Origin of the sequence: Nocardia sp. NPDC127579, from assembly GCF_042672005.1 — a bacterium.
GTDB lineage: Bacteria > Actinomycetota > Actinomycetes > Mycobacteriales > Mycobacteriaceae > Nocardia.
Window position 1 is genome coordinate 1609015 of the sequence record NZ_JBHXVZ010000001.1, and the last position, 55695, is coordinate 1664709.

56 protein-coding genes (2 of these 56 cut by a window edge) are annotated in these 55695 nt (G+C 68.8%); 28 read left to right on the plus strand and 28 right to left on the minus strand.

Features of this window, described 5'->3' with window-relative positions:
• Positions 1-1416, plus strand: the 3' portion of a protein-coding gene (locus tag ACFVMC_RS06960) for a PhoX family protein (RefSeq protein ID WP_379207567.1). 636 nt of this gene lie to the left of the window's left edge; 1416 of the gene's 2052 nt are visible here — the last part of the coding sequence; the start codon falls outside the window, past its left edge; its stop codon occupies positions 1414-1416.
• Between the two features lie 3 nt (positions 1417-1419).
• Here ACFVMC_RS06960 and ACFVMC_RS06965 read toward each other — a convergent pair whose 3' ends face one another.
• Genes ACFVMC_RS06965 through ACFVMC_RS06975 form a run of 3 tightly spaced genes read right to left on the minus strand, consistent with a single transcriptional unit; the run spans position 1420 to position 4372 of the window.
• Positions 1420-2100: a glycoside hydrolase family 25 protein gene (locus ACFVMC_RS06965; RefSeq protein ID WP_379207874.1), complete on the minus strand. Its 681-nt coding sequence runs from the start codon at positions 2098-2100 to the stop codon at positions 1420-1422.
• Positions 2101-2148: 48 nt separating this feature from the next.
• Positions 2149-2988: a G1 family glutamic endopeptidase gene (locus ACFVMC_RS06970; protein WP_379207568.1), complete on the minus strand. Its 840-nt coding sequence runs from the start codon at positions 2986-2988 to the stop codon at positions 2149-2151.
• 46 nt (positions 2989-3034) lie between these two features.
• Positions 3035-4372, minus strand: a complete 1338-nt coding sequence (locus tag ACFVMC_RS06975) for an amylo-alpha-1,6-glucosidase (protein WP_379207570.1) — start codon at positions 4370-4372, stop codon at positions 3035-3037.
• Positions 4373-4539: 167 nt separating this feature from the next.
• Between ACFVMC_RS06975 and ACFVMC_RS06980 the strand changes: the two genes are divergently transcribed.
• The 3 genes from ACFVMC_RS06980 (at position 4540) to ACFVMC_RS06990 (ending at position 6018) form a co-directional block, all read left to right on the plus strand.
• The gene (locus ACFVMC_RS06980) at positions 4540-5226 is read left to right on the plus strand and encodes an SDR family oxidoreductase (protein WP_379207572.1); all 687 of its coding nucleotides are present in this window, start codon (positions 4540-4542) and stop codon (positions 5224-5226) included.
• 151 nt (positions 5227-5377) lie between these two features.
• On the plus strand, positions 5378-5620 hold the full coding sequence (locus ACFVMC_RS06985; RefSeq protein ID WP_379207574.1) for a hypothetical protein: 243 nt from the start codon (positions 5378-5380) through the stop codon (positions 5618-5620).
• Between the two features lie 38 nt (positions 5621-5658).
• Positions 5659-6018, plus strand: a complete 360-nt coding sequence (locus tag ACFVMC_RS06990; RefSeq protein WP_379207575.1) for a DNA-binding protein — start codon at positions 5659-5661, stop codon at positions 6016-6018.
• 44 nt (positions 6019-6062) lie between these two features.
• On the opposite strand, the gene ACFVMC_RS06995 is transcribed toward ACFVMC_RS06990, so the two are convergent.
• Positions 6063-6611, minus strand: a complete 549-nt coding sequence (locus ACFVMC_RS06995; RefSeq protein ID WP_379207577.1) for a Uma2 family endonuclease — start codon at positions 6609-6611, stop codon at positions 6063-6065.
• Positions 6612-6639: 28 nt separating this feature from the next.
• A complete protein-coding gene (leuS, locus tag ACFVMC_RS07000) occupies positions 6640-9483 on the minus strand; it encodes a leucine--tRNA ligase (RefSeq protein ID WP_379207579.1) in 2844 nt (947 codons plus the stop codon).
• A gap of 104 nt (positions 9484-9587) precedes the next feature.
• Between leuS and ACFVMC_RS07005 the strand changes: the two genes are divergently transcribed.
• The 6 genes from ACFVMC_RS07005 (at position 9588) to ACFVMC_RS07030 (ending at position 13232) form a co-directional block, all read left to right on the plus strand.
• Positions 9588-9992 (plus strand): SdpI family protein, encoded by a 405-nt coding sequence (locus tag ACFVMC_RS07005; protein ID WP_379207581.1) that lies wholly within the window; start codon positions 9588-9590, stop codon positions 9990-9992.
• 112 nt (positions 9993-10104) lie between these two features.
• Entirely contained in the window at positions 10105-10422 is a 318-nt protein-coding gene (locus ACFVMC_RS07010; protein ID WP_379207583.1) for a hypothetical protein, read from the plus strand.
• A gap of 21 nt (positions 10423-10443) precedes the next feature.
• Positions 10444-10746: a hypothetical protein gene (locus ACFVMC_RS07015; protein WP_379207585.1), complete on the plus strand. Its 303-nt coding sequence runs from the start codon at positions 10444-10446 to the stop codon at positions 10744-10746.
• 44 nt (positions 10747-10790) lie between these two features.
• The gene (locus ACFVMC_RS07020) at positions 10791-11312 is read left to right on the plus strand and encodes an EXLDI protein (protein WP_379207587.1); all 522 of its coding nucleotides are present in this window, start codon (positions 10791-10793) and stop codon (positions 11310-11312) included.
• Positions 11313-11416: 104 nt separating this feature from the next.
• Positions 11417-12397: an ATP-binding cassette domain-containing protein gene (locus ACFVMC_RS07025; RefSeq protein ID WP_379207588.1), complete on the plus strand. Its 981-nt coding sequence runs from the start codon at positions 11417-11419 to the stop codon at positions 12395-12397.
• A gap of 88 nt (positions 12398-12485) precedes the next feature.
• Complete coding sequence (locus ACFVMC_RS07030) at positions 12486-13232, plus strand: ABC transporter permease (protein WP_379207876.1); 747 nt, start codon at positions 12486-12488, stop codon at positions 13230-13232.
• 49 nt (positions 13233-13281) lie between these two features.
• Here the strand turns inward: ACFVMC_RS07030 and ACFVMC_RS07035 are convergent, their stop codons facing one another.
• Positions 13282-13926 (minus strand): YqgE/AlgH family protein, encoded by a 645-nt coding sequence (locus ACFVMC_RS07035; RefSeq protein ID WP_379207590.1) that lies wholly within the window; start codon positions 13924-13926, stop codon positions 13282-13284.
• 80 nt (positions 13927-14006) lie between these two features.
• Here ACFVMC_RS07035 and ACFVMC_RS07040 point away from each other — a divergent pair, with 80 nt between their 5' ends.
• Positions 14007-14774 carry a lysophospholipid acyltransferase family protein gene (locus tag ACFVMC_RS07040; protein WP_379207591.1) on the plus strand — a complete coding sequence of 256 codons (768 nt, stop codon included), beginning with the start codon at positions 14007-14009 and terminating at the stop codon, positions 14772-14774.
• A 40-nt stretch (positions 14775-14814) separates the two neighbouring features.
• On the opposite strand, the gene ACFVMC_RS07045 is transcribed toward ACFVMC_RS07040, so the two are convergent.
• The gene (locus ACFVMC_RS07045) at positions 14815-15144 is read right to left on the minus strand and encodes a GNAT family N-acetyltransferase (RefSeq protein ID WP_379207593.1); all 330 of its coding nucleotides are present in this window, start codon (positions 15142-15144) and stop codon (positions 14815-14817) included.
• Between the two features lie 103 nt (positions 15145-15247).
• Here ACFVMC_RS07045 and ACFVMC_RS07050 point away from each other — a divergent pair, with 103 nt between their 5' ends.
• Together ACFVMC_RS07050 and ACFVMC_RS07055 are read left to right on the plus strand one after the other, a co-directional pair.
• Positions 15248-16843 carry an alpha/beta fold hydrolase gene (locus tag ACFVMC_RS07050; protein ID WP_379207594.1) on the plus strand — a complete coding sequence of 532 codons (1596 nt, stop codon included), beginning with the start codon at positions 15248-15250 and terminating at the stop codon, positions 16841-16843.
• An 82-nt stretch (positions 16844-16925) separates the two neighbouring features.
• Positions 16926-18053, plus strand: coding sequence for a glycerate kinase (locus ACFVMC_RS07055; RefSeq protein ID WP_379207596.1), 1128 nt, complete (start codon positions 16926-16928; stop codon positions 18051-18053).
• Here ACFVMC_RS07055 and ACFVMC_RS07060 read toward each other — a convergent pair.
• Genes ACFVMC_RS07060 through ACFVMC_RS07070 form a run of 3 tightly spaced genes read right to left on the minus strand, consistent with a single transcriptional unit; the run spans position 18050 to position 19056 of the window.
• Positions 18050-18427, minus strand: coding sequence for a VOC family protein (locus ACFVMC_RS07060; protein WP_379207597.1), 378 nt, complete (start codon positions 18425-18427; stop codon positions 18050-18052). The two genes, ACFVMC_RS07055 and ACFVMC_RS07060, sit on opposite strands and share 4 nt — an antisense overlap.
• A 16-nt stretch (positions 18428-18443) precedes the next feature.
• Positions 18444-18800, minus strand: a complete 357-nt coding sequence (locus ACFVMC_RS07065) for a winged helix-turn-helix transcriptional regulator (RefSeq protein WP_379207599.1) — start codon at positions 18798-18800, stop codon at positions 18444-18446.
• A gap of 43 nt (positions 18801-18843) precedes the next feature.
• Entirely contained in the window at positions 18844-19056 is a 213-nt protein-coding gene (locus ACFVMC_RS07070; protein WP_379207878.1) for a helix-turn-helix transcriptional regulator, read from the minus strand.
• A gap of 201 nt (positions 19057-19257) precedes the next feature.
• Between ACFVMC_RS07070 and ACFVMC_RS07075 the strand changes: the two genes are divergently transcribed.
• Complete coding sequence (locus ACFVMC_RS07075) at positions 19258-19704, plus strand: nitroreductase family deazaflavin-dependent oxidoreductase (protein ID WP_379207601.1); 447 nt, start codon at positions 19258-19260, stop codon at positions 19702-19704.
• Here ACFVMC_RS07075 and aroQ read toward each other — a convergent pair whose 3' ends face one another.
• Together aroQ and ACFVMC_RS07085 are read right to left on the minus strand one after the other, a co-directional pair.
• A complete protein-coding gene (gene aroQ, locus ACFVMC_RS07080; protein WP_379207603.1) occupies positions 19705-20145 on the minus strand; it encodes a type II 3-dehydroquinate dehydratase in 441 nt (146 codons plus the stop codon).
• Between the two features lie 14 nt (positions 20146-20159).
• Positions 20160-20771 (minus strand): hypothetical protein, encoded by a 612-nt coding sequence (locus tag ACFVMC_RS07085; RefSeq protein ID WP_379207605.1) that lies wholly within the window; start codon positions 20769-20771, stop codon positions 20160-20162.
• A gap of 413 nt (positions 20772-21184) precedes the next feature.
• On the opposite strand from ACFVMC_RS07085, the gene ACFVMC_RS07090 reads away from it, so the two are divergent.
• Entirely contained in the window at positions 21185-22804 is a 1620-nt protein-coding gene (locus ACFVMC_RS07090) for an NTF2-like N-terminal transpeptidase domain-containing protein (protein ID WP_379207607.1), read from the plus strand.
• Between the two features lie 4 nt (positions 22805-22808).
• On the opposite strand, the gene ACFVMC_RS07095 is transcribed toward ACFVMC_RS07090, so the two are convergent.
• Genes ACFVMC_RS07095 through ACFVMC_RS07105 form a run of 3 tightly spaced genes read right to left on the minus strand, consistent with a single transcriptional unit; the run spans position 22809 to position 25826 of the window.
• A complete protein-coding gene (locus tag ACFVMC_RS07095; protein ID WP_379207609.1) occupies positions 22809-23177 on the minus strand; it encodes a DUF3054 domain-containing protein in 369 nt (122 codons plus the stop codon).
• A 29-nt stretch (positions 23178-23206) separates the two neighbouring features.
• Positions 23207-24301, minus strand: a complete 1095-nt coding sequence (locus ACFVMC_RS07100; RefSeq protein ID WP_379207610.1) for a YbhN family protein — start codon at positions 24299-24301, stop codon at positions 23207-23209.
• 4 nt (positions 24302-24305) lie between these two features.
• Positions 24306-25826 carry an adenylate/guanylate cyclase domain-containing protein gene (locus ACFVMC_RS07105; RefSeq protein ID WP_379207879.1) on the minus strand — a complete coding sequence of 507 codons (1521 nt, stop codon included), beginning with the start codon at positions 25824-25826 and terminating at the stop codon, positions 24306-24308.
• 182 nt (positions 25827-26008) lie between these two features.
• On the opposite strand from ACFVMC_RS07105, the gene ACFVMC_RS07110 reads away from it, so the two are divergent.
• Genes ACFVMC_RS07110 through ACFVMC_RS07125 form a run of 4 tightly spaced genes read left to right on the plus strand, consistent with a single transcriptional unit; the run spans position 26009 to position 29803 of the window.
• Positions 26009-27265 (plus strand): AI-2E family transporter, encoded by a 1257-nt coding sequence (locus ACFVMC_RS07110; RefSeq protein ID WP_379207612.1) that lies wholly within the window; start codon positions 26009-26011, stop codon positions 27263-27265.
• Positions 27243-28430, plus strand: coding sequence for a MacS family sensor histidine kinase (gene macS, locus ACFVMC_RS07115; RefSeq protein WP_379207614.1), 1188 nt, complete (start codon positions 27243-27245; stop codon positions 28428-28430). The genes ACFVMC_RS07110 and macS overlap by 23 nt, the downstream gene beginning before the upstream one ends.
• Complete coding sequence (locus ACFVMC_RS07120; protein ID WP_379207616.1) at positions 28427-29086, plus strand: response regulator; 660 nt, start codon at positions 28427-28429, stop codon at positions 29084-29086. The genes macS and ACFVMC_RS07120 overlap by 4 nt, the downstream gene beginning before the upstream one ends.
• 51 nt (positions 29087-29137) lie before the next feature.
• On the plus strand, positions 29138-29803 hold the full coding sequence (locus ACFVMC_RS07125) for a DUF1707 domain-containing protein (RefSeq protein WP_379207618.1): 666 nt from the start codon (positions 29138-29140) through the stop codon (positions 29801-29803).
• Here the strand turns inward: ACFVMC_RS07125 and ACFVMC_RS07130 are convergent.
• Positions 29800-30990: a helix-turn-helix domain-containing protein gene (locus tag ACFVMC_RS07130; protein ID WP_379207619.1), complete on the minus strand. Its 1191-nt coding sequence runs from the start codon at positions 30988-30990 to the stop codon at positions 29800-29802. The two genes, ACFVMC_RS07125 and ACFVMC_RS07130, sit on opposite strands and share 4 nt — an antisense overlap.
• Before the next feature lie 286 nt (positions 30991-31276).
• Between ACFVMC_RS07130 and ACFVMC_RS07135 the strand changes: the two genes are divergently transcribed.
• Positions 31277-31735, plus strand: coding sequence for a hypothetical protein (locus tag ACFVMC_RS07135; RefSeq protein ID WP_379207621.1), 459 nt, complete (start codon positions 31277-31279; stop codon positions 31733-31735).
• Between the two features lie 47 nt (positions 31736-31782).
• Here ACFVMC_RS07135 and ACFVMC_RS07140 read toward each other — a convergent pair whose 3' ends face one another.
• The 5 genes from ACFVMC_RS07140 to ACFVMC_RS07160 all read right to left on the minus strand — a co-directional run bounded on the left by ACFVMC_RS07140 (position 31783) and on the right by ACFVMC_RS07160 (position 40198).
• Positions 31783-33387 (minus strand): DUF2339 domain-containing protein, encoded by a 1605-nt coding sequence (locus ACFVMC_RS07140; protein ID WP_379207623.1) that lies wholly within the window; start codon positions 33385-33387, stop codon positions 31783-31785.
• Between the two features lie 776 nt (positions 33388-34163).
• Complete coding sequence (locus ACFVMC_RS07145) at positions 34164-37133, minus strand: MMPL family transporter (RefSeq protein ID WP_379207625.1); 2970 nt, start codon at positions 37131-37133, stop codon at positions 34164-34166.
• Positions 37133-37855 carry an NYN domain-containing protein gene (locus ACFVMC_RS07150; RefSeq protein WP_379207627.1) on the minus strand — a complete coding sequence of 241 codons (723 nt, stop codon included), beginning with the start codon at positions 37853-37855 and terminating at the stop codon, positions 37133-37135. The genes ACFVMC_RS07145 and ACFVMC_RS07150 overlap by 1 nt, the downstream gene beginning before the upstream one ends.
• The gene (trmB, locus tag ACFVMC_RS07155) at positions 37855-38661 is read right to left on the minus strand and encodes a tRNA (guanosine(46)-N7)-methyltransferase TrmB (RefSeq protein ID WP_379207628.1); all 807 of its coding nucleotides are present in this window, start codon (positions 38659-38661) and stop codon (positions 37855-37857) included. Before trmB ends, ACFVMC_RS07150 begins: the two co-directional genes overlap by 1 nt.
• 76 nt (positions 38662-38737) lie before the next feature.
• A complete protein-coding gene (locus ACFVMC_RS07160; protein WP_379207630.1) occupies positions 38738-40198 on the minus strand; it encodes a lipase family protein in 1461 nt (486 codons plus the stop codon).
• Positions 40199-40408: 210 nt separating this feature from the next.
• Here ACFVMC_RS07160 and ACFVMC_RS07165 point away from each other — a divergent pair, with 210 nt between their 5' ends.
• The 5 genes from ACFVMC_RS07165 (at position 40409) to ACFVMC_RS07185 (ending at position 46304) form a co-directional block, all read left to right on the plus strand.
• Positions 40409-41191, plus strand: coding sequence for an SDR family oxidoreductase (locus ACFVMC_RS07165; RefSeq protein ID WP_379207631.1), 783 nt, complete (start codon positions 40409-40411; stop codon positions 41189-41191).
• Between the two features lie 75 nt (positions 41192-41266).
• Positions 41267-42403: a hypothetical protein gene (locus ACFVMC_RS07170; RefSeq protein ID WP_379207633.1), complete on the plus strand. Its 1137-nt coding sequence runs from the start codon at positions 41267-41269 to the stop codon at positions 42401-42403.
• Positions 42390-43898 (plus strand): hypothetical protein, encoded by a 1509-nt coding sequence (locus ACFVMC_RS07175; RefSeq protein ID WP_379207634.1) that lies wholly within the window; start codon positions 42390-42392, stop codon positions 43896-43898. The genes ACFVMC_RS07170 and ACFVMC_RS07175 overlap by 14 nt, the downstream gene beginning before the upstream one ends.
• 157 nt (positions 43899-44055) lie before the next feature.
• Positions 44056-45888: a phosphoenolpyruvate carboxykinase (GTP) gene (locus ACFVMC_RS07180; RefSeq protein WP_379207636.1), complete on the plus strand. Its 1833-nt coding sequence runs from the start codon at positions 44056-44058 to the stop codon at positions 45886-45888.
• A gap of 182 nt (positions 45889-46070) precedes the next feature.
• A complete protein-coding gene (locus ACFVMC_RS07185) occupies positions 46071-46304 on the plus strand; it encodes a hypothetical protein (protein WP_379207637.1) in 234 nt (77 codons plus the stop codon).
• On the opposite strand, the gene ACFVMC_RS07190 is transcribed toward ACFVMC_RS07185, so the two are convergent.
• Positions 46301-47746, minus strand: coding sequence for an aldehyde dehydrogenase (locus ACFVMC_RS07190; protein WP_379207639.1), 1446 nt, complete (start codon positions 47744-47746; stop codon positions 46301-46303). The genes ACFVMC_RS07185 and ACFVMC_RS07190 overlap by 4 nt on opposite strands.
• 270 nt (positions 47747-48016) lie before the next feature.
• Between ACFVMC_RS07190 and ACFVMC_RS07195 the strand changes: the two genes are divergently transcribed.
• Positions 48017-48256: a hypothetical protein gene (locus ACFVMC_RS07195; protein ID WP_379207641.1), complete on the plus strand. Its 240-nt coding sequence runs from the start codon at positions 48017-48019 to the stop codon at positions 48254-48256.
• 4 nt (positions 48257-48260) lie between these two features.
• Here ACFVMC_RS07195 and ACFVMC_RS07200 read toward each other — a convergent pair whose 3' ends face one another.
• Together ACFVMC_RS07200 and ACFVMC_RS07205 are read right to left on the minus strand one after the other, a co-directional pair.
• Positions 48261-49007: a class I SAM-dependent methyltransferase gene (locus tag ACFVMC_RS07200; RefSeq protein ID WP_379207642.1), complete on the minus strand. Its 747-nt coding sequence runs from the start codon at positions 49005-49007 to the stop codon at positions 48261-48263.
• A gap of 136 nt (positions 49008-49143) precedes the next feature.
• Positions 49144-49290 carry a hypothetical protein gene (locus ACFVMC_RS07205; protein ID WP_379207644.1) on the minus strand — a complete coding sequence of 49 codons (147 nt, stop codon included), beginning with the start codon at positions 49288-49290 and terminating at the stop codon, positions 49144-49146.
• A 259-nt stretch (positions 49291-49549) separates the two neighbouring features.
• Between ACFVMC_RS07205 and ACFVMC_RS07210 the strand changes: the two genes are divergently transcribed.
• Positions 49550-50725: a glycosyltransferase family 4 protein gene (locus ACFVMC_RS07210; RefSeq protein ID WP_379207646.1), complete on the plus strand. Its 1176-nt coding sequence runs from the start codon at positions 49550-49552 to the stop codon at positions 50723-50725.
• On the opposite strand, the gene ACFVMC_RS07215 is transcribed toward ACFVMC_RS07210, so the two are convergent.
• From ACFVMC_RS07215 to ACFVMC_RS07225, 3 genes are all read right to left on the minus strand, one after another.
• Positions 50722-52770: a hypothetical protein gene (locus tag ACFVMC_RS07215; RefSeq protein ID WP_379207648.1), complete on the minus strand. Its 2049-nt coding sequence runs from the start codon at positions 52768-52770 to the stop codon at positions 50722-50724. The genes ACFVMC_RS07210 and ACFVMC_RS07215 overlap by 4 nt on opposite strands.
• 34 nt (positions 52771-52804) lie before the next feature.
• Positions 52805-53086, minus strand: a complete 282-nt coding sequence (locus tag ACFVMC_RS07220) for a hypothetical protein (RefSeq protein ID WP_379207649.1) — start codon at positions 53084-53086, stop codon at positions 52805-52807.
• Between the two features lie 87 nt (positions 53087-53173).
• Positions 53174-53392, minus strand: a complete 219-nt coding sequence (locus tag ACFVMC_RS07225) for a hypothetical protein (protein WP_379207651.1) — start codon at positions 53390-53392, stop codon at positions 53174-53176.
• Between the two features lie 114 nt (positions 53393-53506).
• Here ACFVMC_RS07225 and ACFVMC_RS07230 point away from each other — a divergent pair, with 114 nt between their 5' ends.
• Positions 53507-54715 (plus strand): polysaccharide biosynthesis protein, encoded by a 1209-nt coding sequence (locus tag ACFVMC_RS07230; RefSeq protein WP_379207881.1) that lies wholly within the window; start codon positions 53507-53509, stop codon positions 54713-54715.
• A 126-nt stretch (positions 54716-54841) separates the two neighbouring features.
• Here ACFVMC_RS07230 and ACFVMC_RS07235 read toward each other — a convergent pair whose 3' ends face one another.
• Positions 54842-55695: the 3' portion of an FAD-dependent oxidoreductase gene (locus ACFVMC_RS07235; RefSeq protein ID WP_379207653.1), read on the minus strand. It continues 82 nt past the right edge of the window; 854 of the gene's 936 nt are visible here — the last part of the coding sequence; its start codon lies beyond the right edge, outside the window; it ends in the stop codon at positions 54842-54844.

The window sequence follows — 55695 nt, forward strand, 5'->3', positions numbered from 1 at the left end:
GAATCCGGTTCGGGCAAGCTGACTCCGGTGTTCGGAAAGTACAACCGCCGCATCACCGCCACCTCCGAGTTCAAGCTGACCGGTCCGGCCGCGGGCAGCGCGTTCGTCACCACCTCCGCCGATCCGACCGGCAGCAAGATCCTGGGCACCTTCGCCAACTGTGCGGGTGGTGTAACCCCTTGGGGCACTGTGCTTTCCGGAGAGGAGAACTTCAACGGCTACTTCGCCAACGGCGACAAGATCGGCAACAAACGCACCAAGCGCTACGGTTTCGCCGCCGGCAAGACCGCCAACGGCTGGGAGACCGCCGACAAGCGCTTCGACCTGGAGAAGGAGCCGTTCGAGGCGAACCGCTTCGGCTATGTGGTCGAGGTGGACCCGTGGGACCCGAACTCGGTGCCGCTCAAGCATTCCGCGCTGGGCCGGCTCAAGCACGAGGGCGCCAACGTCTACGTCACCGCCGACGGCGCGGTCGTCGCCTACACCGGTGACGACGAGAAGTTCGACTACATGTACAAGTTCGTGTCCAGCCGCAAGATCCAGTCCGGCACCAGCGCGTCGAGCCGCCGCGAGAACATGAAGATCCTCGCCGAGGGCACGCTGTATGTCGCCAAGCTGACCGGCGATCACGCCGACAAGATCGATGGCACCGGCGCCAAGCCCTCCGAGCAGGGCTTCACCGGTAAGGGCCAGTGGATTCCGCTGCTGGAGTCCACCGCCGACGGCAAGGGCAGGTCGCTGGTCGAGGGCATGTCGGCGGCCGAGGTCGCGGTGTTCACCCGCCTGGCCGCGGACAAGGTCGGCGCCACCAAGATGGACCGCCCCGAGGACTTCGAGGCCAACCCCTACACCGGCAAGGTGTATGTCGCGCTGACCAACAACGACAACCGCGGCGCCGAGGGCAAAGCCGGTGTGGACGAAGCGAATCCGCGCAAACTGAACAAGAACGGCCAGATCCTCGAGATCGACGACGAGCACACCGGCACCGAGTTCACCTGGTCGCTGCTGCTGGTCTGCGGTGACCCGGCCGCCGCCGACACCTACTACGGTGGCTTCGACAAGACCAAGGTCAGCCCGATCTCCTGCCCGGACAACCTGGCCTTCGACCCGTACGGCAACCTGTGGATCTCCACCGACGGCAATGCGCTCAAGTCCAACGACGGCCTGTTCTCGGTGGTGCTCGACGGCCCGAATCGCGGTGAGACCAAGCAGTTCCTGACGGTGCCGCGCGGCGGCGAGACCTGCGGTCCGATCGTCACCGAGCAGCGGGTCATGGTGTGCGTGCAGCATCCGGGCGAGGCCGACGACGCCACCCCCGACAACCCGCTGTCGCACTGGCCCGACGGTGGCGCCGCCCAGCCGCGGCCGTCGGTGGTCGCGGTGTGGAAGAAGGGCGGCGCCCGCATCGGGCACTGATCGCTACATATTGGCGAAGCGGCGGAAATCGCCCTGGGCGCCGCTGTAGACGTTGAGATCGACCCGGGCCGGAATACCCGGAACGCTGCCGCTGTCGGTGGTCTGCCAGAAGGTCCAGGCAGGCCACCCGCCGGGCACCTCGGGTTCCGGGTTGCCGCGGTAGTCGGCGATCCACAGCGGATACCGGGTGAACTGGTTGGTGTCGGCCATGGCCGTCTTCCAGAAGTTCGGATAGGTGTAGATGATCGGCGTCCGGCCGGTCAGGGTCTGCACCGTGTTCAGATAGCGCTGGGTCCAGTCGATCAGCGCGTCCGGGGGCAGGCCGCCGGAGGACTCGAGGTCCAGGACCGGCGGCAGATCCAGCGGGCCGTTCTGGCCGAGCACCACGGTCGAGTACAGCGTGGCCTGGGCTTCGGGGGACAGTTCGGGGCGTGCGTAATGGTAGGTGCCGCGCGCTACTCCGGCCGCCCGCATGATCAGGCTGTCCGGGACGAAGTGCGGATTCACATAGTGCATGCCCTCGCTCGCCTTCACCATCGCGAATTCGTAGCCCGCGTGGCGTACGGCGAACCAGTCGATCATCATCTTGTCGGGATGCTGCCAGGACGACACGTCCGGGCCTTGCGGCTCGGCCGTGGCAGGCGGAGCGGTGAGGATGCCCGCCGACGCGATCAATGCCACCATCCAGCTGGAGCGCCTGATATCCATGGCGCTCCACGATAGTTATCCGCTCTAATTGTCTTGCGGGTGGGTGTCGCTCACCACACCGGGCGGCTGGGTGATGGTGAACGACGAGCCGTGCAGCGGGCTCGGCTCGATCGGCGCGCACGGGCTCACGGTCCACGAGCGCACCTCGTACTCGCCGAACGGTCTGCCGTCGGCGGTGACCTCGGTGAACTCGATCGGCGTGAAATCCGGTGAGTTGCAGGGGATGGTCTCGCCGACCGCGAGGGCCAGGCGCGGGGTGATGCCCTCGAGCCGCATGGTCTGCTCCTTGGTCCAGCCGGCGGTGGTGTTGGTCAGGACCAGCCGATAGGTGTCGACGTCATCCCAGGTCACGGTGGCCGCCATGACATCGCCCGGTTCGACGCCCGGATCCGTCCACGCCTCCGGCGATTTCTGATTCCGCAGCGACGGCGCCTCGAAGAAACCGCCGTACTCGACCATGCCGAGCACGCACGCGACCGAGGTGCCGGTCTGGACCAGCGTCATATCCTGATCCTCGCCGCCGACCAGCCCGACCCAGTAACTCATGTGCGGCACGAACTGCGTGACCGCCAGACCGAGCGGATTGGCCAGCATGCCCGGTGTGCGCAGCAGCGCCGAGCCGGTGCCGATCAGGTTCTCCAAGCCGCCGGTCAGCCCGGCGAGGCTATTGCAGGAGACGGTCGGCTGGGTCCAGCGGGCGGATACCGAGCGGATCGGGGCGTGCTCGGGCGCGGTCACCGAATAGCCGCTGTAGACCTCGGCGTGCTGCGGTTTCGCGGTCGCCGACGGGATCTGCAGCAGGCCGGCGCCGAGTACCGCCGCGAGCGGCACGGACAGCAGCAATCGGCTCGTACGCGTGGCCATAGCGGCAGTGTATGACCGATATGTCCGGTCGCCGGGGACGTGCGGTTTACCCCAGCCAGTCCAGCACCGAGGCCGCCGTCCACGACTGCTGCATGCTGCCCAGCGGTTCGCCGGTGAACGGCTCGTAGTATTCGGCGAAACTGCCGTCGCTGGCCTGGCGCAGGCCCTCGGCGCGCAGCATGAACGCGCGCTCGGCCCAGCCGCGGCGCGCGAACACCCAGGAGAACAGCCAGCTCATCACCGGCCACACCGGGCCGCGCCAATACTCGCGCGGCCGGAAATCCCGCGACACGGGCGAAGTCGACGGCGGCAGCGCGTACCGCAGATCCGGATGGCCGCAATAGCTCGGCCCCTCGAACAGGCGCAGCAGCGCGCGTTCCGAATCACGGGGCAGGCCACCGGAAATCAGCGGCGCGAAACCGGCCAGCGTCTCGGTCACGATCGGGCGATCCAGTCGCACATCGATATCGTGGGCCACGCCGGTGCGCGGATCCGCGGTCGCGACCACGCCCGCGCGGAACCGATCCGCCCAGCCGTACAGCTCACGAACATCGGCGAGCGGTTGCTTGTAGTCCTCGCCGATATGCGCCAGCACCTCGCAGGCCAGCGCGAAGATCGCGGTGACGAAAACATCCTCGACCGCGAAACTCATGGTCGAGGCGAGCTGGTAGTCGTCGTATCCGGCGCGGCGCATTTGCTCGACCAGCCACAGGTAGCGGTCGTATTCGCGGTCGCTCGGCCGCTGGGTCGGATCCGCCACGATCGCGGTGTCGGCGCGCTCGTACGGCGGCAGCGCACCCGGAATCACGTTCTCGTAGGCCCGATCCCAGCGCGGCGAATTGTCCATACCGGATTCCCAGCCGTGATACAGCGTGATCCGGCCGGTTTCCTTCGGGTCCCGGGCGTGTGCCAGCCAGCGATGCCAGCGCACCAGATCCGGCCAGCGGCGCTGCAGGAACTCCTCGGCCACCGCGCGGGTGCCGCGGCCGTGCCGGCGCGAATGATCCAGAATCCGCTGCACCGCGATCGCGTGCACCGGCGGCTGGGTGATCCCCGAAGTGTCCGGGCCGTCCGGCGCGTTCGCCGCCAGCCTGCGGCACTCCCATCGGGCCGGGCCCGGGAAATAGCCGTCGACGCCGTTGGCGAACACGATGTGCGGGATCATCCCGTTCTTCCACTGCGCCGACAGCAGCGTGTCCAGCTCCACCACCGCGCGCTCCACGCTCAACGGCGCCAAGCCGACCGCGACGAAGGCGGCGTCCCAACTCCACATGTGCGGGTACAGGCGTGGCGCGGCGCTGGTCATCGTGCCCAGGTCGTTGCCACGCAGCAGGTACGCGGCACGGGCCGCGAGCTGAGTGGGGGTGAAACCCGGGTGCGCCATCCCCCTATTCTGCGATGCCACGCGCAGGAACGCCCGTTCGGCGGCGCTCGGAGTCGCCCGGTCGACCGGCAGTGGTGCGGCTGAACTCACATGCGTGCATCGGTGCGGGGCCCGACGACGCTACGGGTTACCGCCGGGTTTGTGCACAGCTACTACGGTGATGCGCCATGACCAGTCATCCGAAGCCGACCGCTTTGATCACCGGCGCCAGCCGCGGGCTGGGCGCTGCCGTCGCCAGAACGCTCGCCCCCACCCACGATCTGCTGCTCGGTGCCCGCTCGGCCGAGGCGCTGCGCCCGATCCTGGCCGAATTGCCCGGCGCCACCGGCTGGCCCGTGCCGCTCACCGACTATCCGGCGGTGGCCGCGGCGGCCGCCCGAATCGAGCGGCTGGATGTGCTCGTTCACAATGCCGGTGTCGCCGATCTGGGTACGATCGCCGACTCGTCGGTGGATCAATGGCGGAATACCCTGGAGGCCAACGTTATTGCCGTGGCCGAGCTGACCCGGCTGCTGCTGCCCGCCCTGCGCCGGGCCGAAGGCCATGTGGTCCTTGTCAATTCGAGCGCCGGGTTGCGTGCCAACGCCGGTTGGGCCTCCTACGCCGCCTCCAAGTTCGGCCTGCGAGCCTTCGGCGACGCCCTGCGGCTCGAGGAGCCCACCCTGCGCGTCACCTCGATCCACCCCGGCCGCATCGACACCGACATGCAGCGCACCATCATCGCCGGCGAAGGCCGCGACTACCGCCCCGAAGAATTCCTCACCCCCGAGACCGTCGCCTGGACCATCCGCAACGCCATCGACACCCCGCGCGACGCCCACCCCACCGAAATCACGCTCCGCCCTTTCGGCTGAACGCCCGGTCCCGGCAGCTGCCTGGCGGCTGGTCGAGATCATCCGCGGCCGCAACCTTCGCATGGTCACCCTGAACGACGCCCTGCTACCGCCGTGAGCGATTGCTGGGTAACCGTTCCCAAAAGGGAGCATATCGGAGTATGCTCACTGCATGTCGTCGACTACGCGAATCACCGTGACGCTGCCCACCGAGCAGGTCGAGAAGTTGCGTGAAAGGACCGACAACCTCTCCGGCTACGTTGCTGAGGCGGTCGCGCAGCAGCTACGGCATGAACTAATCGCTGAGGATATGCGCAAGTATCAGGAAGAACACGGCGAGTTCACCTCGGAGGAACTGGCTCGGGCGCGCTCGGAACTTTATGGTGACGGTGACACCGTGGCTGGCGCTGCGTGAACGGCGCTGGACGAACGGTCGTTCTCGACAGTCAGGGCTTGGCTCTGTGGGTAGCCGAGGATCGCGAGATGCTCACTCGAGTTCATGTTTACAACCTGGACGGCGCGAAGATCGTCGTGGGCGCGAACACAATCGTCGAAGTCAGTCACGCAAAGGTGAATGTTCCAAGGCTTCGCTGGGTCCTGTCCAGAGTTCGGGTTGAACCAGTTACCGAATCAGCGGCCACAGCTGCGGCCAACCTGCTGAAAAAGGCCGGCCTACACGGCCACAAGTACGCGATCGATGCCACCGTCGCAGAAATGGCGTTACGCCAAACCGGCCCGGTGGCCATGTTGACCTCGGACGTCGACGATATGCGCCGCCTCTGCGGCGACCGCGTCCACCTGATCCCGGTGTAAGCCGGTAGCTGGCTACCGTCGGCTGTCTCATCGGTCGGGCCGGATCAGAGGGTGGACAGCAGGTCCGTGACTGGAAGGGTGGTGTCCGCGTAATGAATCGGGATGTCCTCTCCGGCACGGTATTCCCGCCGTACGCGGAAGCCCTCCGGAGTGGGGTCGGTGTGCTCGTAGAGCACGTCCTTGGTGACTACCCAGTACGTGGAGTACCCGGCGCGACCGTACAACTTTGCCTTGATGCCGAGGTCGTACATGACCGTTTCATCGGACACCTCGACGACGAGGGCGACATCGGCCGGGGCCCATACCGAGACCTTGGTGCCGACCGTGCCTATCGGTTCGGCACCTTCGCGCAGCACCCAGCAGTCCGGGTCGGGGAGGGAATTCCCGGTGGGCAGTGTGGCGGTAGTAAGGCGAAATCCCTTCGCTGTCAGTAGGCGGAGGAGATTTCCGGTCGTGAAGCCGTGCCAATCTCCGATGACCACAGACCACACCTCCCCCTCGACGAGTTCGACTCGATGGTCGAACGCGCCCGCCTCCCACGCGCGCAGAAACTCCTCGCGTGTCCAGCGGTAGGCGATCGAGGCCCCGGTCATGGGCACCAGAGTACGTGGCGCTGGAAGGTCACGCGACGATGTTGATCAGGCGGCCGGGGACGACGATCAGCTTGCGGGGGGCGGCGCCGGCGAGGAGGGCGGCGATCTTCTCGTCGGTGAGGGCGGCGGCTTCGATGGCCGCGGTGTCGGCGTCGGCGGGGACCTGGATGCGGCTGCGGACCTTGCCGTTGACCTGGATCGGGTACTCCACGCTGGCCTCGACCAGCATGGCCGGGTCGGCGACCGGGAAGGGGCCGTGCGCCAGCGATTCGGGGTGGCCCAGGCGTTCCCACAGTTCCTCGGCGATATGCGGGGCCAGCGGCGCCAGCATCAGGATCAGCGACTCCACCACGTGGCGTGGCGCGCCGCCGGGGTAGTTCTTGGTCAGATGGTTGGTCAGCTCGATCAGCTTGGCGCCCGCGGTGTTGTCGCGCAGCGCGGCGTAATCCTCGTCCACCCCGGCGATCGTCTTGTGCAGCAGCCGTGCCGTCTCCTCCGAGGGATCGTCCTCGGTGACCCGGATCGCGCCGGTCTCCTCGTCCACCACCAGTCGCCACACCCGCTGCAGGAAACGATGCGCGCCCACCACATCCTTGGTGGCCCACGGACGCGACGTATCCAGCGGGCCCATCGACATCTCGTAGAAGCGGAAGGTGTCCGCGCCGTACAGGTCGCACATCTCGTCGGGGGAGATGGCGTTCTTCAGCGACTTGCCGATCTTGCCGTACTCCTGGAACACCTCGGCCTCGACACCGGCCTGGTCGGTCCAGAAGAACTTGCCGTCCCGCTCGACGACCTCGGCCGCCGGGATGTACGTGCCCCGGGCGTCGGTATAGGCGAACGCCTGGATGTAGCCCTGGTTGAACAGGCGGCGATACGGCTCACGGCTGCTCACCTCACCCAGATCGAACAGCACCTTCTGCCAGAACCGCGCGTACAGCAGATGCAGCACCGCGTGCTCGACGCCGCCGACATACAGATCGACACCGCCCGGATCGTCCGGGCCGTGCTCGGCCGGACGCGGACCCACCCAGTAGGCCTCGTTCTCCTTGGCGCAGAACACCTCCGGGTTGGTGGGATCGGTGTAGCGCAGCTGATACCAGGAGCTGCCCGCCCAGTTCGGCATCACATTGGTATCGCGCCGGTACCGTTTGGGGCCATCGCCCAGATCCAGTTCCACGTGCACCCAGTCGGTGGCCTTGGCCAGCGGCGGGGACGGCTCGGAGGCGGCGTCGTCCGGGTCGAAGGTGACCGGGGCGAAATCTTCCATTTCCGGAAGTTCCACGGGCAGCATGGATTCCGGCAGCGCGTGGGCGGCGCCGGTCTCGTCGTAGACGATCGGGAACGGCTCACCCCAGTAGCGCTGCCGCGCGAACAGCCAGTCGCGCAGCTTGTACTGCACGGTGCCCGCGCCATGGCCGTCGGCCTCCAGCTTCGCGATCATCGACGCCTTGGCGTCCTCGACCGAAAGTCCGTCCAGGTATTGCGAATTCACCAACTCACCGGTGCCGGTGAAGGCGGCCTCGTGCACGTTACCGCCGGCGATCACCTCGGCGATCGGCAGGCCGAGCGCCTGGGCGAAATCCCAGTCGCGCTGGTCGTGGCCGGGCACCGCCATGATGGCGCCGGTGCCGTAGCCGCTGAGCACGTAGTCGGCGATGAACACCGGTACGGCCGCGCCGTCGGCCGGGTTGACCGCGTAAGCGCCCAGGAAGACGCCGGTCTTCTCCTTGTTCTCCTGGCGTTCCAGATCGGATTTGGCGGCGATCGACTTCCGGTACGCCGCAACGGCTTCCGCGGGCGTGGCGCTCGCGTTGGTCCACCGCGGGTCGGTGCCTTCCGGGTAGGCGGCGGTGACCAACCGGTCGACCAGCTCGTGCTCGGGGGCCAGCACCAGGTAGGTCGCGCCGAACAGGGTGTCGGGGCGGGTGGTGAACACCTCGATCGGCCCGGCGGGGGAGTCGAACTTCACCTGCGCGCCGCGTGAGCGCCCGATCCAGTTGCGCTGCATGGACTTCACGTTGTCCGGCCAGTCCAGCAGGTCCAGGTCGTCGACCAGCCGATCGGAGTAGGCGGTGATCCGCATCATCCACTGCCACAGGCGCTTACGGAACACCGGGAAGTTGCCGCGCTCGCTGCGGCCGTCGGCGGTGACCTCTTCGTTGGACAACACGGTGCCCAGACCCGGGCACCAGTTGACCATCGAATCGGTCTGGTAGACCAGGCGATACGAGTCGATCAGCGCGGCCCGCTCGGCCGTGGACATGGTGTGCCAGTCCTGGCCTTCGGGCGCGGGGCGCGCTCCGCCGGCGAACTGCGCCTCCAGCTCCGCGATCGGCCGGGCCCGGCCGACCTCCTGGTCGTACCAGGCGTTGTAGATGCGCAGGAAGATCCACTGCGTCCACTTGTAGTACTCGGGGTCGGTGGTGGCGAAGGAACGACGCCGGTCGTGCCCCAGTCCCAAGCGGTCCAGCTGACGCTGCATGGTCGAGATATTGGACATGGTGGTGGTGCGCGGGTGCTGACCGGTCTGCACCGCGTACTGCTCGGCGGGCAGGCCGAAGGCGTCGTAGCCCAGCGCGTGCAGCACATTGCGGCCCTGCATGCGGTGGTAGCGCGCGAACACGTCGGTGGCGATGTAGCCCAGCGGGTGCCCGACGTGCAGGCCCGCGCCCGACGGGTACGGGAACATGTCCTGGACGAAGAGTTTGTCGGCGGGCGTTTCGCCGGACAGCGGACCGGTCGGGTTGGGCGCGTGGAAGGTGCCGCGCGCTGTCCAGTTCTGCTGCCAGCGGCGTTCGATGCGGCCCGCGAGATCGGCGCTGTACCGGTGCTCGGGTACATCGCTTTCATTGACACGGTTGTCCTGCACGGTCCTGCCTTCTTGTTCTCGCCGATCACCGACAAAGTAAATGCCTACCAGGGTAGAGCGTCGGCCCCGTAGGACCGAAAAACAGGGTGCGATACCCTGGCCGGGTGTTCTTCGTAGCTCTCGCCCTTTTCGTGCTGGCCGTCGTCGCCATCGCGACCGGCGTGCTCGGGCTCACCGGCCGGCTGCCTTTCAACCGCGTCGTCGGTGTGCATACCGAGTCCGCTCTCAGTTCCGAGGAGAACTTCCGGATCGCGAACCGCGTCGCCGCGCCGACCTCGGTCGCGGCCGGTGCGCTGCTGTTCGCCGGCGGTCTGGTCGCCTCCCAGGCCGGCGTGCTGGTCGGCCTGATCGTGGCCGTGGTCAGCTCGGTAGTCGCGCTGTTCACCCTGGGCGGGGGCGCCATCGCGGCCGACAAGGCGCTCGCGAGTCTGGTTCCGGTGCAGTCCGGTGGTTGCGGTTCCTCGTGCGGTTCGTGCTCGCTGCGGGATACCTGCGCGCCCGCCAATTGATCTTTTGGCGGCGCTGACCAAAAGGTGATGCGCGGGTGCCGGGTGCTCCCGTAGCCTGGCCTCAGCGGCCTTCGTGGGGGAGGCCACATTCTCCTGGGGAGGAAGAATGCGCATGATCCGAATTTTCGGAATCTGGCTGGGATTTCTCGCTTTCGTCGCCTTTATCGGCGATGCCATCGCAGTGGGTTTCTGCTTCGCGGTGCCCGCGGTCATTCTCGTCATCATCGGAAACGCCGGGCGCGACAACGCGCGTCGCCGTCGCGGCGCCTGGAGCGCGGACTTCAGCGGTGGTTCCTTCGACTTCGGTAGTTCGTCGGGTTCCGGCGGCTACTCCGATTCGGGTTCGAGTAGTTCCAGCAGTGGTTGCGGCGGTGGCAGCAGCAGTAGTGGCTGCGGCGGCGGTGGTGGTGGTTGCGGTGGCGGTAGCTAGCATCGCGTCGAAGTAGGCATCATGCTGTGGACGCTGTGGATGGCGTTGGTCGGCACTGTCGGCGGACTGTTCGCCATCGGTTCTTTTCTCGACTCGTCGTACGGGTACGGCGCGCTCGGCTCGGGAATGTTCCTGACCCTGTGGCCGCTCGCGGTGCTCCGATTTCGAGCCCGCCGCCGTCGCAAGCGCAAGATCAAACGGACGAAGCAGGGCGGCTGGTGGGATCTGGTCGAACTTCTGGAGGGTGACTCCGGCGGCTGCTCCGGTGGTGACGGGGGCAGCGGCTGTGGTGGCGGTGGTGGCGGCTGCGGCGGAGGTAGTTGAACCCAGATCTTGCGTGTACGTATACATCTACGTATAGTCGTGTCATGCCCAATAAGACCATCTACGTTTCCGACGACGACCTGCCGCTGTTCCAGCGGGCGCAGGAGCTGGTCGGCGGCAACCTCTCCGGAGCGGTGACCACGGCTCTGCGCCGGTTCATCGAACTGGAGGAGGGTCGCCAGGAGGGCTTCGAGGAAGTGGTGCTCAAGGTCGGCCACAACGGCGTCCGGCAGGTCCGCTTCTCGGGTGCGCTGCTCGGCGAACTGCGTGATCTCAACGATAAGCGCGCCGAGCACTATCGGGTGTATCGCAGCCGCAAAGGCAAATACGTGATGCACGCCCAGCTGTCGGACTGGGCCGAACAAGCCACCGAACTGTCCACGAACTGGGTCAAGGACCTGACCAACTGGCGTCGCATGCTCGGTGTCGGCGAACAGGACTGGGGTGAGTTCATTCTCGTGGTGGTCGACACGTTCGAGGAACTGAAACCGCACCTGCCCGACAAGCTCTACAGGCGGGTCGCCGATATCGCGGATCGTCCGCCGATCGAGGAACTCGACATCTAGTACCGGCTCCGGCCGACTCCGAAAAACGCAACACCGCACCGCAGGACGGGAGCGGTGCGGCTGAAACATGCCTACATTCGCATGTTCTAATGAAAGGGAAACCCATGACGAACGGTCATCGCCTCCCCGCGATTTCCGCGCAGGGGCTGCGAAAGTCGTACGGCGACAAGCTGGTTCTCGACGGCATCGACATCACCGTCCCCGAGGGCACCATCTTCTCCCTGCTCGGCCCCAACGGCGCGGGTAAGACCACCACGGTGCAGATCCTGAGCACCCTGATCGGCCGCGACGGCGGCGAGGTCCGGGTGGCGGGCCACGACCTGGACGCCGAAGCCAACGCGGTGCGCCAGGCGATCGGCGTCACCGGCCAGTTCGCCGCCGTCGACGAACTGCTCACCGGGCGCGAGAACCTGCTGCTGATGGCCGACCTGCACCATCTGCCGCGCAAGACCGGCACGCGGCTCGCGGCGGACCTGCTGGAGCGCTTCGACCTGGTCGAAGCCGGCGACAAGCCCGCCTCCACCTACTCCGGTGGCATGACCCGGCGCCTGGATCTGGCCATGACCCTGGTCGGCGACCCGCGCGTCATCTTCCTGGACGAGCCGACCACCGGCCTGGATCCACGCAGCCGCCGCTCCATGTGGGAGATCATCCGCAACCTGGTCGACGACTACAGCGTCACCGTATTCCTCACCACCCAGTACCTGGACGAGGCCGACCAGCTGGCCGACCGCATCGCCGTCCTCGACCACGGGCGCATCGTCGCCGAGGGCACCGCGGCCGAACTCAAGCGGCTGGTCCCCGGCGGGCACATCCGGCTGGAGTTCGCCGATCGCGCTGTCCAGACGGCCGCGGCCGCGGCCTTCGCCGTCCAGTTGCCCGAGAGCGAGGACGATCTGACCCTCGCCGTCCCCAGCGACGGTGGCGTGCACTCGCTGCGCACGGTCCTGGACCGGCTCGCCTACGAGCAGATCGAACCTGCCGGGCTCTCCGTGCAGACGCCCACGCTCGACGACGTATTCCTCACCCTGACCGGACATTCCACTATTGAAAAGGAGACCGAAAATGACCACAGCATCGCGTAGCGATTCCATGAGGGGTGGCGGTCGGGCGACGGGTGGGCCCACGATCACTGCCCCGCGCGTCGCGCGGCCCCCGGCCTTCGCCGATTCGATGACCATGCTGCGGCGAAACCTGATGCACGCCAAGCGCTATCCGTCCATGACCTTCAGCGTCGTGGTGATGCCGGTGATCCTGCTGCTCATCTTCAACTTCGTGCTGGGCGGAGCGATGCAGGCGGGCGTCGGCGGGGACGACAGCAAATACATCAACTACCTGACGCCCGGCATGCTGCTGCTGCTCCCGGCGTACATGACCGCGGCGATCGCGGTGCTGGTGAGCACCGATGTCACCAAGGGCATCGTGAACCGGTTCCGCACGATGGCGATCTCGCAATCGGCGATCCTGACCGGGCATGTGATGGGGACTCTGATCCAGGCGGTGCTGGCACTGGGCGCGATGCTGGGCGTGGCGGCCCTGTGCGGCTTCCGGCCGGAGGCGACGCCGATCGAGTGGGTCGCCGCGATCGGCCTCATGCTGCTGATCGTGTTCGCGCTGGGCTGGCTGTCGGTGGCCTTCGGCCTGGCCGCGCCGAATCCGGAGAGCGCCAGCAATATGCCGTTCCCGATCATCATGATGCCGTTCCTGGGCAGCGGTCTGGTGCCCACCGACACCATGCCGGTCGGTCTGCGCCAGTTCGCCGAGTACCAGCCGTTCACCCCGTTCACCGAAACGGTGCGCGGTCTGCTGATGGGCAGTGAGATCGGCGCCAGCGGAATCATCTCCCTCGCCTGGTGCGCGGTGATCGCGCTCGTCGGCTACCTGTGGGCGAAGTCGCTGTTCCGCAAGCAGAGCCGCTGAGGCACCGAATCCGAACGATCCCGCCGGTCACCCGACCGGCGGGATCGGCTCAGTTGCGCTCCAGCTCGATCGGATGGGTGGCCAGCAATGCCAGGGGTAGGGGCTGGCGGCGTAGCACGTGCGCCCATAGGTCCGGGCGGCCGGTGCAGATCGGATCGGAAGGCAAGGCCGACAGCACGATCCAGTCGTTGTTCTGCAACTCACCCTCCAGCTGGCCGAAGGTCCAGCCCGCGTACCCGGCGAAGATGCGCACACCCTCGAGTAGCGGCGCGACCAGGCGGGGATCGGAATCCAGGTCGACCAGCACGACTCTGCCGTCGACCCGGCGTATCCCGGGCACACCGGCGATCGATGCGCCGACCCGAAGCGTGCCGAGACACAGTGCCGCATCACGTTTCACCGGTCCACCGATGAATAATCGGTGCGGTGCGGCGGTCGCCGCCGCCCAGTGCGGCAGCACATCGCGCACCGCGGTCTCACTCGGCCGATTCAGCACCACACCCAGACTGCCGCCATCGTTGTGCTCGATGATGTAGACGACGGTGCGCCGGAAGGTGGGCTCGACCAGGTCGGTAGCGGACACCAGTAGGGTGCCCGCACGGACCAACTGCTCGCTGTGGGAGAAATCGCGCCGACGGCGGTCACCGTGTCCGCCGTGCGTTCTCCGCTCGTCCGGGTCGTCTCCGCGTGCCACTCGCACATTCTCGCAGCTGTCTCCTCGATCCGCACTGGTCTGGAGCCCCGGCGTTTCGGTGTAAGAGTTAGAGTCGCGGTATGCAACAGCCCGAGGTTGTCCTCGAAAACAGCGATGCTGTTTACGACTTCTACTTGCAGCATCGGCAGAATCGGCTGAAAGCCAAGGCGTCGTACGCGCTCCTCGGGCGTCGCTACCATCCGCGGGTGAGTTACGCGCCGCAAGCGCGCGAACAGGTGCGCGCCCTGGTGCGTTCGGGCCGACCGATCCTGATCTCGATCAATCATCTGTCGCAGAACGATCCGTATACCGTGGCCGCCGCTGCGTGGCGCAGTCCGCTGCGCCCGATCATCGGTGTGGTCCGCGTGCTCGCCAAGGACGAGTTGTTCCTCGAACCCGAGCAGCGACGCAAAGTCGACATGATGGGCGGAATTCCGGTGTTCCGCGGCAAGGACCACGGCTTGCGCGCGGTCAACGCGGCGGGGCAGCGCATGATGGATATCTGCGCGCAGCGGCTGGCGCGCGGGGAACATCTGGCCATTTTCCCCGAGGGCACCTGCAACGAGGTCGATCCGACCCAGGTGCAGGCGGTCGGAAGCGGGGTGGGGCACATCGCTTTCCGCGCGCAGAAACTCGGGGTGCAGCCCGCGCTGCTCAGTCTCGGGCTCAGCTACGGCCCGCGACCGGATCCGACGGTCGAGCCGACCAAGGAGGAGGCCAAGTCGGCCAGCTTCTATTTCGGCAATCCGATATTCGACGTGCCCGCCAAACCCGCGGAGATCGCCCGGCTGGTGCGCGCGGATTTGCAGCAGGCACTGGACGGCGCGGTGTCACAGTATCGCGCGTAGCGCGATTCGATGAGGGGTGGTGGTCGGGCGACGGGAGAGCCTACTGAGGCAGGCCCATTCTGGGGCGTGCCCAGGCGGGTACCGCCGCGACGTATTCGGGATGGGTTTCCACATACCGGCACACCGTCGGGCACATCGGCAGAATGCCGAAACCCTCTGCGCGGCTGGTCGCCAGCGCCGCCGCCACCAGCAGTCCGGCGAAATCGCCGTCCTGGTAGCCGACTTCGAGTTCGGTGTGCACGAAGGCACGTTCGGAGGCGGTGTCCTGGTACTCGGCCCAGCCGGCCAGCGCGCCGTCGACCGACAGTTCGAAGCGGTCCAACCGGGTGTTGTTGCGCACCTGGAATCGGGGAATCGGCGGGAGGGCCATGGCAGTGAAACTACTCCGGTTCCGGTGATCGTGAAGCCTCGCAACGCGGATCGATGCACAGATGTGAAATGATCGACTCCGAGCCGGCGGAGGTACGAGATCAATGCGGAAATCAGCGGTACGGATGACCCCGCGGGCCCTCGGCGCGCTGGCCGCGGCCACCCTGCTCGGCGGAACGCTCGTCCCGGGCGGCGCACACGCCGCGTCCGGTCTCGAATTCGGCTCCTGCCCAGCGGGTTCGGTGACCGCCGACCGCGGCGTGCAGTGCGCGGTGATCAGCGTCCCGATGGACTACTCGAACCCCGACAGCCCGCGGATCGATCTGACCGTCAGCCGGATCGCGGCCACCGGCGCGCGGCGCGGCGTCCTGTTCGCCAATCCGGGCGGTCCCGGCGCCGACGCCCTGGACTACTGGGCCAAGCGCACCGAGGTGCTGCCCGCCGCGCTGGCCGCCGAGTACGACCGGATCGCCGTGCAGCCGCGCGGATTGCGCTGGGCCACACCGCTGACCTGCCGGACCGCCGGGGAAATCGCCGAGGGTGAGCCGGTTCCGGTCGCCGGCGGTAGCCGCGACGAGGTCAAGAAGGCCTGTGACGCCGCGCAGCCCGGCTACCTGGACAGCATCACCACCGAGAACACCGCCCGCGATATGGAATCCGTGCGGGCCGCGCTCGGGGTCGAGCGGATCGATTACCTCGGCGTCTCCTACGGGACCTACCTGGGCGCGGTCTACGCCTCGCTGTTCCCGCAGCGGGTCGACCGAATGATCCTGGACTCCAATGTGAATCCGAACTGGGTGTGGACCGAGGAGTTCGCCCAGCAGCAGGTGGCCGGCAAACAGCGCCTGGACGACCTGTTCGCCTGGATCGCCGAGTACGACCACGAATACCACCTGGGCAATACGGCCTTCCAGGTGTACGAGAAATGGGTGCGGCTGGTCTCCGCGCAGGGCGGCGGCTGGTACGCCAACCTCACCCCGCCGCCCACCGGGGTGGCCGACCTGCCGCGCGAACTGCCCGCCCCGCTGGCCGAGATCGCCCGCGACGGCGTCAATCTGACCCTCGAGCAGGCGGGCAAGATCCAGAACCTGGTGCGCACCCTGCTCTCCGGTGGCGCGTCGGCCCAGACCCCGATGGTCGGCGCCACCGCCGTGGCCACCTACACCCGCGGCTTCTGGCCGACCTTCGCGCGCGCCATGTCCGAGGCGAACGCCGATCCGGCGAATATCGCGCGGTTGCTGGCGCTGGAGGGCATCACCGCCACCGATCCCACCGGACGCTTCGTGTTCTCGGCCATCACCTGCAACGAGAACGTCATCCCGGGCCGGCCCGAACTGCTCGCCGCCGCGGCCGGCACCCTCGCCACCGGCGGCAATGCCTTGGACGCGCGCGCCGATCTGGTCCGTTCCGGCGCGGCCTGCGGCGCCTGGGAACCGGTCACCACACCGGTGCCGCTGACCGGCGCCGGACTGCGGACCAAACCGCTGCTGCTGCAGAGCCGGCACGACGCGCTCACCAAGTACGAGGGCGGCCCGGCGCTGGCCGCGGCCCTGGGCGGCGCGCTGATCACGGTCGAGGGCGGTGATCACGGCACCTTCGGCCGCGGCAACACCGTGCTCGACGAGGCCGTCATGACCTATCTGCGCACCGGGCAGGTCACCATCACCACCGCAGACCAGGCACCGCTGCCCAAACCCTGAGGTCACGGCGGCCCGGAAAGAAGTACCGGTTTCTGCTCGCGCGAGCGGTCGCAACGGCGCCGGCCGCGGTCAGAATGTGGTCATGGCGCGTGAGACCTCTCCCCGAGTTGTGGTGGCCCCGGACAAGTTCAAGGGGTCGCTGACCGCCGCGCAGGTGGCCGCGGCGCTCGCGGCCGGTATCGGTGCGGCGCGCCCGGACACGGCGGTGCTGCGACTGCCGGTCGCCGACGGTGGGGACGGCACCGTGGACGCGTTCGTGGCGGCGGGCTGGGAGCGGGTCGAGCTGACCGCGCCCGGTCCGACCGGCGTACCCGGCCCGGCCGCCTACGCGATGCGCGGCTCGACCGCCGTGGTGGAACTCGCCGCGGTCGTCGGGCTGGTGAAACTGCCCGGGGGCGTGCTGGATCCGCTCGGCGCCGGCACCTACGGACTGGGCGTCGTCATCGGGCACGCGCTGGCCCGGGGCGCGACCGAGATCATCATCGGGCTGGGCGGCAGCGCGTCCACCGACGGCGGCGCGGGCATGCTGCGGGCGCTGGGCGCCCGGGTGCTCGACGCGGACGCCGTCGAGGTGCCGCACGGCGGTGCGGGTTTGGCCCGGGCCGTGACCTTCGATCGCTCCGGGCTGGGCGACCGGGTCGCGGCGGCCCGGTTCACGTTGGCCTGTGATGTGGACAATCCGCTGCTCGGCCGCAGCGGCGCGAGCGCGGTGTACGGCCCGCAGAAAGGCGTCACCGCCGTCGAGCACCCGATTCTCGAAGCGGCGCTGGACAACTGGTCGCGGTTGGTCGGCCCGGAGTTCGCGGGGCGGCCGGGCGCGGGCGCCGCGGGCGGTACCGGGTTCGGCGCGCTGGCCGTGCTCGGCGCCGAGATGCGCAGCGGTATCGAGGTCATCCTGGAGCTGCTGGACTTTCGCGCCCTGGTCGACGGCGCCGCCCTGGTGATCACGGGGGAGGGCTCGCTGGATGAGCAGAGCCTGCACGGCAAGGCCCCGATCGGGGTCTGCGCGCAGGCCCGGGCGGCCGGTGTTCCGGTGGTCGCTGCGGCCGGGCGGACCACGCTGGACGCCGCGGCGCTGCGGGCCGCGGGTTTCCGTGCCTGCTACGCGCTGTCGGCGCTGGAGCCGGATCCGGCGCGGTCGATGGCGGACGCGGCGGCGCTGCTGCGCCAGGTCGGGGCCCGGATCGCCGCCGAGCAGCTGCCGGATTAGGCGGAGAGCCGCGGGCGCAGCAGGCAGAACTCGTTGCCCTCCGGATCGGCGAGCACATGCCAGGATTCCGCGCCGGTCTGGCCGATCTCGACCGGCCGGGCGCCCAGCGCGAGCAGGCGTTCCAATTCCGTCGCCTGATCGGTGTCGGTCGGGTTGAGGTCCCAGTGCAGGCGCAATTTACCGGCCTTGGGTTCGGTGGTCGGGCTGAAGAGCAGGGTCGGCTGCGGGCCACCGAAGCCCGCCTCGGGGCCGATCTCGATGCTGCCGTCGGTGTCTCGCTCCAGGATCTGGTAGCCGAGCACATCGCACCAGAATCCGGCCAGCAGTTCGGGATCGAGACAGTCGAGGACGAGTTCACTCATGCGACATCCCATGAGTGGACCGTAGGCGTTAGCTGGCGGAGGCGAGGGGGTTGCCGAGAATTTCGTGGCGGTGTTCATCACCCCAGGCTTCCAGGGGCGCGAGTGCCGTCTGCAGGGTTTGGCCCAGGGGGGTCAGGGAGTACTCCACCCGGGGCGGCACCTCGGGGAAGATCTCCCGGTGCACGATGCCGAAGCCCTCCAGTTGACGGAGGTTCTCGGCCAGCACCTTCTCGCTGACGCCGGCGAGCAGGCGGCGGATCTCGCCGAAGCGCTGCGGACCGACGCTCAGCACCCACATCAGGTGCAGCTTCCATTTGCCGCCGACGACGTCGATGGCGATGGACATGCCGCACACGTCGGGACTGTTGTCGCCGGTCATCGTCATCGCGCCTCCTGAGGTTGTCCCCGACTCTACCGGCGTCGCGGGCTCAGTCGTGGTCGGCGGTGACCGAACCGAGGCGGGGAAAGGGCGCGGTCGCGAAGATGACCTCGACGGCCACGTCGAAGTGGGCGGCGATGCGCAGCGCCAGGTGCAGGCTCGGGCTGTATTCGCCGCGTTCCAGGTAGCCGATGGTCTGGTAGTGCACGCCGAGGGCGTCGGCCAGCTCGCGGCGTGAGATGCCGCGTTCGGCGCGCAGCATCGCGATCCGGTTGTAGATGACCTCAGAAGAAGACACGCTGCATCGCTCCGTTGTGGGCTGGTGATGCTTCGTAGCGTACCTACTACGTTTCGGCGCGCAAATGCTCCCCGATCAATAAATGAGAGCACTGCTCTTGACTTTCCGGCACTCGTCGTAGAGCATTGATCTCAACAGAGAGCAATGCTCACAACAGGAGAAGTCATGAACGCCAGCACCCGCTACATCGCACCCACCGGCATCGAGCCGATCATGAACAAGGTGATGAACCTGCTACCCAAGCTGGGAATCAGCGTGCTGAACTCGCGGCTGCTCGCGGTGCGCGGCCGCAAGAGCGGGGAATGGCGCACCACCATGGTGAACCTGATGGTCACCGACGACGGCGCGCGCTACCTGGTCGCGCCGCGCGGGCACACCCAGTGGGTGAAGAACCTGCGCGCCGCGGGCGGCGGTGAACTGCGCCTGGGCCGCAAGACCGAGGAGTTCACCGCTGCCGAGGTCCCCGATGCCGACAAGGTGCCGCTGCTGCGCCAGTACCTGAAGACCTGGGGCTGGGAGGTCGGCCGGTTCTTCGAGGGTGTCACCAAGGACGCGACCGACGCCGAACTGGCCGCCATCGCACCGGGTTTCCCGGTCTTCCGGATCGGCTGATCAGCTCCGGGTGGCGAGGAATTCGACCGCGGCCGCGTACCCCTGGATGCCCATGCCCGCGATCACCGCGGTCGCGATCGGGGAGACGAAGGAGTGGTGCCGGAACTCCTCGCGGGCGTGCACATTGCTGATGTGCACCTCCACGATCGGCACCTCCGGGATGACCAGCGCGTCCCGCAGCGCGACCGAGGTATGGGTGAGCCCGCCCGGATTGATCACGATGGCCGACTCCACGCCCCGGGCCCGATGGATCCGATCGATCAGCGCGCCTTCGGAATTGGACTGGAACGCGCTGATCTCGCGCCCGAATCGCGCGGCCGTCCGCTCACACAGCGCGATCACGTCCGCCAGGGTGTCGGCGCCGTACACCTCGGGCTGGCGGGTGCCGAGCATATTCAGGTTCGGGCCGTTGAGCACCAGGATCGGACCGTCGGAAGGCATACGGCCACTGTAATTCAGAGGCCCTGCGGACCCTCCGCGCGCAGGTCGTCGACCTTGCGCATGGCCGAGCGCAGTTCCTCGAGCCACTCCTCGGCGTGCTTGCCCGCCAGCTTCACCGTCCAGGCCAGTGCGTCCGACCGCGAGCGGGCGACCCCGGAATCGACGAGGGTGTCGAGCACCTTGCGCTCGGGTTGGCGCAATCGCGTCATCACGGGCACGGACATATTGGTGAACATGATGCGCTGCCCGTCGACCGAAACACCCCACGCGACATTTCGCCCATAGCGGTGCTGCGCCTCGCCGGCGATTTGCATCCGGGCCGGACGGGTCGATTCCCGGAAGCGCGCGATCGCGCCTTCCTTGGTGGCCTGCGGAATCTCCTCGGCGGGTGGTTCCGGATCATCCGCCGAATCCTTGATGACCACGGTCTTCTCCGATTTCGGCATCGGTAGTTCGCCGATCACCACGATTTCGTCGCGGTCGATCTCGAGTACCGGCGGACCGGTGAACCAATCGTTGGGCAAACGACCCGCGAACCAGTCCGGGACGTCCGCCGGATCGGGGAGATCGGCTTGCTGCCAACCGCCGGGTCTGCCGAATCCACGTCCCCGGTGTTCATTGCGCATGGGGAGCCACCTTCTTCTGGCCGGGCGCCGCGGAACAGATCTTCGGCGCTGACTGTCTTTCAGTGATTACAACATTACGTCGCAATTGGGCCGTCGAGTTCCGCTTTGCGTGAACAGGTTTCGCCGGGGGTATCCACAGGGCATCGTCGCTCGCCGACGGGGTACGGTGTCGGCGCCAGTTATCGCCTTGTGACTGGACACCGTTCATGATCGGCCCTTCGGAGCCGGGTCAATCGGGCACAATTGGACGCTGAGCGTGGGTAACGTCCGGCAGTCGGCGGGGCGATGCGAGCAGGTTTCTGTCAGGTACGGTGATCTTGTTACTGGAGTGACAAGAGTGAAAAGTGGGCGACATGGATGTGTGGGGATCTCTCCGCTTTCGCGTCCGGGGCGCAGTGGCACTCGCGGGGGTTGTGGCGGTACTGACGGGCACGGCGGCGTGTGCTGAAGAGAAGACGCCGAACGAACCGGAAGCGGTCGTCGACCGTTTCACCGACCTGCTCGACGACCAGGACTTCACCAAGGCGGCGCAACTTACCTCCTATCCCACGGCTGCCACGGCAACCCTGAAGCAAATGTTCGAGGGTTTGCAGCCGGGCACCGTCGACTACGAGAAATCCCAGTTCATCAACCTGGGTTCCAGCGAAGGCATTTTCAGCCTCGACGCCAATTGGAATTTCGGGGACAAGAAGGACTGGAAATACAGCCTCCAGGGCACGGTGCGCAAGCTCGCCATCGGCTGGCGCATTTCCTGGGAGCCCAACCTGGTCATGCCGCAGCTCCAGAACAATCGCACCGTCAAACTGGTGCGCACCACCCCAACGCCGCCGCCGCGGGTCCTCGACCTGGTCGGCGCGCCGCTCATGCACGAGCAGCCGATCAACGTCGTCAAACTCGACCCGGCCAAGATGACCGACCCCGCCGGGTCGGCCAACGCGCTGGCCAAGGTGATCGAGCCGGTCGCGCCGCTGATCACCGGTGACTCGCTGCTGCAACAGCTCTCGACCTCGCAGGGCAAGCCGGTCATCGCCGTGAACCTGCGCGAGGGCGACTTCGAGATCCTGCAACCGCGCATGGCGCCCATCCCCGGCGTGGTGATGGAGAAGCAGCAGCGGCTCATCTCCTCCGACCGCCGGGTCTGGTCACCCATGCTGGACGCGCTGCGCAAGGTGCAGCAGAACAGCCAGGACGCACACTCCGGCTGGGGCGTGCAGATCTTCGAACCGGACGGCAGATTCGTCACCCAGGTGGCCGGCGCGCAGGGCCCGCCCGGCCCGGACATCGCCGCCACCATGGATCAGCGATTGCAGCGCGCCGCCGAGGACGCGGTGGTCAGCGTGGGCACGCCCGCCTCCATCGTGGCGATCCAGCCGTCCAGCGGCGCGGTGGTCGCGGTCGCGCAGAACAGCCAGGCCAGTGAGCACGGCCCGGTCGCCTTCACCGGTCTCTACCCGGCGGGCGGCAATATCGAGCTGTTCCGGGCGGTCGCCGCGATCAGCAAGAACAAACCGCCACAGGACATCACGGTGCCCGAAGCCGCCGAGGCGGCGAGCCGCCTGGGCATCGGCATCGACTACCAGGTACCCGGCCTGGACGAGGTCACCGGACGGCTGGCCATCGCGGGCCGCACCGCCGAACAGGTCAAGCAGGGCGGCGGATCGGACGCGGTACTGGCCAGTCCATTCGGCATGGCCATCGCGGCCGCCGCCATCGCGCGCGGCGAGGTGCCGCCGCCGATGATCGAATCGGGTAAGCCCAGCGTCACCGACGCCCGCCTGGAACCGCTGCACGGTCCGATCGTGGACCGGCTGCGCACCATGCTGCGCGACGGTGTCGGCGCGCCCGAGACCGCGAGTCTGCGCGCCTTCCCGGATATCTCGGCCTACGCGGTGCGCGCGGGCTCGGACGGCTGGCTCATCGCGACCATGGGCGATCTGGCCTTCGCCGTGCACATCAACAGCGTCGACAGCGGCGATATGACCTCGAAGATGGCCGCGCGCATGCTCCAGTCGCTGGCCGGCCCCGAAACCTGAGCGGTCAGTTCAGCGCCTTGACCGCGGCGCGCCAGCCCAGCAGGAACAGGGCGAGCACGGTGGCCGCGACGACGACGAAACTGGGTGCCGTGCCCTGGCCGCTGATCACCCGCAGCAGCATGCCGCCGACCAGGGTCCCCAGCCACACCAGGATTCCGGTGGGCCACAGCGCCGTTCCGTCGAACCGGACGCCGGCCCGGATCCGGCCGGCCACGGCGTAGGCGACCGCCCAGCCGGCCGCGAGCCCGATCGCGAACGGCCACAGTGTCTTCAACAGGCCGGTGAGCACCGCCTCGTCGTGGCTGCGGCGGCCGATCGCGCAGAACAGGATGACCAGCAGTAGATCGACCACCAATGGCACCAGTCTCTTCACCCCGGCAAGGGTAGTGGACGTGCGGCCGGTCAGAATCGGCGCTGCTGTTCGAATTCCTTCTCGTATTCGGCGTCGCCGGCCTGCGGGGTACGGAACAGGAAGGCGAAGACGATCCAGCCGACGATCGCGACCAGGATGAAACTGACCCCCCGATAGACGAACGCGGCCGTGACGGCCTGCACCGCGGGCAGCCCGGCGAGCACGGTGAGACCGGAGAACAGGGTGGCGTCGACGTAGACGATGCCGCCGGGCGCGAAGGGGATGGAGCCCACCGCCTTTCCGGCGGCGAACGCCAGCAGCACACCGGCCAGGCGGGGATCGGCGCCGACCGCGTAGCAGGCCGCGGCGAGACAGGCGACGTCCGCGAGCCGGTGCATCAGGGCCCACACCGTCACCATGACGCCGTCACGTTTGCGCAGGTCCACCGACTCCAGCTGGCCCAGCACCTCGCTGACCTTCGCCATGCCCTGATCGGCCGGGCGTTTGCGCAGCCGGTTGAGGATCCCGAGCAGCCGGCGCAGCACCGCCTCCAGTCCACCGGGATGTTTCGAGACATAGTTGAAGGCCCAGACCAGCGCGATCACACCGCCCACCGACGCGATCAGCTTGAACGGCCCGACGGAATCGCCGGCCAGCAGCGCGCCGGCCACGCCGAGCAGCGCCAGGCCCGCGGTCGCGATGACCCCCGAGATCACCAGCTGCCAGGAGGCCACGATCGGGCTGGCGCCCCAGCGCCGAGTCTGCCGATAGGTGAACGCGGTCGAGAAGACCTGCCCCGCGGGCAGGGTGACCGACATGGCGGTGGCGCCGTAGACGACGGCGACCGAGCGGCGCTGCGAGACTTCCACCCCACCCGCGCGCAGCAGCTGCTTCTGCACTCGGCCGAACCCGCTCATGGACATCGCTTGGAACGCGATACAGAGAATCAACCAGCCCCAGTGGATCTCGGTGAGGCTCTGCCACGACTTGTGCAGTGTGGGCCATAGATAGATGCCCTCACCGATCAGCACCGCGGCCAGCGCCAACCCGAGCACCCATCTCACCCAGCGGAATCTGCGACGGCCGGGTGGCACGTCGGGCGGCCGGGAGGCGGGGTCGCCCGCTAGTTCACCGTTGGCCGTCACGACGTCAGCCTAACGAACCGGCCTTTTCACTGTCCGCATCGGCGTGCGGGCCGCCGGGCTCGAGCGGCCAGGCCAGACGGGTCTTGCGGCGGCGTCCGCGCAGCTGTACCTCGTCGCCGGAAACCCAGAAGTCCTGTTCACTTTCATCCGCGAAATACAGGGCGCTGCCCGAGGCGAGCACCCGGCCGGGTTGATCTTTGGCCAGTTCGGTGAGCCGGGAGGCCTCGTTGACCGGGTCGCCGATCACGGTGTACTCGAAGCGGTTCGCGGCGCCGATATTGCCGGCCACCGCGAGCCCGGCGGAAACGCCGATGCCGATGTCCAGTCCGGGGACCTCGCGCAGCGCCTCACGCAGTTCGCGAGCCGCGGCCAGGGCGGCGGTCGGTGCGTCGGGCCGGTCCAGCGGCGCGCCGAAGATGGCCAGCGCGGCGTCGCCGACGAACTTGTTGACGAATCCGTGGTGCCGGTCGATCACATCCACCACGACCCGGAAGAACTCGTTGAGCAGGCTGACCACCTCGGTCGGCGGTCGTTCCGCTGCGGTCGCGGTGGAGCCCACCATGTCGACGAAAAGCACCGCCACGAACCGGGTCTCACCGCCGAGTTCGGTGCCGTAGTCCAGCGCGCGCTGCGCCACCTCCTCGCCGACGTGCTGACCGAACAGTTCCTGGAGTTCACGGCGTTTGGCCGCCTCCTCCATCATTCGGTTGAAACCGACCTGCAGCAGGCCGATCTCGGAGCCGTCGAACACCTCCACCTGGACATCGCGCGCGCCCTCCTGCACCCGGTTGATGGCCTGGGAGAGCTGGCGTACCGGGTCGGTGATGCTGGAGCCGGTGAGCATGGACAGCGCCAGCGCCTGCATGATCACCACGCCCGAAAGCAGCAGGATGGAGATGGCCAGCGACTGCGCCGAGAACTTCACCTCGGAGGTGATCTGGGTGACGCAGAGCAGCACGATCGCGATGGTCGGCGCGAAAGTGCCCATGCCCCAGGTCATCGCCATCCGGGTGCCGATGCCGGGGGTGAGCGTGTGGTCGAAGGTGCCCTCGGTCAGGGCCTGGGCCGCGACGGGGCGCAGGATCCGCTCGCCGAGCATGTAGGTGAAACCGAACACGATGGTGGCGGCCATGCATTCGGTGACGATCACCGCGCCCGCCAGCTCGGGTGTCTTGGAGATGATCAGGGTGGCCAGCACTCCGCCGCCGATCAGCCACAGCGCCAGGTGCACGATCGACTGCCGCAGCGGCGCGTGCAGCGCGGCCATCTGCTCCTGGCGGCTCGGCGGCCCGCCGCGCACCTGCCAGCGCATGACCGGGCGCAGCATCAGCGCGGAGGCGAGCAGGCTGAGCAGCCCGCCGGTGACGAACACCAGGCCGGGGACGAACAAGCCGGTGCGCCTGGACCCGGTGGGTTCGCCCTCGGGCACCGGCAGACCGTATTCGATGAACGCCCACACCAGCACCGCGCCGAAGGCGTTGGCCAGCAGCATCGAGGCCAGATACAGCGGCCAGCGCGTTCGCATGGTCTGTTTGACCGCTTCAAAAGGCGCTGCCGACACGATCACCAATCTAGCTGCCCGGCCGCGGCGGGTCGCAGCGCGCAACCGGAAGTCGCTGTTCACAGGTGTGGGGCGGCCCGCCGCACCGGGTTCGACAGCGCCGAGGCTGTGGGCTCGAACCCGATCGTCCCGTTAGGCTCGGTGGGGTGAGCGACCAGAAGCAGAGCGCGGCCGGGTCGTCGCGCGCGACGGCCGCTGACGCGGTGCATCCGCTGGTCCGGCAGTCGGCCGAGTGGGCCTGGCGGTTGCTGGTCATCGTGGCGGCGCTGTGGGTACTCGCGGAGATCGTGCAGCGACTGGGCACCGTGGTGATTCCGCTGGCCATCGCGCTGTTGGCGGCGGGTTTGCTAGCGCCGCTGGTGGATTGGATGCAGCGGCTGGGCGTACCGCGCGGAGTGGGGGTCTTCGTCGCGCTGATCGGATCGATCGGCGTCGTCGCCGGAATCCTGACCTTCGTGGTGGAGCAGTTCGTCGCGGGCATTCCGAAACTCACCGACGAGTTCACCCAGAGCATCCACAAGATCCAGGACTGGCTGATCAACGGTCCGCCGCATCTGAGCAACGAGCAGATCCGCAATGCCGGCGACACCATCGTCAAGACCATCCAGTCCAATCAGAACAGCCTCACCAGCGGCGCGCTGACCACCGCGACCGTGATCGGGCACATTCTCACCGGCACGTTCCTGACCCTGTTCATCCTGATCTTCTTCCTCTACGGCGGCGATCAGATCTGGCGGTTCGTCACCAGGATCGTGCCCACCGCGCATCGCGAGCGGGTCCGGGTGGCCGGGCAACTCGGGTTCGGGACGCTGGTCGGGTTCGTGCGGGCCACCGTGGTGGTCGCGGCCGTGGACGCCATCGGCATCGGCGCGGGGCTGGCGATCCTGGGAGTGCCGCTCGCGCTACCGCTCGCGTCGCTGGTGTTCATCAGCGCGTTCGTGCCGATCATCGGCGCGTTCCTGGCGGGCTTCGTCGCGGTGTTCATCGCCCTGATGACCAAGGGGCTGGTCACCGCGCTGATCGTGCTCGGCATCATTATCGCGGTCATGCAGCTGGAAGGCCATGTGCTGCAACCGCTGCTGCTCGGCCGGGCCGTGAGCATCCATCCGCTGGCGGTGGTGCTGGCGATCACCGCGGGTGTGGTGCTCGGCGGCGTCGCGGGTGGTCTGCTGGCCGTGCCGTTCGTGGCCGTGATGAATACGGCGATCCGGTCACTGCTGGCGGACAGTCCAGAAGAGGCGTTCCAGGATCTACGGCCGGAATCCGGGCGGTTGTATTCGGCCGCGCCCGATCAGCCCGACCCCGACCGTTTCGACCTGACCGCCACCCTCGCCCACGAGGAGCAGCGGCCCGACAGCCCGCTCCGCTCCGGGGACAGCGATGACGTGGAACGCGACCGCTGAGCAGTCCGCCGGGGAACTGAACCCGGCCGAGGCCGCGACGGCGCCGCTGTGGCGCGCGGTGCAGGCATTTCGCCTGGTGACCTTGCTGTACGCGCTCGGGCAGCAGGTCGCGTCCGTGCAGTACTACACGAACCAGCGGTTGAGCTGGGTGTTCATCGCGTTGATGGCGGTGTGGTCGGGTGCGTCGGCGTTCCTCTTGTCGCACTGGTGGGTCGCCACGGTCGCGCGGGTCCGCCTGTGGGTGGTGCTCGGCGATCACATCGTGGTCATTCTGTTGATCGCGGCGACCCGGCTGGTCGCCGACTACGACTGGTACCACGGCCACCAGACCCTGCCGACCACCCTGTGGGCGGCGAACGCGGTGATCTCGGCGGCATTGTTGCGCGGGCCGGTGCTCGGCATCGCCTCCGGTGTCCTCATCTCCCTGGTGATCATCACCGTGCGCGAGCAGTGGGGTCAGGACGTGTGGACCGACGCCACGCTGCCGGTGCTGGTGTCGGTGGGGCTGGCGCTCGGGCTGGCGGCCAACACCGCCCGGCGCGCGCAGGAGCAGTTGCAGCGCGCGGTCCGGTTGACCGCGGCCGCCGAGGAACGCGAGCGGCTGGCCCGCGAAGTGCACGACGGCGTGCTCCAGGTGCTCAGCTACATCAAGCGGCGCGGGGCCCAGATCGGCGGCGACACCGCGGAATTGGCGCAGCGCGCGGGCGAACAGGAGGTGGCCTTGCGCGTCCTGATCTCCGAACAGGGTGGGCGCGGCGACAGCGGCGGCCCCGAGGTGGACCTGCGGCCGCTGCTGACCGTGCACGCGACCCCGCGGGTGTTCGTCTCCACCCCCGGCGAGCCGGTGCTGGTCGGGCGCTGGGCGGCCACCGAGATCGCCGCCGTGGTGGCCAACGCGCTCTCCAATGTCGAACTGCACGCCGGACCGGACGCGAAAGCCTATGTGCTGCTGGAGGACACCGGTTCCGAGCTGATCGTCAGCGTGCGCGACGACGGCGTCGGCATCGCACCCGGCCGGCTCGCGGAAGCGGCGGCCGAAGGACGAATGGGCGTGTCCCGCTCCATGATCGGGCGGATCGCCACCCTGGACGGCACCGCGGAACTGCTCACCGCCGACGACGGCGCAGAATGGGAATTCCGGATCCCACGCGAGGAGAAGTCATGACCGACAGTGCGGCGATCTCGGTGATGGTGGTCGACGACCACCCCATGTGGCGCGACGGCGTCTCCCGGGACCTGGCCGAAGCCGGATTCCACGTGGCCGCCACCGCCGACGGGGTGGGCGCGGCGACCCGGCGCGCGGCGGCGGTCCAGCCCGCCGTCGTGCTGATGGACATGCAGCTGACCGACGGCAACGGTGCCCAGGCCACCGCGGAGGTGCTGCGGGTCTCGCCGCACAGCCGGGTGCTGGTGCTGTCCGCCTCGGCCGAACGCGACGACGTGCTCGACGCGATCAAGGCCGGAGCCTCGGGATATCTGGTGAAGAGCGCGTCGGCGACCGAGCTGATCGACGCGGTACGCGCCACCGCCGCCGGGCAGCCGGTCTTCACGCCGGGTCTGGCCGGGCTGGTCCTGGGGGAGTACCGCCGCATGGCTTCCGCGCCTGCCGAACCCGACGCACCGCACCGGCCCGCACTCACCGAGCGCGAGACCGAGGTGCTACGGATGGTGGCGAAAGGGCTGTCCGCCAAGCAGATCGCGTCCCGGCTCGGATTGAGTCATCGGACGGTGGAAAACCACGTGCAGGCCACGCTGCGGAAACTCCAGCTCGCCAACCGGGTCGAACTCACCCGGTACGCGATCGAGCAGGGCCTGGAGTAATCCGGGTTTACCCGGATGTCGATCCGGTTCGCGATCGCTACCCTCGATGACATGGGTGGCACGGAGAGTACCGGCGCGGGCGGCACGGTCGGCGACCGCGAGCTGCGCGTCTCCGATGCCGAACGCGAACATGTCGGACAGCTGCTGCAACGCGCGGTCGGTATGGGCATGCTCTCGCTCGGCGAGTTCACCGAGCGGATGGACACCGCGCTCGCGGCCAAGACCCGCGGCGAACTCAACGCCGTCCTGATCGACCTGCCCGGGGTGCGACTGGTCGGGCAGCCCGCCGCGCCGCGGCCCGGATTCGTCCGGCCCGCACCGGTGCTCCGCAAACCGGTTCCCGCTCCGCCGGGCAACGTGATTCGCAGCCGCCTGTCCGGCGTCACCCGGAAGGGGCCGTGGCAGGTGCCGCCGGTGCTACGCCTGAACAACTGGTTCTCCGGCGTGACCCTCGATTTCACCGAGGCGGTCATGTCCACCCAGGTCGTCGAGGTCCACGTCGACGACTACTTCGGCTCGGTCAACCTGATCGTCCCCGCCGAAGCCACCGTCGACCTCAACGGCCTGGATCTACTCGGTTCCAGCATCAACAACAAGGTGCGCACCGGGCCCCCGCTGGGCCCACTGCACATTGTCGTGCACGGTCAGCTCCGGTTCGGCACAGTCACCGCCAAGCACCGGTTCGTCACGCACTGGCGCAGGTTCCTCGGGCACTAGGTGTGCACGCCCAGCCGATGGGCGAAGGCGCGCAGCGGCGTGCGGCGGTCGTGATCGAGCAGTTCGGACACGATATGCCGGGGCAGGGACTGGTATTTGATCCAATCCGGGCCGCCGACGCGTTCGGCTTGCAACAGCGCGTCCAAGGCGCGCGGGTGATGGCCGGTGCGCGCCCACGCGACGGCCGTGTCGGCCAGGTGCCGGGCACGTGAGGCCTGCGGCAGGCCGACAGTCGCCGGCATCCGGTCCGCCGCGCTCAGCGCCTCGACGTAGCGTTCGGAGGAGATATTCACGTCCACCGTCTGCATGACCACTTGCGAAGGGCCGAAATAGGTTTCGTAGTCGCGGCGGTCGGCGCCCAGCCGCAGCGCCACCTCGCCCGCCGCGTCGAGCAGCGTCATGGCCTCGGCGACGTTCTGGGCGCGCCCGGCCGCCGTCGCGCCCTGTAGCACCAGGGAACCGTAGGACGACAGGTGCGCCGGGGTGGCGGCGCCGGTCGGCTCGAGGTCGGCGGCGGCGCGCAGCGCGACTCGGCGCGACTCGTCGTAGCGGCCCTGCACCAGCAGCTGCCAGGCGACCGAACCGCGAATCGTGCCGAGCAGCAAGGGGTCCGCACCGCGCTCCGCGGCCGCCAGCGCCTGCCGGATGGCCAGGAACGCCGGATCGGTCTGGCCGAGATGCACCAGCGTGCAGCCGGTGACCCAGTACATCCGGGCCAGCAGTTCGTGCGCGGGCGCGACCGAGCCGTTGCGGGCGGCGTGCGCGGTGGCGCGCAGCTGGGTCAGGCCCGGCGGCAGAATGGTGGTGAGCAGTTCGTAGCGACCCACCCAATACGCGCCCCAGGCGTAATCGACTGCGCGAGCGGCCTCTTCGAGGGTGATCGCCTCAGCTTCGGGTACTTCGCCGAGTAGATCGTCCACCGGGGTCAATGCGCGGCGAATGGCAACAATGCCGGCATCGGGATTGCCGGAGGGTACGCCATGGCGTTTACCGACCAGATCGGCGATGTCGACATCCAGTGCGCGAGCCAGCTTCTGCAAGCTGGCGATCGAAGCGGTCTGCCGACCGCCCTGTTCGAGTTTGCGCACCAGGTCAACGCTGACACCGGCCTGGTCGGCGAGCTGACGTTGCGTGAGCGCTTTACCCCGGAAGCGCCGGATACGCACGCCGATCGACGAGTCGTCCATCTAACCAAATCCTTTGTTACATGCAGGTTTCAGAGTACGACGCTAGGTGGTTGCACATAGGAAAAGTGGGACATTGCGTACGACTTGTTCTGGCAGTTCCGGAATACCGTTGTGTTTCTGCAACTTTGAGCAAGCAAAGGGCGGCGGCAATGACAACCATGCCGAACACCAGCTTTCGCGCCGATCGCGCGATCCACGCACCATACCCGCGCCATACCCAGCGCCTAGCCGTCATGTCGGATTTAGCGGAAGGATCCACTACCGGATGCGGCGAGGAGTGAGTGCCATGTTCGAGAGCTGCCACTCACCCCACGAAATCGCGCACCTGCTGCGGCGGCGCTTCGGCCTGCCGGTCCAATTGCTCGCCGGACGGCCCATGATCACCACCGGTTCCGTCATCGGAGCCCTGGTCATGCCGCCGTACCTGGGTGGGGAAGTGCTGGGCGCACTCGACCCCGAACTACAGGCTCCGGTGGTCGCCGATCCGGGCAACCGAACCTGGACCTTCCTGGTCACCCCGCCAAGCCTCGGTAAACCGGTAGACACGGCGGTCCGTAGTCAACTGGCCGCGCATCAGGTCACCGTTGTCCCCGGCGGCCGATTCGTCCTGCTACCCACCACCGATTCCACCCTCGGCTGGCACTGGGCCGCCGAACCCGCGCCGGGAACGCTGCGCCTGCCGCCCCGAACGGCCGTCATCGAGGCCATCCACCGGGTGATCGCCTTACACGCGCCGACTTCCTGAGACCGGTGCCCGGCTCCCATACGGGGATGATGGGAGCCGGGGCAGGGCTACTCCCCGGTCGTCGTCTCCGCGAAGGCGCGCGCGTAGCGGGTGCCCGCCAGCAGGAGCAGCACGCCGACCACCAGGAAGGCCGCCACCCGGACCAGGCCGTCCAGCGTGGCCAGATCGAACAGGAACAGCTTGGCCAGGGCGGCCGCCGTGACCAGCAGACCCGAACCCAGCGCGAGTTTCGCGATCGCGGTCGAACGGGTCAGATTGCGCAGGCCGTACAGCAGCGCGGCCGTAGCGGCGGCCATCCACCCGATCGTGGCCGCGCTGTGGCCGATCAGGAAACCGTCGGTCGCGCCGGTGGCCACACCGATCGAGACGGTGACGGCCGTGACCGCGTAGAGCGCGGCGACACCACCGCCGAGCCCGAGGAGTGAGCGCACGGTGTCGTCCCCGGCCGGCGTGGCCGCCCGGCGCAGACCCCAGGCCGCGACCGCCAGCACGGCGAGCGCGAGGACCGCCGCGAGCGCCGTCGGGAGGTCGAGATACTTCTCCGCGAGACGTTGCGAGGCAAGCGTTCCCGGGTCCACCCGGGTCATGAAGGTGAGAGCGCCGAGCAGCCCGAAGAGCGCGCCGATGATCGCGGCGACCCGGTTGCGCTGCTGGCCCGCCACCCCCAGATAGCCGATCGCCACCAGGAACAGGGCGATGGGCGCGGTCTGCACGCGGGTCGCCTGCACGCAGACCTCGAGCAGCGCGAACGCGCCCGCGACCGCGGCGGCGATCCCGGTATGCGCCGGAATCCTGGTCACTGTACGGAGTTTCGGTAGCATGGCGAGCACGGCGACCGTGGTCAGCACCGCGGCGGTAGCGCCCGCGACGATCATGCTCGGCGCGCGGTCGAACAGGCCGGCCACGGCGAGCAGCGGGACCGTCGACACCGCGAAGGCCAGGGTGGCGATCCGGTCGCCGGGCCGCGTGCGCACGGTGAGCAACGTGCCCACCAGGCCGATCGCCGCGACCGCGACGGCGGCGGTCAGCACCCAGTGCACCCGCTCGCGCTGACCGGAATCGAATCCGGCGATCGCGACGTAGAGGAGGGTGGCCAGCACGGCGGGCACGGTCCGGACGATGTGCAGCGCGGGCCAGTCCTTCACCAATTGCACTGGCACACAGGTCAACTGCAAGACGATGAGGAAGCCGAGCAGTACCAGCTCCGAGGTCACCACCGGGGCCAGCAGCGCCGCCCCGGCCACCACCAGCACCGCCAGCGCTTGCGCGTTCCATTTCAGCGCCAACGCGACCCCACCGGCGGCGATCGTCAGCGCCAACGCCAGCCCACCCACCCGCGGCAGCCACTCGTACATCGCCGTCATCGCGACCACATCCAGATAGGCCCCCGCGAACCCGGTGGCCGCCAAGGCGATTCCCCCGACCCGGCCCCCGGCCCGCCCGAACACCCGCATCCCGGCCGCCACCAGCGCCGCCGAGAACACCCCACCCGCAACGACTCTCGGCACCGGCCCGAAGACACCGGCCTGCGCCGCAAGAACCAGCAGCATCACCACCCCGACCAAGGTCACCCCGACCCCGGCCACCGCCAGCATCCGGCTGATCACCCCTTCCCGCTGCCACCACGGCGTCCCCGCCGACTGCGGCCGCATCCCACCCCGCGGTGGCACCCCGTACCCGGGCATCCCGCCGCGCGGCGGCACACCCCACCCCCGCGGCGTCCACGGAACCGCACCCCCGCCCGGATACGCCTGTGCGGCAATAGATCCCGACTGCGGGTAGCCCGCACCAACGCCAAGATGGCCCGGTGCGGCACCGGTTCCCGGTCGCGGGTGTCCGGTGCCGGCTGCTGGGTGTGCCTGTGTGAGACCGGCTCCCGCAGTCGGCGCGCTTGTTTCCGCCGCGGCACCCTCAGGTGCACGCAGGTTCTGGGCTGGCCCCTGCGCGACCGACCCCGCCCGTGGTGCTGCCGTTGCGGGCCCGGCAGGTTCGTACCAAGCACGAGAAGGCGATCCACCTCCCTGCGGCTGTGCCGGAGCCGGGACACCGGTCAGACCGGTTGCGCCCGTTTCCGGCGGTGCCGGTGAACCGTGCACACCGGGTGCCGCCCCTGGCGGTGCCCCAGTTGCCGTAGGCGCCTGCGATTTCGACGGCGGTGCGCCTGCGGTGCGCGGCGGAGTCGTGTTGTCCGGAGCGGTGGTGGGTTGGGGCGCAGCCAGGTTCGTGGCGATCTGGTCGCGGAGGGTGTCCAGGTCGCGGCCGAGCTCGCCCATCCGGGCGCCCAGGGTGGTGAACTCGCCCGACAGGCGGGCGAGCAGCTTCGGATCGATGGCTGTGGTCATGATCCAATGCTCGGGCTCGGCCGAGATCGAAACATGAGTAGAAGCACTTACCGGGGATTCGATATCTACTCGAATCCCCGGTGCGGTCACTCCTGTTCGCGGCGGCGCAGCAGCTCGTTCACGCTGACCGTGCGCCCGTCACCACCGGCGTGGCGGCCGGGCTCGGCATCGGCGATACGACGCCGTGAGGACCGCAACTCGGCCATCCAGTTCTCGATACTGCTGCGGCTGTCATCCGGATTCACCTCGGCTTCGGGCGGCGCGGCGTGGTGGGTCGGCTGCGGTGCCTCCGGGTCCGGTGTGAACGGCTCGGTATCGACCGGCTCAGGCGCGGGCGGCACCGAACGCGACACCTCGGGCGAGGGCACCGGCGGAACCGCGCGCGGACGCGTCGGATCCGGCGCGGATGGCATCGGAGCGGGCCGAGGGGGCGTCGACTCCGGTCCGGTCGACACCGGCGGTACCGAGCCGGGCGGCACGGTGCCGTACTGCGCCGGTGTGGCAGGCAACTGCACACCGGGCACCTGCGGCGCGGCCGGGCCTTCGTCCATCCCCTTGGGCGGCAGAATCCGCGGATTGCGCGGTGGTACGGGCGGCTGCACCGGTTGCGCGAGCGGCTGGGCCGACTGGTGCGGTTGCGCGGGCTGCGTGGGCGGCTGTGCCGGTGGTGCCGACTGGGCCGACGATTGCACCGGCGGAACCTTGTCCAGCCGCTGAGTCGGGGCTTCCGCCTCGATCTCGGCCACCGTCCGCGGCCGGCGCGGCGACTTCGGCCGCTTGCCGTCGTCCACCACCGGCATCACCATGGTCACCGGATCGGTGACCGGCGTGGTCTTCACCAGGTCGACGAGTTCGCCACCGCCGGGCCGTTCGTCGTCGAGGATCGGCTCGCCCAGCCCGATCTTGGCCTGCACCTTCTTCATCCACTTCGGCGCCCACCAGCAGTCGTCGCCGAGCAGTTTCATGGTGGCCGGCACCAGCAGCATGCGCAGAATGGTGGCGTCGATGAGCAGCGCCGCGACCATGCCGTAGGCCAGGTACTGCATCATCACCAGGTCGGAGAACGCGAACGCGCCGACCACCACGAGCAGGATGAGCGCGGCCGCGGTGATGATCCGGCCGGTCTGCGCGGTGCCGATGCGCACCGCCTCGGTGGTCGACGCGCCCTGGGCGCGCGCCTCCACCATGCGGGAGAGCAGGAACACCTCGTAGTCCACCGACAGGCCGTAGACGACGGCGATGATCAGCACCAGGATCGGCGACATGATCGGCTGCGGCGTGAAGTTCAGCAGGCCGGAGCCGTGGCCGTCGATGAAGATCCAGGTCAGGATGCCGAGCGTGGAACCGAGCCCGAGCGCGCTCATCAGCGCGGCCTTGATCGGCAGCACCAGCGACCCGAAGGTCAAGAACATCAGCAGCATGGTTACCGCGAGGACCAGCGCGATCATCATCGGCATCCGGTCGACCAGGGCGTCGATACTGTCCTTGGTCATCGACGGTGTGCCGCCGACGTACATCTGCACGTCGTCGGGCAGTTCCATATCCCGCAGATATTCGATGGTGGGGTTGTAGTTCTCCGAGTCCGCCAGGGTGGCGGTGGTGCGGTAGACAGCCGGATCGATGGTGGAGTGCGACGGGACGCCGAACTCACCTGGCTGTCCGGGCGTCGAACTGGCCAGGCCGGGTGCGGCATTGGCGGCCTTCCACGCTTTGCCGACGCTGGCGCTGTTGTCCGAGACGAACACCAGCATGATCGGGTCGGTCTTGCGCAGCGGGAAGGTCTCGTCGAAGTGCTGCTGCGCGAGCCGGGTCGCGTTGTCCGGCGGCAGATAGCGTTCGTTGATGCCGCCGAAGGCCAGGTTCTTCACCGGGATGATGAGCAGCAGCAGGACGATGGTGATCGGTACCGCGATCTTGAGCGGGTGCTGCATCACCCAGCGGGTGGATCGGCCCCAGAACCCGTTCTCCACCTCTTCGGCGGTCTTGGTCTTGCGGAACGCCTTGAGCCCCAGCCAGTCCACGCGCTTGCCGAGGATGGCGAGCATGGCGGGCAGGATGGTGATCGAGGTGAGCGCGGCCAGTGTCACCGTGGCGATGGCGCCGTAGGCGATCGATTTCAGGAAGCCCTGCGGGAAAAGCAGCAGACCGGCGAGGCTGGCCACGATCATGGTGGCGGAGAAGACGACGGTGCGGCCCGCGGTCATGACCGTGCGGCGGACCGCGGCCTTGGTGTCGTAGCCTTCGGCGAGTTCCTCGCGGAAGCGGCTCACGATGAACAGGCCGTAGTCGATGGCCAGGCCGAGGCCGATCATCGAGACGATATTGCCGACGAAGTTGTTCACCTCGGTGAACCGCGTCAGGAACATGACGATGCCGTTGGCGCCGATGATGGTCAGGCCGCCGACGATCAGCGGGAGCCCGGCCGCGACGACGCCGCCGAAGATGAAGAACAGCAGCAGCGCCACCGCCGGGAAGGCGATGACCTCCATGCGTTTGGAGTCGTGGGCGATGGTGTCGTTGAGCGTGCCCGCGACCGGTTGCAGACCCGCGACCTCGGTGTCGATGCCCGGGATCGCGAAGACGTCCTTGACCGCGCGATAGTTGCGCACCATGTCGGTGTCGTTGTCCCCGACGATGGCGATGGCGGCGAAGGTGGACTTCTTGTCCTTGGCGCCGAAGACCGCCGGTTGTACCGCACCGGTTTTGGTCGGCCAGTAGGCCCCGATGACCTTCGCGATTTCGTTCGGGTACTGCTCGGGCAGCCGGTTGAGGCTCTCGACGATCTTGTCCCGGAACTGCTCCGGGTCGTCCTCGATCGTCTTACCCGCCGCCGGGGTGTACATCACCAGCACGTCGCTGTTGTGATCGCGTCCGTAGGACGCGTCGGCGATGCGTGCGGCCTGGCTGGACTCCGAGGTCGGATCGTCCCACCCGCTGGAGCTGAGATGGTCGTTCACGCCGAGGCCGTAATAGCCCAGCGCGAGCAGAGCGGCCACGACGACGCCGATGACGGCGAAGCGCAGCCGATGGACCAGATCGCCCCAGCGTGTGAACACTAAGCGACTCCTTGGGCGGGGCGAGAGGTGAGCAGTGCGGACAGCGGCCGGAACGGCTGCAGCCACGCACCCTCGTCGGGCAACGAGTCGAGACTGACCCGGGGCAGTGGTTCACGGAACACACCCGGGATGTCCTCGAGATCGATGAACTCGAGGGTATCCGATGTGACCGCCCAACTCGCGTGCTCACGGAACCCCAATACTTGTACGGGGATACCGTGCGCGGCAAGTTTTTCCAGTGGTTCGCGGAAAGCCTGGCCGTCGGCCGAGGCCACCATGATGCCGGCCAGGCCGGCGCCGCGGCTGCGTAGCTCGATGTGGGCCAGCATGTCGGCGTCGACGTCGGAGTCCTCGTCGACCTTCGGCTTGGCGAAGACCGCGTAACCCACGTTGCGCAGCGCCTCTACCCACGGCCGCACCACGTCGGCGGTGCCGGGCGCGATATTGGTGAAGACGGTGGCTTCGGGTTCGACGCGGCCGCGGCTGCCGACGGACAGCTCGGCGGTACGCGCGAGCAGCCAGCGGCCGAGCGCGTCGAAGCGGGGGCGGTAGGCGGCGGTCGGTCTGCCGCCGAGGATGGCGCCGAGGCCCATATCGAGATTCGGCGCGTCCCAGACGAGCAGGACCCGCCGGATGTCGGGCGTGGACACGGACAGTCCTTCGGGGCCCTGCACCTCCCCGGCAACATCGGCGACCTCGGCGGCCATCTCACTGGCGATCATCATTCGATCTTGCCCCATATGAACTCGGTGATGGCGCTTCCGGCACGATGTGCCTTGCCTTCGAATTTCGTGACGGGGCGGTCGAACCCGATCGGGGCGGTGTCGCGATGGTCGGCGCTGACTCCGCCTGTGGTCTCGTTCAGGCCAGTGAGCTGGGCTTCTCCGGCGCCGACCGCGGCGATCCATTCGGCGTAGTCGGCGTGGTCGGTGGCGACGTGCAGCACGCCGCCGGGTCGCAGCCGGCTGGCGATAAGTGCGAGGGTGGCGGGCTGGAGCAGGCGGCGCTTGTGGTGGCGCGCCTTCGGCCACGGGTCCGGGAAGAACACTCGGACGCCGGTAAGCGAATTCTCCGCAACCATGTGTTCGAGTACGTCGACGGCGTCGCCGCGCAGCAGGCGGATATTGCCGATGTCCTCACGTTCGATGCGCTGCACGAGCTGGGCCAGACCCGGCTGGTACACCTCGATGCCGATCAGGTTCAGGTGCGGTTCGGCCTTGGCCATTTCGGCGGTGGCGGTGCCGGTGCCGCAGCCGATCTCGATGACCAGCGGCGCGCTGCGGCCGAACCAGGCGTCGGCGTCGAGTAGTTCGTCGCCGACCGGGCGGCCGATGGTGGGCCACATGCGATCCCAGGATGCCTGCTGATTCGGGGTCAGCGCACCGCGCCGGGAGCGGAAGCTGGTGACCCGCGGGTAGAGGCGGGAGCCGGTGGTCGAGCGGCGTCCGGCTTCGAGCGGGACCGAAGCTGTGGACGGCCGCGGAACCGACTCGTCAGTATGGTTGGCGGCGTCGTTCACGCGTCCCATTGTGCCTGCTGGCCCGCCACCTCGATTATTCAGGCCGGATCGAGCCGTGGGCGCGCGATATCGACGGTCGCCGGGATCAGGCCGCACGCTCGCGGTGAACCTGCGGCGTTCGGGTGGTCTCCGGTCCCAGCGGCTGACCGAGGACGCAGCGCGCCGCGGTGCTCGCCATGTCCACGACGCCGCGCAGGCCGGCCGGGGAGGCCAGCACCGACCACACGGTGGTGTCGGCGTTCGCGGTCGCCGGATGACCGGCGAGGCGATCGGCCAGCCAGGCCAGGCTGATCGGAGTGCCGAACACCAGCATGGAGAAGTGCTCGCTGAGCCGGTCGCGGACATAGGTGACGGTCGCGCCGCCGTCGCGGTAGCGGGCGACCTGCCCGTCCACCCCGTCCATGTGGATGACCTGGTCGTGGACCGGCTGCACCACCAGCAGCGGACAGTCCGGGGTGGTGTTGCCCAGGCGCAGGTCGTCGAACAGATCGTGGAATTCCGGGGTGTCGAGCAATCGCTCGAGTGGCTCGCCGGTAAGGAAGTCGCCGAGCCGCTGGTTCGCGAGGCCGAGGATCGAGCCGAGCGGGGTCGAGCTCTGTGCGTGCGCGATGTATTTCAGCCCGTCGGCGCTGAGGCCCTCGCGGACCACCGCGCCCAGCACGGGATACAGCTTGTGCAGCGCGGCGATGACCACGGCGGGCAGCCCGGCGTAGGCGCCGCCGTTCAACCGCTGGAACACCTGGCCCGGATCGCCGACGGGTGCGCCGAGCGCGGCGCCGACCAGGTTCAGTTCCGGCGCGTAACCGGGAGCCATCTCGGCCAGCCAGGAGCTGGCCATGCCGCCGCCGGAGTAACCCCAGGCCGCGACCCGGGTCCGGGGGTGCAGGCCCAGCGGCGCGAAGGCCAGTGCGGCGCGGACGCCGTCGAGCGCGCGGTAGCCCGGTTCGCGGGGCGCGCCGAAGTTGCCGTGCGGCCCTTCGTGATCGGCAATGGAGACCGCCCAGCCCCGGCGCAGCGCGTTGGCGACCAGCAGCCACTCGAACTGGGTGGCCGAGCCGATCGCCCGGGCACCGCGCCGCAGCGCGTAGGAGGGCGCGCACTTCTCGGTGACCGCGTCCATGGCGGTCTGGAAGGCGAGCAGCGGCCGGGTGGGGTCGGGTGCGGCGCCCGCGGGCAGCAGCACGGTGGTCACCGCGACTTCGGGTGCGCCGTGCAGGTCGGCGCTGCGGTAGAGCAGCTGCCAGGCCGAAACCCGTTGCGGGATCAGGCCGAACAGGGCGGGTTCGATCTCCCGGCTGCGCAGCACGGTGCCGGCGGGGCGGTTGGCAAATCCCCGTGGCGGCCGGTAGAACGGGTCCGCGCTGGGCAGCGGGGTGCCCTTGTTCGCCAGTAGCTGCGCCGAATCGAGGAGGGCGCGCGCGGAGTTGAGCACGATCCGCGCGGAGTTCAGGGTGATGTCGGCGAGCGTGCCGCGGGCGGGCGCCGGGTCGATCCGATGCTCGCGCAGGTGTTTCGGCGCGGTGCCGGCGCTGGCGTCGCTGCTCATCACAACCCTCCCCGCCCACCCGGACGGGCGGACTGCTTGTTTATCGGCCCAGCTTCGAGGTCTGTTCCGGCGATCGGCGAGAATTGTGCATTTAGTTCGAAAATGACTGGTGCGCACGGTTACTCGGGTTGAACCCCTGGAGAGTAAGGCCCGGGCAGGGTATCTGTGAACCCTGGTAATAGGGCGGGTGCGCGGCACTAGACTGCGGCCATGAACTCACCGACGGTGTTCATCACCGGTGCGGCGGCGGGCATCGGCCGGGCGACCGCCCTGCTTTTCGCTGCGCACGGCTATCGGGTCGGCGCCTACGACATCGACGAGGTGGGGTTGACCCGGCTGGCCGCGGAGATCGCGGAGGCGGGCGGCACGGTGCAGACCGGCGTCCTGGATGTGACCAACGCCACGCAGTGGTCCGAGCGGCTGGCCGAGTTCCACGGCGCCACCGGGCGGCTCGACATCCTGATCAACAACGCGGGCATCCTGCGCGCGGGCGCCTTCGAGGACCTCGACCCGGCCGTGCACCGCGCGATCATCGAGGTCAATGTGGTCGGCGTCCTGAACGGCACGCACGCCGCCTTCGGCTATCTGCGCGACACGCCTGCCTCGCAGGTGGTGAATCTGTGCTCCGCGTCGGCGATCTACGGCCAACCCGAACTGGCCAGCTACGGCGCCTCCAAGTCCGCGGTCAAGAGTCTGACCGAGGCGCTGGATCTGGAGTGGGAACGCCACGACATCCGGGTGATCGCGATCTGGCCGCTCTTCGTGTCCACCGGCATGGTCGAGGGCGTGCGCACCGGCACCACCGATTCGCTGGGCGTGCACCTGACCGCCGACGATGTGGCCGTCGGCATCTGGGACGCCGTGCGCAAACGCGGCCGGCTGCCCAAGGTGCACTACGAGATCGGCGTCCAGGCCAAGCTACTGGCCACGGCCGGCAAACTCGCCCCGGGCTGGGCCACCCGCACGGTCAACAAATACCTGGCCAGACGCTGAGCGAAAGCGCGTGGTCGGCGCGTGCGCCCGCGCCGGGTCTGACAGAATTGCGCAGCGAGAAGGGGGTATGGAGCCTTGCCGACAGCGACCGAATTCAATGGGCAGCCGCGGGAGCGCGGAGTCCCGACACGGGAACAGGATCAGCTCGACCAGCTGCTTGTCCAGTTACAGGCGTCCGGGGCAGATCCCCAGATCGGCTATCACGCGGGCGTGGCGGCGAATTCGTGGCGGCGCCCGCCGCGCATCCAGGTCACCGGCCGGGCGCATTCGGGCCGCACCACGGTGCTGCACGCGCTCGCGCTCATGTCGGCCGCGGAGACCGGCCCGGTGGACGAGCCGGGCCAGCCGGATCCGGTGATCGACGCCGATCTCGTGGTCTACGTGCTGTCCGGTTCGCCGTTGCCCGCCGATCGCCGCGTGCTGGATGAACTGCCGCGTGAACGCACCGTGGTGGTGCTGAACAAGGCCGATGCCATCGGCACCCGCTGGGGCGACGCCGTCTACGCCGCCGATCAGTACAGCCGCGAACTCGGCCTGGTGGTGCTGCCGGTGGTGGCCTCGCTGGCCGTGCGCACCCGCGCCGGCGCGGTGACCGATCCCGAACTGGCCGCCCTGCGCCGGCTCGCCGAGAGCGGCGATCCCGCGCTGACGCTGTCCTCGGATCTGTTCGTCTCGCCCACCCTGGGCCCGGATGTGGCCGAGCGGGAACAGCTGCTCGAACGCTGGGACTTCTACGGAATCACCTGTGCGCTGGGCGCTTTGCGCCGCGCACCCGACCTGTCCGGTCATCAGGTGCTCCAGATTCTGCACGCGGTCAGCGGCATCGATCCGCTGCACCGGCTGCTGCACCGCCGCTACGAGCAGGTCACCGCGCTGCGCGGCGGCGAGCTGCTCGACGAGCTGGCGCGGCTGGCGGCGCGCGCCGTCCCCGGCGTGCACGGCCGGGCCCGCGACCTGATCGAGGACTACCTCGACAGCGACGACGCGATGTGGACCGCGCTGTGCGCGGGCGTGGCCAATCCGGCGATCGCCCACCTGGCCGCCGGGTATCCGTCGCCCGCACCGGCCGACGCGGATGACGCGCTGTATCGGGCGGAGCGCTGGCGCGCGGTGGTGTCCAGCGATATGTCCCCGGCGGCGCGGCGCGCCGCGCTGCGCGCGCACAACGGGTACGTCCGGCTATGGGAGCGAATGAGCAGTGCCGGACTCTGATCCCGGAGCCGACGCGACCTTGCCGCCCGAGGTCGAGAAGGTGGTCGCGCGGTGGAATCCGCAGGGCGCGGCGCTGCTGCAGGCCATGCGGACCGGCGGCGCGGCGGCGACGGTCAGCCTGATCGGCCCCGAGGACGCCAACACCAGGCTGTTGCGTACCGAGTTGGCGCGATTCGAGCCCCGGATCGCTCTCACCGATCCGATGCCCGATCCCGGTGCGGCGGTGGAGCAGACCTCGCCGTCGGGTGTCGCGCCGCATCCGGTCGCCCTGGTCCTGTTGGACGCGGGCAACACCCTCGGGACCGGCACGCTGGAGTTGTTGCGCCGGCTGCGCGCCGAGGACATCCGAATCCTGCTCGCCATGAACGCGATTCATGCCCATGGTGACTGGCGTTCGGTGCGGCAGCACAATCTGGAACTGCTGGACGCACACGATTTCGGCGACCTGGACATCATGCCGGTGTCGGCGAAACTCGCGGGCGCGGCCCGGGTCACCGACGATGCCAGCCTGCTCGATCGGTCCGGCCTGACCGCGCTGCACGCGGAGCTGACCGCCGCCGCGGCCGGCGGCCCGGGCGCGGGACGATTCGCCGCTGTCACCACCCGGGTGCTCACCGACACTCGCGAGCGCATTCTCGGCCAGGTCGCGAAGCTGCGCGCCGGAGCCGAGGTGGATCAGTGGCGTGCGGAGCGCGCGACGCTGCTGGCCGGGCGCGACGGGGGCCGCGCCTCGGTGATGGCGGCGCTGCGCGGCCAGTTGCACCTGGCCCGCGTCGATCTGATGACCGAGGTCGGAGCGCAGGTCCGTTCGCTGCACGTGGCCGCCCGCGCCGAACTCGACCGGCTGCGCCCGCAGGAGCTGGACGGTTACCCGGAGCACCTGCAGCACTCCGTTCTCGATCTGACCGGGACCGTGGACCAGAAGATCGAGAGCCGGCTGGCGGTGCTGGTGGAACGGCTGGACGGCGCCTCCGGGCTGCCGCATGTGCGCCGTGATCCGGCCCCGCGGGTGGGCCCGGAACCCGAGCCGCGGCATCGAGGTGTCGAAGATCACTTGATGATCGCGCTCGGCGCGTCGGCCGGTGTCGGCCTGGGGCGGCTGCTGGTGGCGCCGCTGGCGTTGGTTCCGGCCCTGGATTTCGCCAGCATCCCGGTAACGCTGCTGCTCGGCGGGCTGGTCGCATGGTGGGTGGTGCGCGCCCGGCGTCAGGTCGCCGACCGCGCGCACGTGCGGCAGTGGGTCGCCGACGCGCTGGTGAATGTGAAGGCCCAGCTGGAGCAGCGTGTCGCCACCGGATTGGTGGAATCGGAAACCGAGCTGGCCGATCAGGTGGTGCGGGCCAGTGCCGCGCGGATCCTCGAAACCGACCGTCGCGTGGCCGAATTGGAGGCGCGGATCCGCCGGGCGGGGTCCGAGCAGCCCGGGCAACTCGCCGCGTGCCGACGCGATGTCGACACGCTGGATCAGCACCTTAGGCCTGTTGATCCGGCCTAAGAGTGGGTAATAGAAGAGCACCCGATTCCGTACTGGTCGTCATATCGCGTTAACCTCTTAACAGGAACCTGGGCGTCCGCTTCGTCCTTTGCGCCGCTCAGCGCGCTGCACGGCTGGTCGTAGCGGGAGCCTTACCGTCCATTTCAGGAGAGTTTTCATGACCTCAGCGACCATTCCTGGTCTTCGTGATTCCGACGGCAAAGCGCCGACTGAGCACAGCGAACTACTCGCCTGGGTACAGGAAGTCGCAGAACTCACTCAGCCGGAGCGAGTGGTCTGGGCGGACGGTTCCGACGCCGAGTGGGATCGACTAACCACTCAACTCGTCGACGCGGGCACCTTCAAGAAGCTCGACGAGAAGAAGAAGCCGAATTCGTTCCTCGCGTTATCCGACCCCTCCGATGTCGCCCGGGTCGAATCGCGCACCTACATCTGTTCCAAGACCGAGGCCGACGCCGGTCCGACCAACAACTGGGTCGATCCGGCCGAGATGCGCGCCACCATGACCGAGCTGTACCGCGGCTCGATGAAGGGCCGCACCATGTATGTGGTGCCGTTCTGCATGGGCCCGCTGGGCGCCGAGGACCCGAAGCTCGGTGTGGAGATCACCGACTCCGAGTACGTCGTGGTGTCGATGCGCGTCATGACCCGGATGGGCGCCGCGGCGCTGGCCAAGCTGGGCACCGACAAGCCGTTCGTGAAGGCGCTGCACTCCGTCGGCGCGCCGCTGGCCGAGGGTCAGGCCGATGTGCCGTGGCCGTGCAGCGAGACCAAGTACATCACCCACTTCCCGGAGGATCGCGAGATCTGGTCCTACGGTTCCGGCTACGGCGGCAACGCCCTGCTCGGCAAGAAGTGCTACTCGCTGCGGATCGCCTCGGCGATGGCGCACGACGAGGGCTGGCTGGCCGAGCACATGCTCATCCTCAAGCTGATCTCCCCGGAGAACAAGGCCTACTACGTGGCCGCCGCCTTCCCGTCGGCCTGCGGTAAGACCAACCTCGCCATGCTCCAGCCGACGGTTCCCGGCTGGCGCGCGGAGACCCTGGGTGACGATATCGCCTGGATGCGGTTCGGCGAGGACGGCCGCCTGTACGCGGTCAACCCGGAGTTCGGTTTCTTCGGTGTCGCGCCCGGCACCAACCACAGCTCCAACCCGAACGCGATGGCGACCATCGACGCGGGCAATACCGTCTACACCAATGTCGCGCTGACCGACGACAACGATGTGTGGTGGGAGGGCCTGGAGGGCGAGCCCGACCACCTGATCGACTGGAAGGGCAACGACTGGTTCCTGCGGGAGACCGAGACCCTGGCCGCGCACCCGAATTCGCGCTACTGCACCCCGATGTCGCAGTGCCCGACGCTGGCGCCGGAGTGGGACGACCCGCAGGGTGTGCCGATCTCGGCGATCCTGTTCGGTGGCCGCCGTAAGACCACCATCCCGCTGGTGACCGAGTCCTTCGACTGGCAGCACGGCGTGTTCATGGGCGCCACCATGTCCTCCGAGCAGACCGCCGCGGCCGAGGGCAAGGTCGGCACCGTGCGCCGCGACCCGATGGCCATGCTGCCGTTCATGGGCTACCACGTCGGTGACTACATGAACCACTGGATCTCGCTGGGCAAGAGCGCGGACGCGACCAAGCTGCCGAAGATCTTCTACGTCAACTGGTTCCGTCGTGGTGACGACGGCCGCTTCCTGTGGCCGGGCTTCGGCGAGAACTCCCGTGTGCTGGAGTGGATCGTTGGCCGGATCGAGGGCACCTCCGAGGGCGAGGCCACCGCGATCGGCACGGTGCCGCATGCCGCGAACATGGATCTCGAGGGTCTGGATGTGAATCCGGCCGATGTCGACGAGGCGCTCGCGGTGAATGCCGAGGAGTGGCGCAAGGAGATCCCGATGATCGAGGAGTGGTTCGAGTTCGTCGGCGACAAGCTGCCGTCGGGCCTGCGCGACGAGTTCGAGGCGCTCAAGCAGCGTCTGGGCTGAGTCCGACCCGGCCGCGAACACGCCGACCGCCCGCACCGTTTCGGCAACGGTGCGGGCGGTTGTCTTCGGTTAGCCAGATGGTGTCCTATGCTTGCGCCGACCGGCCGATGACGGCCGTCCAGTCCGGATGCTGAGGATTAGCTATCCGCCTGAACTGCTTCCAGACGAGAGGTGGTTTGAGCATGACCGATCTGGAGTACGGCGGACCGCGGATCCCGATGGTCACGGGTCTGGAACTCGCTGCCGCGAGCACGCCGCTACGTCGGGCCGCGGGGCGGCTACAGGCGGCGCTGCCGCCCGGCTGGCGCGTCGAATTCATCGACGCGCAGGCGCCGGACGGTCAGCCCTGCCTGCGTGTGGTGCAACCGGAATGCGGGCGCAAGAGCATTCGGTCGGGGTGGTGGCCGGGGACCTAGCCGGTCCAGCCCAGCGGCATCAGCAGCGACTTCTGCTCGCAGAACGCGTCGATGCCCTCGGGGCCGTTCTCCCGGCCCAGACCGGAGTTCTTGTAGCCGCCGAACGGTGAGCTCGGGTCGAAGGCGTACCAGTTGATCGCGTAGGTGCCGGTGCGCACCTGAGCGGCGATTTCGGCGCCGTGCTCGATATCGGTGGTCCATACCGAACCGGCCAGGCCGTACTGCGAATCGTTGGCGATCGCGATGGCCTCGGCTTCGGTCTCGTACGGAATCACCGCCAGCACCGGGCCGAAGATCTCCTCCTGCGCGATGGTGGACTTGTTGTCCACGTCGGCGAAGATGGTCGGCTCGACGAACCAGCCGCGCTCGACGCCCTCGGGCCGGCCGCCACCGAGCACCAGGCGGGCGCCCTCGGCCTTGCCCTTGGCGATGTAGCTCTCGACGCGGTCGCGCTGAGTCTGCGAGATCAGCGGGCCCAGTTGCACGCTCGGATCGGACGGGTCGCCCATCTTCATCGTCTGCACGTGTTCGACCAGGGCGGTGACGATTTCGTCGTAGCGGCTGCGCGGCGCCAGGATGCGGGTCTGGGCGACGCAACCCTGTCCGGAGTTCATCAGGCCGGAGAAGGCCAGCTGCGGGATGGCCGCGGCCAGGTCGGCGTCCTCCAGGATGATCGCCGCCGACTTGCCGCCGAGTTCGAGCGAGACCGTCTTGAGCTGCCCGGTGGCGATTGCTCCGATTTTGCGGCCGACCGCGGTGCTGCCGGTGAAGGTCACCTTGTCGACATCGGGATGCGAGACGAGGTATTCGGCGACCTCGGCCTCGGCGGGCAGCACGGACAGCACGCCCTCGGGCAGGCCGGCCTCGGTGAAGATGTCGGCGACCATGTTCGCGGTGATCGGAGTCAGCGGCGCGGGCTTGAGCACCACGGTGCAGCCGGCCAGCAGCGCGGGGGCGAGCTTGTTGACGGCGAGGAAGAGCGGGACGTTCCAGGCGGTGACGGCCGCGACGACGCCGCGCGGTTCGCGGGTGACGCGGGTGGTGCCGAACATGCCGGTGCGAGTCTCGCTCCAGGGGAACGACTTCGCGAGCCCGGCGTAGGTGTCCAGCGCGGCGGTCGCCGGGATCTGGTTGAGCATCATGGCGAAGGTCTGCGGTGCGCCCATCTCCGCGGTGAGCGCGGCGACGAGTTCGGCGGAGCGCTCTTCGATCAGCCGGGCCGCGCGGGTGAGTACTTGGGCGCGCTCCTCCGGCGAAGTCTTGGGCCAGGGGCCGGAATCGAAGGCCTGCCGGGCGGCGGCAACCGCGGCGTCGACGTCGGCGCGTTCGACGACCGGGACGCTGCCCACCGGTTCCACCGTGGCCGGTGAGATGACCTGGAGGCGCTCGGAACTGGCTGGCGCGGTCCATTTGCCGCCGATGAACAAGCTGTCGTAATGCATGGGAACACGTTACAGTTTTATGGCCCACTTGTCTGTAACATGTTTCAGTTTCCTCGCGCGGCACCCGCTCGAGCTGCGGGAATTCCAACCCGTCGGTTCTCTTCTCGGAGAACGCACTATTGCGTTCTGTTGCTGAGGGGAGGATGCTGATAGCTACTGATCAGCTCGCTCGATTCTCGAAACCGAATGCAGGGGAGACGGGTCATGGCGGTGCAAGTTGTCGATCGGTCGGTAATGACCAGCGACCAAACTCAACATCAAGCGCGGAGCGTGGGTAGCGGGGGCTGGGTGGTCTCCTACCTGCCGGGTCGCACGCTGACAATCGAGCAGGCCACGGCCGCAATGCAAGCCGCGGAGGCGATCGCGTACGTGCGTGCGCTGGCCGACCTGGTCGGGCTCACCACGCTGGAGACGGTGGGCCTGGCGATCCAGGAATCCCCGTGGAGCGAACCGGTTCCCGGTGGCGCCTGCGCGAGACGTGGCTGGCGCCAAGGCTGGATCGGCGGTTAGCGAGCTACTTCGTCGCCACGACGACGAGATTGCTTACCAGTAACTCTCGCAGCAGCGGTACTCGGATCAGCCACCACGCCCACCTCGGGTGATAGCGCGGGAACAAGGCCCGGACATCGGCGGAAGTGCCCGCGGCCCAGCACAACCCGTCGGCGGCGCGCACCGCGAACAGTGACCGTCCGAAGCGGTTCTTCGGCTCCCGGCCGTGCTTGCGGCGGTATCGAGCGGCGGCGTACTCGCCACCGAGATAGTGCCAGGGCCCGGTCTCGTGGCCGCCGAACGGACCGTGCCAGACGGTATAGGACAGCACGATCAGACCGCCGGGCTTGGTCACCCGCACCATCTCGTCGGCCATCAGCCACGGATCCGGTACGTGCTCGGCCACATTCGAGGAAAAGCAGATATCCACGGCGTCGTCGCGGAACGGCAGGGCCATTCCGGAACCGCGCACCGCGCCCGCCGTGGTGAGCCCGGCGGCGTGCATCTCCGACGGATCCGGTTCCACCGGAATGTAAGTCGCGCCCGTCCGGGCGAATTCGTCGGCGAAGTAGCCGGGGCCGCCGCCGACATCCAGGACCACCGCGCCGGTCATCGCGCGGCCGCTGACCTCGCGGTAGAAATCCGCGATCATGTCCGCGCTGTCGGAGGCGATGCCGCCGTAGAACAGTGCCGGGTCGGTCTGCTCGAAGCGGAAACTGCTGAGCAGCCGCCACGACCGCCGTAGCGTCGCGCGTCGCGCGAATCGCGACATCGGCCGCCATCCCGGCAACGCGTTCGCCACCCCGGCGGACCTGATCTCAGCTCTCGGCACGACGGCAAGTCTCACATAACCGGCGCTACCGGCCCGGAGGGGCCCGGCCGCCGCGCGCGGCCGGGCCCGGCGGAGGTCAGCCGACGCCGCTGGAGGCGCCGCTGCCGGTCGAGGTCGAGGCGTTGATCAGGGCGAGCAGGATGCCGAGGAGGCCATCCATATCGCCGCCGGCGGCGCTTCCGGTCCCGGTGCCGCCGTCCGTTCTGGTTCGTACTGCTTTCATGGTGTCCTCCTCATCGATGTCGAGTGCGGTACCCGACCACGCCCGCCGGGTTCGGCGGGTGTGCGGGAGGTTATCCAGATCAGACTGTGAAATGTGTGTGTTTCAATAGATCCGACATGGCGCAATAGCGCCATCGAACACCATGACCGAGCAGGTGGGAGGGTTGCCGCGGGGATGCGGCAGGTTAAGGTGGACCGCGATATCGTGTTCCCGGCCGTCAGATCGCGGCCTGCACCTGACGACCGAGAGAAGCTCCACCGTGCGCGAAGTCCTCCTGCTCTGCTGGCGTGACACCGGGCACCCGCAGGGCGGCGGCAGCGAACGCTATCTGGAACAGGTCGGCGCCCAGCTCGCGGCCCGCGGCGTCAAAGTCACCCTGCGCACCGCCCGCTATCCCGGCGCGGCCCGACGCGAACACGTCGACGGCATCGACATCAGCCGCGCGGGCGGGCGCTACACCGTCTATCCACGCGCCCTCGCCGCCATCGCGCTGGGTCGGCTCGGCCTCGGCCCGCTGCGCGGCCTGCGACCCGACGCGGTGATCGACACCCAGAACGGCATCCCCTTCTTCGCCACCGCCGCCACCGCCGCGCCGTCGGTCGTGCTCGTGCACCACGGACATCGCGAACAGTGGCCGGTCGCCGGACGGCTGGTCGGGCGGATCGGCTGGTGGATCGAATCCCGGCTCTCCCCACGCGTGCATCGTGACCACCAGTATCTGACCGTGTCACTGCCGTCGGCCGAAGAGCTCGCGACGCTCGGCGTCGATCGAGCGCGCATCGCCGTCGTCCGCAACGGCGCCGAACCCGTGCCCGACGACGCGCCCACCGGCGCCACGCACACCCGCAGCCCCGAACCGCGCGTCGTCGTGCTGTCCCGGCTGGTGCCGCACAAGCAGATCGAGGACGCGCTGCACGCCGTCGCCCGCCTGCGCGACCGGATTCCCGGCCTGCGGCTCGACGTCATCGGCGGCGGCTGGTGGGCCGAGAACCTCCAGGCCGACGCCGCCGCGCTCGGCATCGCCGACGCCGTCACCTTCCACGGACACGTCGATGAACGCCGCAAGCACGAACTGCTGGCCGCCGGGTGGGTGCACGTCATGCCCTCCCGCAAGGAGGGGTGGGGGCTGGCCGTGATCGAAGCCGCGCAGCACGGTGTGCCGACGGTCGGCTACCGCAGCTCCCGCGGGCTCACCGACTCCATCGTCGACGGTGTGACCGGTCTACTCGTCGACGATGTCGCGCAACTCGCCGAGGCGATCGGTGACCTGCTCTCCGACGCTGCGGGCCGCACCGTAATGGGTGAGAAGGCGCGGTCGCGGGCGCGCGAATTCTCCTGGGAGCAAACCGGAAACGGCGTGTACGAGGTGCTGGCGGCGGCGGCGCGGGGCGAGCAGATCGCCGGGCTGGTCGGTGCGCCCGAGGCGGGCGTCTAGCCCGCTTTCCGGGCACCGACCAGTAGGCCACCGAGAAGCACTGCCGCCCACAGGATGTGGGCTGCGATCGCCAGAAAACGGTGCGCCGCATCGGTTTCGGTTAGGCGTGGATTCGGCACCCGATACAGCGTGAGCTGATCGTCACCGTAAACCGGATCGAGTTCGGCCAGCGTGGTTTTCGAGGCGCCGAGCGGACCCGGGGTGGTCCGCTCCACCAGCACCCAGCCGACCCCCAAGTCGGCCAGCCGGTGCACCGAACTGCCTTGCAGCAGAAGGCTTTCCACCTGCCGCGCCCGCTTGCCCTCGCCTGCGACCACCGCACCGCGCACCGGCAGCGCACCCGTCTGCAACACGTCCGCGGGCAGCATGCGCGGCGCCGGATCCAGCACCGGCGCCGTCCCGCTGTACGGAAACTTCCGGAACATGCCGCCGGGCAGCACCGCCACATCGCCCGGCCCATCGATCCACTCGACCACCTGGGCCCACCCACCCGGATAGCGCACCGGCCGCATCCCGCCCCCCACACCCCAGGCCAGATCCACCATCGGCAGAATCAGCAGCGCGATGAACGCCGCCGCGACCAACGCTGCCCCCGGTTTGTGGACAGCTGTGGACAATTCGGCACGACTGCGTTCGACTGGGGAATTCACCGCAGTCGCCGGGGATTCGGCAGCGCCGACCGGTGCGTCACTGGTCGCGCCCGGGCTGATCGCTGTCGGCGAGTTGTCCGCGGCGAGCCCGGAGGCCGATGTGGATGACTCGGTCGGCCCGCAGCGCGGAACCGTGGTCGTCGTGTCCGTGTCGGCCGATCCGCTGTCCGGTTCGGCGGCCGCGGTCGGCGGCTTGCCGAAGCGCCGCGCGAGGACGCGGCAGCCCGCCGCCGCGCACAGCGCATAGCCGGGGACGGCCAGCGCGACGTATTTCTGTGTGTCGCGCAGCAATCCGGCACCGGGGATGTGGATAACCATCCACTCCAGAGTGTCCCGGCCCCACCCGGTCGCGGCCAGCGCGGGCAGCGCCACGGCCACGGCCGCGAGCAGCAGCAGGGTTCGGCCGGTTCGGAGGTCGGCCGAAACAGTCGCGGCCGCAGGCGAATCCAGATGCGAGCCGTCGAGGGCGATACTGCCGACCCGGGATTCGCCGTCGGCTCGCGAGGTATTGCGAGCGATGACCGTGCGGAGGCCGGTGGCTACCAGGGCGAGCAGGATCGCCGTACCGATCAGGGCCAGCAGGGTGGTGCGGGATGCGGGGACGGCGTCCGCGTTCCAGATGCCGCCGAGTCCGGCGAGGCTGCCGAGGGTGCCCAGGCCGGGTTCGGCGCGGGCGGCGAAGGCGGCGATGCCCGCGGGATCCGAGGGCTCGGCGCCCGCACCGGACAGCGCGGTCGCGGTCAGCCATGGAGCGCTGGCCGCGGCCAGCAGCACGAGGGTGCCGAGGACACGACGCCGGCCGACCAGCACCAGGGCCGTGGTCCCGGCGAGGAGCGCGCCGGTCGGCGTGAGACCCGCCGCCGCGAAACTCGCCGCCAGTGCGCCCCACAGGGGAGCCCTCGCCCGCCATCCACAACGCTCACCAGGCTGTGGACAATTGTGGACCGTTCGCAGGCGGTGCGCGGCGAGCGCGGTCCACGGCAGCGCCGCGTACCCCGCCAGCAGACTCCAGTGTCCTTGCAGCAGCCGTTCGGCCACATAGGGATTCCACAGCGCCACCGTCGTAGCGACCAGCTGCGGCCCGACACCCACCCGCAGCAGCTCGCGCGCCAGCACCGCCGCGCCATACCCGGCCATCCACAGCGCGACCACCAGAATCGCCTTGACCAGCACCCCGCCATCCACAACCGGCGAAAGCACCGCCAACAGCCCGTCTTGCGGTACCGCCCGCGGCGCCGCATCCCCCAACCCGAGCGCCGAATCCGTCGAATACGACCGCGGCGTACTCACCGCATCCCGCAGCAGCAGATACCCGGACCCCAGTAATGGCCCGCAGATGACCAGCGTGAGCACCGCGCTGTACACACCCACCACGCGCCTGCTCCAGTCACCCACGCCTGGTCACCCTACGTGGGCCGGAAATCGCGGCCTACTGTTCCATGCCGAACAGTGGAAGCTGGTGCGTGGGCGCAGGGCCGCCGAGCCGCCGCGAGCAGCGTGCACAGGTCACCGCCGCCCGGGTCGGCACCAGCGCGTCCGGCGACCACCCGGAGACACCGGTATGGCACAGCAACTCGGGCACTTCTTCGTCCCCGACCCACCGGCCGAGACGCACAGCGTGGACGGTGCGTCCGGCCCGGACGACCGCGTGCACCCCCGGATCGCCGAAGACCGCCCGTGCCGACGCAGCCAGAGGCGAGATATCGGTCATGCGACCAACGATAAGCACCCACACCGACACATCCACCACCCGCGCATCGCCTCCTTCCGGAGGCTCCGCACGATCAGGGTGGTTCGCTCAGCGTAGGGCTTCCAGCAGGAGGGCGGGTTTCGAGCCGGTAAGGGTCTGGCAGGGCGCGATGACATGGCCGACCGCGCCGGCGGGGTCGTCGAGGCGGAAGCCGCCCGCTTTGCGCACGGTCGGAGTGTCGCCGCGGAACCACTCCTGCGTCGGGAGCCAGCTGCGTAGCAGCTCCCATTTGGTGGGTTCCATCGTGGTGTTGTGTACGACAGCCATGGTCCGACCCTAGGCAGTCGAGGCCGCCGTGCGGTGCGGGTGCGACGATGGGGTGTGCCTGAAGTTCGTCGCCTGCCCGTTGTCGCGGATCTGACGTTGGTGACGGCGGGCGCGATGACGGCGAATGTGGCCGGATATCTGTTGCAGGTGCTGGCCAGCCGATGGCTCGGCGTGGCCGGGTTCAGCGAGTTCGCGAGTCTGCTGGCCGTGCAGCTGCTGTGCGCGGTGCCCGCGCTGGCGTTGCAGAATGTGGTGGCGCGCGAACTGGTACGCGGGGCGAGCGTGGACACGCTGCGCGGGTTGCAGTGGCGCTGCGCGGTGATCGTCGCGGGGCTCGCCGCGGTGCTCGTTCCACTGGTGACCTGGGCGCTCGATGTGAACGTGCTCGCCTGCGCCGCCGCTCTCGGCGCGGCCCCGGCGCTGGTGCTGCTGGCCGGTGAGCAGGGAATTCTCCAGGGCAGCAACCGCTTCCGGCAGCTGGCGATCGTCCTGGGTTGCGCCGGGATCGCACGGGTCGCTCCCGCGCTGGCGGCCCTGATCCTCGGCGGCGGAACCGCCGCGGCCCTCATCGCCGCCGCCCTCGGCCTGACCACCGCCGCCGCCATCGCCCGCTATATCGCAGGGCCGGGCGAGCCAGCCCACCAGGACGACCGCGTAGCTGGTGGGCAGCAGACTACGGACCGGGTTCCCGCCCGGCGGACCGCCGCCGTGCACCGGCTCCGCGACCGAACCTCGGGGGTTCTCCCGGTCCTGCGCGCCGCCCAGGTGCAGGCGGCGCTGATGGCCCTGTCCTCGGCGGATCTGATCGTGGTCCGGATGGTGCTCGGTGACACCGATGACGCCAGCCGCTACGCCCTGGGGACGGTGGCGGCGAAGATCGCGTTCTGGCTGCCGCAGGCGGTGGGTGTGGTGCTGTATCCGCGGATGGCGCAGCCGACGCAGTCGGCGCGCGCGATCCGGGACGCGCTGGCGGTGCTGTCGGGTATCGGCATCGTGGCGGTGATCGGGGCGGCGGCCGCAGCGCCGCTGGCGCCGCTGTTCGCGGGTGCGGATTACGCCCCGATCCAGGGCCTGCTGTGGTTGTTCGCGCTGCACGGCGCGATCCTGGCGGTGCTCCAGGGGGCGGTGCTGTCGGCGATCGCCTTGGATCGCACCGCCCTGGCGACCCTGGCCTGGGTCGGGCTGGTGGTGGAGGTGACCTCCGCGCTGCTGTTCGCGCGTTCGGTGCCGACGTTGATCACGATCTGCGTGTGTGTCGCCGCGGCCACCACGGCCGTGGTCGCCACGACCGTGCTGCGCACCGCCGACACCGGCGGGGACTGAGGGCTCGGCGCCGTCCGGCCGCTGCATACCCACGTGTACCCGGACGATCCCGATGCCGCCCGCGCCTGTGCGGGACGATGCTGCTGTATCAGCCGCGACATCTGGTGGCGTCCTTGTGGTAGCTGTTCAGATCAGCGCGGCCGCCGCTTCGGCGCATCCCCAGGCGACGGTAACGCCCGCACCGCCGTGTCCGTAGTTGTGGACGAGCAGTGCGCCGTCGAGCTTTTCGCGTTCGACCCGGACGCTGGACCGCGCGGGCCGCAACCCGACCCGGTGTTCCAGGACGCGGGCCGTGGCGAGGGCGGGGTGGATGCGGGCGCAGCGGGCGACGATGGTGCGGGCGATGGCGGGGTCGGGGCTCAGATCCCAGGAGCCGGGTTGGGATGTGCCACCGAGGATTACGTAGCCGGGCCGGGGCAGCACATAGGTGAGCTGGTCTCCGGCGTGCGCGAACCATTCGGTGAGGCCGGGGTTCTCGACGACCACGACCTGCCCGCGCACCGGCCGCACGGCCGGATCGGGTACGAGAGTGCGTGACCCGAGCCCGGTGCAGTTGACGATGACCGGCGCCATCCGCGCCGCGGCTCCGAATCCCGCGACGGCGCGTTCCTCGATCGTGCCGCCGGCGGCGGCCAGTCGCCGCATCAGATAGTCCAGGTGCAGCCGCATATCGAGCAGCGGCACGGTGGCCCGCAGCCCGCGGGTGTAGCCGTCGGGGAGTTCGGCGGGGGTGGCCGGGCGGGCTCCGTCGAGCGCGGCGGTCCAGGTGGGCAGGAAGTCGGGGGCGGTGTCGGCCTGCACGCCGGTGACCAGCCGCACTCCGGCAGCCGGATTGTGCACCAGCCCTTGGTATTCGCGTAGTGACCGCACCGCCCAGGCAGCGACCAGGTCGGCGGGTTCGATGTGGTAGGGCCAGATCAGTGCTCCTGCGACGGCCGAAGTCGTCCACGCGGCAAGCTCTTTCGCCCAGACCCGCACGC

Bases quoted from the DNA above. Each gene is read 5' to 3' on its own strand.
- ACFVMC_RS07140 (WP_379207623.1), bottom strand. From the start codon at position 33,387: ATGCGGCCGCAGTCGGCGGGGACGCCGTGGTGGCAGCGGGAAGGGGTG.
- trmB (WP_379207628.1), bottom strand. From the start codon at position 38,661: ATGGGACGCGTGAACGACGCCGCCAACCATACTGACGAGTCGGTTCCG.
- ACFVMC_RS07055 (WP_379207596.1), top strand. From the start codon at position 16,926: ATGGCGCGTGAGACCTCTCCCCGAGTTGTGGTGGCCCCGGACAAGTTC.
- ACFVMC_RS07105 (WP_379207879.1), bottom strand. From the start codon at position 25,826: ATGCGAACGCGCTGGCCGCTGTATCTGGCCTCGATGCTGCTGGCCAAC.
- ACFVMC_RS06980 (WP_379207572.1), top strand. From the start codon at position 4,540: ATGACCAGTCATCCGAAGCCGACCGCTTTGATCACCGGCGCCAGCCGC.
- ACFVMC_RS07225 (WP_379207651.1), bottom strand. From the start codon at position 53,392: ATGGCTGTCGTACACAACACCACGATGGAACCCACCAAATGGGAGCTG.
- ACFVMC_RS07120 (WP_379207616.1), top strand. From the start codon at position 28,427: ATGACCGACAGTGCGGCGATCTCGGTGATGGTGGTCGACGACCACCCC.
- ACFVMC_RS07025 (WP_379207588.1), top strand. From the start codon at position 11,417: ATGACGAACGGTCATCGCCTCCCCGCGATTTCCGCGCAGGGGCTGCGA.
- ACFVMC_RS07205 (WP_379207644.1), bottom strand. From the start codon at position 49,290: ATGAAAGCAGTACGAACCAGAACGGACGGCGGCACCGGGACCGGAAGC.
- ACFVMC_RS06985 (WP_379207574.1), top strand. From the start codon at position 5,378: ATGTCGTCGACTACGCGAATCACCGTGACGCTGCCCACCGAGCAGGTC.
- ACFVMC_RS07150 (WP_379207627.1), bottom strand. From the start codon at position 37,855: ATGATCGCCAGTGAGATGGCCGCCGAGGTCGCCGATGTTGCCGGGGAG.
- ACFVMC_RS07015 (WP_379207585.1), top strand. From the start codon at position 10,444: ATGCTGTGGACGCTGTGGATGGCGTTGGTCGGCACTGTCGGCGGACTG.
- ACFVMC_RS07065 (WP_379207599.1), bottom strand. From the start codon at position 18,800: ATGACGATGACCGGCGACAACAGTCCCGACGTGTGCGGCATGTCCATC.
- ACFVMC_RS07185 (WP_379207637.1), top strand. From the start codon at position 46,071: ATGACCGATCTGGAGTACGGCGGACCGCGGATCCCGATGGTCACGGGT.
- ACFVMC_RS06995 (WP_379207577.1), bottom strand. From the start codon at position 6,611: ATGACCGGGGCCTCGATCGCCTACCGCTGGACACGCGAGGAGTTTCTG.
- ACFVMC_RS07010 (WP_379207583.1), top strand. From the start codon at position 10,105: ATGATCCGAATTTTCGGAATCTGGCTGGGATTTCTCGCTTTCGTCGCC.
- ACFVMC_RS06970 (WP_379207568.1), bottom strand. From the start codon at position 2,988: ATGGCCACGCGTACGAGCCGATTGCTGCTGTCCGTGCCGCTCGCGGCG.
- ACFVMC_RS07180 (WP_379207636.1), top strand. From the start codon at position 44,056: ATGACCTCAGCGACCATTCCTGGTCTTCGTGATTCCGACGGCAAAGCG.
- ACFVMC_RS07045 (WP_379207593.1), bottom strand. From the start codon at position 15,144: ATGGCCCTCCCGCCGATTCCCCGATTCCAGGTGCGCAACAACACCCGG.
- ACFVMC_RS07125 (WP_379207618.1), top strand. From the start codon at position 29,138: ATGGGTGGCACGGAGAGTACCGGCGCGGGCGGCACGGTCGGCGACCGC.
- ACFVMC_RS07075 (WP_379207601.1), top strand. From the start codon at position 19,258: ATGAACGCCAGCACCCGCTACATCGCACCCACCGGCATCGAGCCGATC.
- ACFVMC_RS07020 (WP_379207587.1), top strand. From the start codon at position 10,791: ATGCCCAATAAGACCATCTACGTTTCCGACGACGACCTGCCGCTGTTC.
- ACFVMC_RS07190 (WP_379207639.1), bottom strand. From the start codon at position 47,746: ATGCATTACGACAGCTTGTTCATCGGCGGCAAATGGACCGCGCCAGCC.
- ACFVMC_RS07135 (WP_379207621.1), top strand. From the start codon at position 31,277: ATGTTCGAGAGCTGCCACTCACCCCACGAAATCGCGCACCTGCTGCGG.
- ACFVMC_RS06965 (WP_379207874.1), bottom strand. From the start codon at position 2,100: ATGGTGGCATTGATCGCGTCGGCGGGCATCCTCACCGCTCCGCCTGCC.
- ACFVMC_RS07200 (WP_379207642.1), bottom strand. From the start codon at position 49,007: ATGTCGCGATTCGCGCGACGCGCGACGCTACGGCGGTCGTGGCGGCTG.
- ACFVMC_RS07070 (WP_379207878.1), bottom strand. From the start codon at position 19,056: ATGCTGCGCGCCGAACGCGGCATCTCACGCCGCGAGCTGGCCGACGCC.
- ACFVMC_RS07220 (WP_379207649.1), bottom strand. From the start codon at position 53,086: ATGACCGATATCTCGCCTCTGGCTGCGTCGGCACGGGCGGTCTTCGGC.
- aroQ (WP_379207603.1), bottom strand. From the start codon at position 20,145: ATGCCTTCCGACGGTCCGATCCTGGTGCTCAACGGCCCGAACCTGAAT.
- macS (WP_379207614.1), top strand. From the start codon at position 27,243: ATGACGTGGAACGCGACCGCTGAGCAGTCCGCCGGGGAACTGAACCCG.
- ACFVMC_RS06975 (WP_379207570.1), bottom strand. From the start codon at position 4,372: ATGGCGCACCCGGGTTTCACCCCCACTCAGCTCGCGGCCCGTGCCGCG.
- ACFVMC_RS07160 (WP_379207630.1), bottom strand. From the start codon at position 40,198: ATGAGCAGCGACGCCAGCGCCGGCACCGCGCCGAAACACCTGCGCGAG.
- ACFVMC_RS07030 (WP_379207876.1), top strand. From the start codon at position 12,486: ATGACCATGCTGCGGCGAAACCTGATGCACGCCAAGCGCTATCCGTCC.
- ACFVMC_RS07130 (WP_379207619.1), bottom strand. From the start codon at position 30,990: ATGGACGACTCGTCGATCGGCGTGCGTATCCGGCGCTTCCGGGGTAAA.
- ACFVMC_RS07230 (WP_379207881.1), top strand. From the start codon at position 53,507: ATGACGGCGAATGTGGCCGGATATCTGTTGCAGGTGCTGGCCAGCCGA.
- ACFVMC_RS07040 (WP_379207591.1), top strand. From the start codon at position 14,007: ATGCAACAGCCCGAGGTTGTCCTCGAAAACAGCGATGCTGTTTACGAC.
- ACFVMC_RS07165 (WP_379207631.1), top strand. From the start codon at position 40,409: ATGAACTCACCGACGGTGTTCATCACCGGTGCGGCGGCGGGCATCGGC.
- ACFVMC_RS07060 (WP_379207597.1), bottom strand. From the start codon at position 18,427: ATGGGATGTCGCATGAGTGAACTCGTCCTCGACTGTCTCGATCCCGAA.
- ACFVMC_RS07085 (WP_379207605.1), bottom strand. From the start codon at position 20,771: ATGCGCAATGAACACCGGGGACGTGGATTCGGCAGACCCGGCGGTTGG.
- ACFVMC_RS07050 (WP_379207594.1), top strand. From the start codon at position 15,248: ATGCGGAAATCAGCGGTACGGATGACCCCGCGGGCCCTCGGCGCGCTG.